Genomic DNA, 57671 nt, shown 5'->3' on the forward strand with positions numbered 1-57671 from the left:
CAAAAGTACGCGGGTATAGCGCCTGTTATTGAGCGCAGTGGTCAAAAGATGTGGACTCATTGGCGTTATAGTTGCCCTACTTTTTTAAGGCAAACATTTGTGGAATGGGCAGGCTTTTCTATTCGTTATTCGTTTTGGGCTAAAGCGTATTATGAGCAACAAAAAGCCAAGGGTAAACCGCATAACAGCATTATTAGATCACTGGCATTTAAATGGATAAGGATTGTATTTAGGTGTTGGAAAACGAATACACCCTACGATGAATCGACGTATTTAGCGGCCTTAAACACAGAGGTTCACCACTTTTAAAATTTGCAATTAATAGCTAAATTTTACTAGTCGTCCACCTCAGGGCGTGTTGTTATGTGCCTTATTTAACTCGATACCTGAATAATACAAGGTTATCTAAAACAAGATTGCTTGACCAAATAAATGAAGCACCAGAACCTGAGAACTGTTCTTGGAAATTCATATAAGCTTTCTTATTATTAACACCAATTTCATCTTCCGTAAATTCCACTGAATTTGGCCAAGATAAGTAACTTTCGTTTAATTTCCAATTTACTGGGATATCCCAATGTAACGAATAGGTCTCAATATACTTATCCGCACCATTGGTACTGCATTTTGTTGTTAAACGCTGATCTCCTATTTCTTTAGCACACTTCAGATCATAAACAGGAGAGGTATAAAAAGTTTGAGCTGACCATTTAGAATTGGTTTTCGTACCATCTGAGAAGCTTGCAATAAAGCCACCGTCTCCAGGGTGAAAACGTTTACCACGGTTATCTTCACTACCCAAGCCTGAATTTTCTTCCCAATCAACAACTTTGATTGCTATATCATATGGCTTTTTAACTTTAAATTTCACGATATTGGAATTAAAAGGAGTAAAAGGTATAGGATCCACGGCTATTAACTTACCGTTTATAAATAATTCAAAGTAATTATCTGCAAATATGTACCCTGTAATAACTTCCCCATCTTTATCTACTTCTATGATAGGTACGGACGACAAGTTAACCTCAGATAAAGATTTTGGGGTTACCTTCGAGCATTCATTATAAAGATCTGTGGCAAAATTCTTTTGTTCATATTGAACCTTTGCAGGAACAAGATATTCAATATTATCATATTTTTTAATGCCGACTGGAGACGGACGTGAACGTCCGTTTTTACAGGTAAATAACGTTGAAACGTTGACTTCAGCCTCACCTTTAATTACATGAGCAGTCCCAGCATAATCACTAGAACTAGCTGATGACGAAAAACTTAACATAGTAAATAACGATAGTACCGAAAATTTAATTTTAATATTCATAAATATTCCCATATATAGAAGAGCCAAAGCATAGGCACATAACGAGCCTGTAGATTAACTCGTTTTTAAATTTGTTTTTATTAGGGCGTGTTGATCTTTGCGGTATAAAAAACAAACAGCATGAGGATAAGGTATAATTGAATTCGCTAAAAAACGTTACACCGAACCCTCATGCCAAGAGTAATGTTAACAGACGCGACATGGAATGTCTTATCAAAAGTAATGCACTTAAGTGGTCGAATTTATAATAAGCCTGAGCATAGAAAAACGCTCGAAGGCATACTCTATAAGATGCGTACCGGTATTCCTTGGCGAGATTTACCGTCTTATTTCGGCTCGTGGAGTGCTATCTATAGACGATTTAATTTATGGTCCAAAAAAGATATTTTGAATGAATTATTTCGTGTGTTATCCCACTATGCTGATATGGATTGGATCTTTATTGATGGCAGTATTGTCAGGGCTCACCAGCATAGTTGCGGTGCAAGAACCGCTGGCAATGAATCAATCGGTAAGAGTCGAGGTGGCAATTCGACTAAAATTCATCTTGCAGTAGATAGCGGAGGATTGCCTGTTTATTATGAATTATCCTGTGGAAATACGCATGATATCGTCCATGCAGAGTCACTTGTAGACAATTGCCCAACGAGTAATGTGGTTGTCGCAGATAAAGGCTACGATAGTGAAAAACTAAGAGAGTTTATTCGTGATAATAGCGCTACACCCGTTATTCCACGCAAGGATAACAGTTTAGTGGGTAATGAAGATATTGACTGGTGCATGTACAAATATAGGCACTTAGTTGAGAATGCCTTTGGTCGGATCAAACAATATAGAGGGATAGCTACAAGGTATGAAAAGCTTGAACGGAATTATCATTCCATGCTCGCTTTAGCATTTACTATGATGTGGCTACCAATGTGGGCTGATTAATATATATACTACAAAGATCAACAGCCCCTAATAAACAAACCATAGCTGAGTTCCTATTTTGGTTCAATCGATTACTGTATTTTTACGCAGCATATAAAGAAGTGTTTGCTGTTGTTTAAATTGGCGTTTTGGACGGGATTACGGGTCGTTTAGTGGCTTTATTTTAGGTTAAAAGGGCTTCCCCTTCTTAATGCATCGTGTTTTGCAGTTTTTCTATATTATGAACAAGGCAATACAGTTGCCATTGCGCATTCACTTTTGTTTGACCCCGTAAGGTCAATTTATTCATGCCCTTGTTGACGGTAATATTGCCGAACACGGGTTCAATACAGCCTAATCGCTTACTGTATTGTCGTCGTCCGATTGGGCTGTCTATTTTTACTTTCATCTTATCGACATAGCTCAGCTTTTTGCGTGATTCATTATTTATAAACTGTACTTGTCGCCCCGTTTTAATGGGTGGCTTTCGCATGCATTGTTGTTGTAGTGGGCAGGTTTTACAGTCTCTTAAATAACCACAGAATCGCGTGTATTGTTGGTTATAGCTGTTTACATTGACCCCGCTTCGCCACATGGCATTGCCTGCAGGGCAGCGGCATGTTTGCGTTGCCTCATCATAATGAAAATCGTCTGAGGTAAATAATCGTGGCTTGCCTTTGCTGCGTTTTAGTCGGCGCTTTTCTTGCTCTGTTTCGTATGTTTCGCTTTCTTTAAATAGTGGGTTTCGTTTTCTAAATTGGTTATCCGCAATGTAGGTATCGAACCCACTTTGCGCCATAAACTCAAGATTTACTTCGCTGTTAAACCCACTGTCTGCGGTGAATTTGATGGTGTGTTTATCTGCCATTTTTTCTGTATTGAGTTTAGCGAGTTGCTGTTTTAATTGTGCAACGGCTGGCTGTAAAGTTTGTTGTTCGCCCACTGAGCCCCACGCTTGTGCTTGCAGGATGATTTGATGTTTATCATCGTTTATCGCGATGCCATTGTAGCCTTGAATTGTCCCTTTTGAGGTCGTCATCTTCGCACTATCTGGGTCAGTGATATTACTTTTAACAGGCTTGCCTTTACTGCCTGTTTTCTCTTCGTGAGTGGCTAAAAACTCGGTGATTTTATCTGCACTTCTATCCAGCTTTTCTTTTTGTTTTAAGTCCTGAGTTATCAACTCTTCGCCCAGTCCATCTTGTGATTGGTGGCGTTCAATAATACGTTTGCTTGCGCGTTCTAGTTTTGCTTTTTTGCGACCTAGCTCATCGAATGTGCCGCTCCACTCTTTACTCGCATTGGACTTTAATTTACACCCATCAATGGCAAACATGTTGCGGCCTATCAAGTCTTCCTCATCACATATCATCAGCACTTGCGTAAAAATCGGCTCAATCTGTTCATGCATTTTAGCAACGAAGCCTGCTATTGATGTGTAATGCGGCTGGATATCTCCCGACACACTCATAAATAAAATGTTCGTCTCACACGCTTTAGCAATTCGACGGCTACTGATCAAACCATGTGCATAGCCCAGTAAAATAATCTTTAGCATTACCGAAGGTGGATACGCCGCCGCGCCCGTTTTGTCATTGTTATACCACGCGTCAAATCCCGATAAATCGAGTTTATTTTCGACAATATAACAAAGGGCATACTCAAAAGTGCCAGGCAGAATTTGCTCAGCGAAATTGATAGGAATGAATTTATTTTGACAGGATAAGTCAGGCTTGTAGTTAGCCATAACAGTTTACCGTGGGTGAATAATATCTATTAGATCACAGCGAACAGATGGATTCAAGGTTAAAAAGCAACCAACCAAGAATAGTTGGATACGTTCCTAAAAAGAGTAATTCTACAGCCTCAACGCCACGTTAAGCGGCAAAAAATTGTTGGCTAAAATTGTGAACGGAGTGAAACAGCCAACTGTTTTTTGTCCGTTTGAACGCCTTGTTATAAGGTTGGTTCCCAAGCCCATTTTTTGTATTTCACAACAAACTCTTTCGCTTCTGATAATGTATCAGGGTACGGAACACTATCATAGCTACTTGAATCAGTTCGTATTTTTTGAAAAACAAAACCATGCTCAGCTAGAAACTTAACCTTTTTCCATTGAGCGACATCCGATTTTTTAGGTGGTTTAAAATGCCTACCTAAGTTTACCGTTGTACTTTTACAAATAGGACATTTCATAGTCTTAGGATAATCACATGGAGGGACGTTGAAATGACGCATGTTAGAAGTTTTACAGTTAAAGCATGCAAAAGACATTGAGTACTCAGGGCCTTGGACCTTTACAACTGGTTCAGGTAAATCTCTGTAACCAGCCTTTTTTCGGAGTTCCATTCGACTTTGCTTATCCATGCCTGATTGAACCTTATAACGCCTCACTAAGAGGCAAATAATGGTTGGCTAAAATAAGCGACGAAGGAGCAAGTAGCCAACTGTTATTTGTCCTGCTTTAGTGACTTGTTAGCAAGCTTTTGTAATGAATACTCACCATTAAATCGGTACGGTTCCCACCTAGTTGGAATAGAGCTAGAGCCTTCATATCTAGGTAATTTAAGCATTAATACCATTTTATTCCCTTTAAACTCAATTTTTCCTTTGAGGTCTGACTGATAAAGAATTCCCAGTATCTCAGTTTTTTCGAACATATCAATTTCACTAAAAAAAACTATACCTTCAATTTTTGGAACGGAAAAATAAGTATCATGGCTATTAACATGTTTACGCAGATCGAAAGGAGCATGCAAATTTCCACGATATGAAGATGTATAGCTAGTTTTAATTTCATACTTTCCTGGTGCTATTTCCATTGCATAAGCATCAAAACTTGGCACTTCTTTATAGGAAGAGCACGAAGATAGAAAAACAATAATTAAGACTACGAAAGTTTGACGCATATTCCCTGCTTGCTAACAGCTTATTGAACACCACTTTGGGGGTTTATAACACCCCAAAACGGCGTATATTACATTGCTTAATAATTCCACTAAACAACTTCTATGTAAACAGGTAATTACGTATTTTGTAAAGTTATTGTTGTTAAAATACACCAAAACGACTTTTAATAATGTTATTGGACAAAACACGAACAACTGTCTATATATACAGTATGTTTTTAAAAGTTGAATATCATTTATGAAATCTCTCTTTCTAACCATGATTAAAGACCATATGTATAGCAAACGGTATGCAAAGAGCACTATTGAAGCTTATCTTTTTTGGATAGCTAGCTATATCCGCTTTAATAATATGCAGCACCCAAGCTCTATGGGAGACACTCAAGTAGAATCGTATTTGAACCATTTAGTAAACTCGCAAAACGTAGCGCAAGGCACACAAGCGCAGGCACTAAATGCGCTAAGTTTCCTATATAAAGAAATAATTAAGAGCCCCCTTTCATTATCATTAGACTTTGTAAAAAGTGAACGCCCAAGAAAACTACCCGTTGTGCTTACTCAAACAGAAGTTTCAGCGCTATTTAAACACTGTGTAGCAAAGCATTATTTACCCTGTGGATTACTTTATGGCAGTGGTATGCGATTAATGGAGGTACTGCGTTTACGAGTTCACGATATTGACTTTGACTATAACTGCATTCGAATTTGGGATGGCAAAGGAGGTAAAAATCGTGTTGTAACGCTTGCAGTAGAGCTCATACCGCAATTACGTTCTCAAATACAATTAGTTGATAGTTACCTGCAATTAGATCTGAAAAACCCCTTATATAGCGGCGCTTATATGCCGCATTTGTTACGTAAAAAATATCCAAACCATAATAAGCAGCTGGGATGGCAATATTTATTTTCATCACATAAATTAAGTCTTGATCCCGAGAGTAAGCAATTAAGGCGCTATCATATCGATGAAAAGCAATTACAACGCGCTGTTAAAAAAGCCGCTTTTGATGCACATATTAATAAACACGTTACCCCACATACTTTGCGCCACTCATTTGCTACGCACTTGTTGCAAAGCGGCGCTGATATCCGCACAGTACAAACACAGCTAGGTCACAGCGATGTGCGTACTACACAAATATATACCCATGTACTACAGCAAGGTGCCAATGGGGTTATTAGCCCTTTTTCAAGATTATAAACGTCTCTTTTTAATTCTTTCCGCATACATATTCGCTTTAAGACCAATACCGCCATCTATTTCTACTTTAAAAACACAAAAAAGCCCCGCTTGTTTTTACACAAGCGGGGCTCCACACTAATTTTTTACTCAAGAATAAAAGCGCCGATACTGCGGGCGCTTTGCATCATTGAATTTTATTACTTTAGCTTACTGATTAACTACGCTTTTAAGCGGGTTAATCGGCTGTGCGTTATCGTCTAGTATGTTCATATCAAAATCGAACTCATCTACACGAATCGCTTTTTCACGTTTGATGTTGTAATCAATTAACTGAACGTGTTCAGCTTGCGTGATTACATTTGCCGCTAGTGCGTTATCAAGCGTGATGTTAAAGCGTATACCTGGTTTAATTACTTTAGCACGTAATGCTTTTTTAACTTTAGCCAGTTCGCCAAGTGATGCCATTTTAGCTTTGTAAGCTTGCTCATTAATATGATGGCCATCGCCCACTACTGGTTTAACTAAATGCGTGATTTGCGCTTTAAATGCGGTATCTAGCTGAGCTTGCTTAGCTAGTTCGCGGATTAAATCGTCACTAATTTTTGGCATTTTAGTTGAGTAGTTCATTGTAATAAAACGAATAAACTTACGTGTACCACTTGCAGGGAAGTTATCTAAAAACTTATGCAATGCTTCTTCAGCACTTTGTAGTGCAAAACGAGTCGCGTAATGGAAATACGGCGCTGCTTGCTCGCGGTCACTACTTGATACTTTTTGCTCGTAGTATTTAATTGATGCCATAGCTGCGTATAAGAAGCTCATTACATCGCCTAAACGTGCCGATAGCATTTCTGCTTGCTTTAATTTACCGCCAAGTACAAGTAACGAAAAGTCTGCGTAAACTGCAAGTTTTGCAGATAATTTATGTACTGCTTTTTCGTAATCGCGTACTTCTGGTAAATCAGAATTAGCACTTGCTGTAAATGGTAAAACACCTAGGCGGAAAGCACGTAAGCTGTTTGCTGTGCTGTAACCAATTGTTTTACGCAAAATGCCGTTAAATTCTTTATCTGCGCCTTTATCTTCACTATGAATAGACTCAACCATAGATTGTAAATATGGGTGACAACGCATAACACCTTGACCAAAGATCATTAGGTTACGTGTAAGAATGTTCGCGCCTTCTACCGTAATGGCAATCGGCTGAGCAACATAACCACTTGCTAATGTATTTTGTGGACCGTTTTGAATCGCTTTACCCGCTTGAATATCCATTGCTGAATCAAGCACGTCGCGACCAAGCTCTGTCATGTGGTATTTAGCGATTGCAGTTACTACTGATGGTTTTAAGCCCATGCCTAAACCTTCAGTTGTAAGTACGCGCATTGCTTCTTGTAGGTATGTTTTACCTGCAATGTCGGCTAGTTTTTCTTGAATACCTTCAAACTGGCCAATGGCTAAACCAAACTGTTCACGCACTGCTGCGTATTCAGATGCTGATTTAAATGCAACTTGTGCTGTACTAACACCTAGCGCAGGTAATGAAATACCACGGCCAGCACCTAAACAGCTAACCAGCATTTGCCAACCACGGCCGATGTTTTTCTGCCCACCAATAACAAAGTCCATTGGTACAAATACTTTGTTACCACGTGTAGTACCGTTGTAAAAACGAATACCCATTGGGTCGTGACGATTACCAAGCTCTACACCTGGGTGCTCTTTTGGAATTAGTGCACAGGTAATACCTAAGCTTTCTTTACCACCTAATAAACCATCAGGGTCCATTACTTTAAAGGCTAAGCCAAGTACAGTAGCAATAGGTGCAAGCGTTATGTAGCGCTTGTCCCATGTGATCTCAAGGCCAAGTACTTCTTCGCCTTTATACATGCCTTTAGTAACTGTACCAATGTCTGGAATGCCACCTGCATCAGAACCCGCTTCTGGGCTTGTTAATGCAAAACATGGAATATCTGTACCATTTGCTAGGCGTGGTAAGTAATGTGCTTGTTGTTCTTGCGTACCAAAGTGAAGTAATAACTCACCCGGGCCTAACGAGTTAGGAACCATTACGGTTACCGCAACTGCTGAGCTTTTAGTCGCAATTGTGCCAACAATAGTAGAGTTTGCATAAGGGCTAAACTCTAAACCACCAAACGACTTAGGAATGATAAGCGAGAAAAAACGCTCTTTTTTCAAAAATTCTAAGATGTCATTTGGTAAATGAATGCCGTTTTGAATCACTGAATCGTCAATCATGCCCAATAACTCTTTTACTGGACCGTCTAAGAATGCTTGCTCGTCTGCGCTTAATGTAGCAGCAGGTACGTCGCGAAGTGCACTGAAATCAGGTTTACCTTGGTAGATAGAACCTTCAAGCCATACATCACCCGCGTCTAGCGCTTCTTGTTCTGTGATAGAAATACTTGGTAATACTTTTTTTAGTTTTGTACGTAAACTCATGATTGAACTCATCCGACCAGCTAAATAATACCTACATTACGTCATAAAAAATCGTTTAGATCAATTGCTCTATTCAATTAATTAACAGTTTTTTCAATTTATTTTCTTTACCTGAACGTAAACTGTTGAAACACAAAGGCTTACAGTTGTACGCTGAAAAAAAGTATTTTGACTAAAATGATGAATAAAACAGCAAAAGCTCTAGCGCTGTATCTATTTTTTGATGGGCATAAAAAAACGCAGCACAAATAGGCTACGTTTTTATTCAATTTGTAGAGGCTACGTTATCAGTTAATCTAGCTAAAACTACTTAAATTTAAATCAAATTGTATAAGCGTTTCACTTGGCAACTTTAACAACTTGCTTGCCGGTAAAACCACCCGCAAGTTGTTTATTAAGTGCTTGCGATACTGACTCAGCACTAAAATCTACGGGCGTTATTTCTGGGTGTTTAATGTCGCCACTAACAGCGCCTTCAAGTAACAGGTTGCCCATAAAGCTCAAGCGTTGTTGTGCACATAAACTGTTAGCAAGCCATGCACCCCCAATTGATACAACGCTAATATTGGGCGCTCGGTGATACATTAAGTCTTGATCAAAACAAGGGAGCGGATTTAAGCAGGCAATACGTCCGCAAAAACGCATTAACTCAATATTACGCTGAGTACACTCACCACCAATCGTATCAATAACCGCATCAAAGCCTTGCGGGCCAAGTTCTCTGCGGATTTTTTCGCATAGCTTTTTATCGCTATAGTCAAAAATCACATCAGCGCCTAACTGTTTAACCAATTTATGGTTACGCTTTGATGCCGTGGTAAATACATCTGCACCGCGCTGTTTTGCATATTGAATAGCAAACTGCCCTACCGCTCCGGCTCCGCCTTCAATAAAAATAGTATCGCCTTCACTAATGCCTATTTTATCTAAGCTAATAAGTGCTGCCATACCGGCGCATGGAAGTGTTGCTGCAATGGCCGGATTTAAACCGCTTGGCACAACCGACACTGCAAAGTTAGGTACTTTGGTGTATTCGCTCAAAGCACCTTGCTCACCAATGTTGGCATGCCACATAACGCGCTGGCCAACATTTGGAAACACACCTTTATTAGCTTTAACCACAACACCTACGGCATCTAAGCCTAAAATGTGTGGATACTGCCATTTACAAAAGCCTGTTTTAGCAAATTGACCATCAACTGGATTTAAACCAACGTACTCTACTTTTACAAGCAGCTCGTTATCTGCACAAATAGGAACAGGCAGCTCAGCATCCGCTAAGTCAATTGCTTCATTTGGTTCTGGCAGTACAATAGCGCGCATAGTTTGCGGGATAATGTATTCATGTAAATTTTCAGTATTTGGCATCAATATAACTCTACTTATTAGTGTCGTTTAACGCATAACTCCATTGCCCATTAAATGACTGGTAAGCATTTACTTTGGCAAGCAGTGAAGAAATTGTTGTTTCAACAGCATTTTCTTGTGCTATTAAAACATCCTGGCGCGCATCTAACAACTCAAGGTAAGGAATTTGACCTTCTTCGTACATTGCTTGTGCTTGTAAAAATGCTTTATTAGCAAAGTCATAACGTTCATCGGCAAAGCGTTTTTGCTGTGCTTGATTGACCAACAATTGCAGTGAAAGTTCACTTTCACTTAGTGCAGTTAATACTACTTGTTGATAATCGCTGTACGCAGCTTCACTTAAAAACTGTTGCGCGTCACGCTGCGCTAAAAGCGCAGGATAACTTAAAATAGACCACTGTAACTGCGGCGCTACTTGCCACTGTTGATCGGTATTTTTTAAGCCTGTGCTATCTATACTCACAACCCCTGCAAATGCAGATAAGCTAATATCGGGTAATAACGCTTTGCTAGCTGCAACACTTAAACTATTTGCTTGGCTAAAGTCAAACAGCGCGCGGCTAATATCTGGACGTAAGGCAATGGCATTATTAGCGTTTTTTAGTGCTACGCTAAAGTCACGTTCAAGCACGCCTTGCTCGTTTTCAATAGCAATATTTTGCGCTAGCTTACCGCTTAGTACTGCAAGCGCAGATAAATCGCTGTATTTTGCATACTCAATAGCAGGCATTAATGCTTGTTGCTGCCTAAGCTGCGCCATCGTACGGTTTAAATCAAGCTCGTTAGCTACACCTTCATCAACTCGTGCCTGTAAAACGTCAATACTTTGCTCAAGCGCTTCAATTTGAAGTGTAACAATGTGTTGTTTTTCAACATTCCCTTGGTAACTTACAAAGCCTTTAACGACTGACGAAACAACTTCAATTTGTAATAAGCGTACTTGCTCTGCTTGGCTCATGGCCGATGCATTTGCTGCATCAACCAACGCCGTTATGCGACCAAATAAATCTAGCTGCCAATCAAGTGCAACGTTTGCACTTGATTGGCGGTCAAACACGCTTGGTGCATCGCTTCGAGCTGCGCCAACATTTACGCCACCTTGCGGTAGGTATTGGGCTTTTTGCTCTCCTAATCGCGCTAATGTGCTTTTAAGTGTTAGCTGGCTTGTTTGCAAATTATAGTTATTTGCAAGCGCACCAGTAACAAGCTCATTTAGTTGATCAGAATTAAGCTTTTTCCACCAGTTTGTCTCATCAGCAACGCTAACGTTACTAGCAATATTAGCTTTAGCAACAAATTCGTTAACGGCTTTTTGCTCGCTCATGGTGTCTATTTTACTCGCACACCCGGCTAAAAACGCAGCAACTAATACTGCACTGGCGGTCAGACTTGTTTTAAGCCTTTTTTGCATTAATTTAGTCATGAGTATTCTCCTGCGCTTTCTCTTTTTTGTTAGTCACTAACATATAAAATACCGGCGTAAACAATAGGCCAAACACGGTTACACCTATCATCCCTGAGAATACTGCGTTACCCATTGCGTGTCGCATTTCGGCGCCCGCACCGGTAGCAAGAACTAACGGTACAACACCTGCTGTAAATGCAATTGAGGTCATTAATATTGGGCGCAAGCGCATACGACATGCCTCAAGTATTGCCTCTAAGTGCGATAAGCCTGAGTCGTGTCTATCTTTTGCAAACTCAACCATCAATATCGCATTTTTAGAAGCCAACGCGACCAGTACTATTAACGCTATTTGGGTGAATATGTTGTTGTCAGAGCCGACAAACCACACACCTAATAAGGCTGAGAAAATAGTCATTGGTACAATTAATATAATTGCCAGTGGTAAACGTAAGCTCTCGTACTGCGCTGCAAGTACCATAAATACAAGTAATACAACTAACGGGAATACATAAACCATGGTGTTACCGGCAAGTACTTGTTGGTACGTTACTTCAGTCCACTCATACTCAATACCTGTTGGTAGTGTGTCTGCGAGTACTTTTTCAATAGCAACTTGTGCTTGGTCAGAGCTATAACCTGGCGCTGGGCTACCATTTAGTTCTGCACTTGGGTAACCGTTGTAATGCATAACACGGTCAGGACCAATTGTTGGTGTTACTGTTAATACAGAGCCTAGTGGCACCATATTTCCTGAGCGGTTACGTACTTTTAGATTAAGTATTTGATCAGGGTCTAAGCGGTAGTCAGCATCAGCCTGTGCATTTACTTGGTAGGTACGGCCAAACATATTAAAGTCATTTACGTACACAGAGCCTAAGTAAATTTGCAGTGCGTTAAATACTTCATCAAGTGGAATACCTTGAATTAGCGCTTGCTCACGGTCAATATCAATATCCATTTGTGGAACTTGAATACGGAAACTCGAGTACAAGCCCATTAATGCTGGGTCTTGTTGCGCTTTACCGATAACAGCTTGCAGACTATTAAATAAGGCTTCAAATCCTTTATTTGCTCTGTCTTCTATTTGCAGTTTAAAACCGCCGGTAGTGCCTAAACCTTGAATTGGCGGCGGTGGAAATACCGCTACAAATGCTTCATCAATGGCAGCAAAACGTTTATTCAACTCGGCAGCAATCGCCATCGCTGATTGGCTTGGGTCGGTACGTTTGTCAAAGCTTTCAAGTGGTGTAAATACAATGCCGCTGTTAGGGCTATTAGTAAAACCGTTCACTGATAAGCCAGGAAAAGCAACTGTATGTGCAACGCCTGGTACTTCTAATGCAATTTGCTGCATTTGAGAAAGCACATCTTCAGTACGATCAAGGCTTGATGCATCAGGTAACTGCGCAATAGCCACTAAATACTGTTTATCTTGCTGTGGAATAAAGCCACCCGGTACGGTATCAAATAACTTAATTGTGCCACCAACAAGTGCTATGTAAGCCACCATAACAACAACGGTCATACGAATTAGTTTTTGTACCAGTTTTTCGTAACCTTTAGCACCACGATTAAATACGCGGTTAAATGGTTTAAATAACCAACGACCAAACAATTTATTAAGTAAACGCGTGAACGCATCTGGTTTTGCATCGTGCGATTTTAATAACAATGCAGCAAGCGCAGGCGATAACGTTAATGAGTTAAACGCTGAGATAATAGTCGAAATAGTAATTGTAAGTGCAAATTGCTTATAAAATTGACCTGATAAACCGGTAATAAACGCAGTAGGAATAAATACAGCACTTAGTACTAGCGCAATGGCAATAATAGGGCCTGTTACTTCACTCATTGCAACGCGGGTTGCTTCAAGTGGCGATAAGCCTTTTTCGATATTACGCTCTACGTTTTCAACAACTACAATCGCATCATCTACAACAATACCTATGGCCAATACTAAGCCAAACAACGATAAGGTATTAATTGAGACACCTAACCACTGCATTACGGCAAACGTACCAATAAGTGAAATAGGCACAGCAATTAGCGGAATAATTGATGCACGCCATGTTTGTAAAAATACAATAACAACAATAACTACCAATACAATTGCTTCAAGCAACGTGGCAATTACCGCGTCAATTGAGCCGCGAACAAATACTGTTGGATCGTACACAATGTCGTATTCAACACCGGTAGGAAAATCTTTAGATAAGCGCGCCATTGTTTCGCGTACTTGATCAGATAGCTCAATAGCGTTAGAACCAGGGCGTTGAAATATTGGCATTGCAAGTGCTGGTTGATTATCAAGCTCTGCTCGAAGTGAGTAAGTGTCTTGACCTAAATCAACACGGGCTATATCAGATAAACGCGTTAACTGACCCTCGTCGCCTACTTTAATAATAACTTGTTCAAATTCTTCAATACTGTTTAAACGACCTTTAACGTTTAACAATATTTGAAATTGACTGTCGTTTGAAATTGGTTGCGCGCCTAAGCTACCTGCAGCAACTTGCTGGTTTTGCGAGCGAAGTGCTGTTACTACATCTGTTGCTGTTAATTCGCGTGCAGCAAGTGCATCTGGGTTTAGCCATACTCGCATTGAGTATTTGCCGGCACCAAACATGCGAATATCACCTACACCCGGTAAACGTGCAATTTCATCTTTAATGTTTAAATCGGCATAGTTAGATAAGTACGCTGTGTCGTGCGTTTTTTCAGGTGAATATAAATGCACTACCATGGTTAAATCTGGTGATGACTTTTCAGCCACAACACCTAAACGTTGTACTTCTTCTGGCAAACGCGGAAGCGCACTGTTTACACGGTTTTGTACTTGTACTTGAGCACGGTCTAAATCGGTACCTAATGCAAAGGTTACCGTTAGTGTCATGCGGCCATCACTGGTACCTTGCGAAAACATATATAACATGTTTTCAGTGCCGTTAATTTCTTGCTCCAACGGTGTTGCCACTGTTTGCGCAATAACGGTCGGGTTAGCACCCGGGTAGTTAGCGGTTACAACCACGGTTGGAGGAACTACTTCTGGGTATTCACTTACTGGTAGTTGGAATAGTGATATACCACCAGCAATTAAAATAACCAATGACAGCATGGCCGCAAATATTGGACGCTGTATAAAGAAATGCGAGAATTTCATCAATAAACCTTATTGCTTAGCCACAAGTTGTGCGTTGTCATTTAACAATGTAAATGCCACACCACTTGTATCAATTGTTACTGTTTGCGGAGAGATTGGCATACCAGGGCCTACGCGAGCTGGGCCATTTACAGCAATAACATCACCTTCGTTAAGGCCCGATGTAACCGCACGTAAGGCACCGTAACGCTCACCTGTAGTGATAAGTTTGTATTCAAGTACGTTGTTTTCGCCAACCGTTAATACAAAACGATTTTTTAAGTCGGTACCAATTGCACGTTCTGGGATAATAATCGCGTCGCTAATAGAATTTGCAGCAAGCTTTATACGTGCAAACGAGCCTGCGCGTAACTGGTTGCTGTCTTCATTAAATACTGCACGTACACGTAATGTACCTGTTGATGAATTAATTTGGTTATCAATAAAGTTAATGTAGCCTTTGTATGCAAAATCGCTTTGACCCACTTTTTGCATTACAACAGTTTGCTGGCTCGCAGCAGTAACATCATTAAAAGAGCTATTCCATGTGCGTTCATCAACATCAAAATAAGCGTACATTGCTTGGTTTGAAACAATTGATGTTAATACGCTTTGACCCGCAAGTATGTTATTACCTTTAGTAATATTTGCGCGAGAAATAATGCCATCAATTGGTGATACAACTGACGTAAATTCTAAATCAAGTTCTGCTGATGTAAGCTGTGCTTGAAGTGCAGAAAGCTGTGCTTCGCGTTGGCGTAGTGTTGAAGTACGCGCTTGTGCTTGCTCAGTAGAAATTGCTTTACGGTCTAATAATCGTACCGCACGTTTGTCTTCACTTTTAGCTTGCTCTAAGGCAGCTTGTGCGCTGTTGATTTGCGCTTTTAAACTAGCAACCACAGCAGCAAATGGACGAGCATCTAATTGAAATAAAACATCGCCTTCTTTAACCACATCGCCTTCTTTAAATTCAATGCTATCGATGATTCCCGATACACGCGGCATTAAAGCAACTTCTTGTGGAGACTCTAAACGAGTTGTATATGTGTGCCAGCTTTGTACTGGTTTAACAAGCACCTGTGCTACATCAATTGGTTGAAGTTGCTGTGCAGGTGCTGATTGAGCTGTGCTCTCATCGGCACAACCTGCTAGTGTTAAAGATGCCGCAGTAAGTGCAGCAGCAATTAGATGTTTGTTCATGAAGACGCTCCATTGTTGATTAGCCTCGCATAATACGGATTTAACCCGTGTTTAAAAACCATAGATTTTTAAATTCATTAATGCCAAAATGGCATCAATAGATTAGTCAAGGTGTAATAATGGATACAACAAGTCGACTTTTAATGTTACTTGAAGTGGTTGAGCAAGGCTCTTTTGCAAAAGCTGCAGAATTACGCAACATAGATCGCTCTGTTATATCTAAACAAATTAGCCGTTTAGAGGATGAGTTAGGCGTTAGGTTACTTAACCGCACAACGCGTTCGTTTTCGCTCACAGCGGCGGGCGCCGAAATGATCAAAAAAGCCGCTGAGCTTAGAGAGTTGCTCGGCGAAACAGTACGCATGGCTGAAAACTACCATTTAGAGCCACGCGGGGTGTTAAAAATCACGTCATCAACATTGATTGGCAGGCGTTATTTGCAACCTGTACTTAATGATTTCCAAAAACGCTTTCCGCAAGTAGAAGTTGAACTGCGCTTAGACGATAGATTAGTAGATATAGTTTCTGAAGGGTTTGATTTAGCATTTCGTGTTGGTGAGCCAAAAGATTCATCCCTTATTGCACGTAAAATAGCGCGTAATCGCTTACTCATTGTTGCAGCACCAGAGTATATAGACACTTATGGTATGCCCAAAACAATGGAAGATTTAGCACAATTGCCAGCAGCAAGCTACGCCAGTAACTCTATTCGGATAGATGCAATAGATTACTACAACAGTAAAGGTGAGCCCTGCGAGCAAAAAATAAAAAGTGTGTTTAGAGCAAACGATGCAGAGTCATTACTGATGAAAACATTATCGGGCACCACTTATTTTGTCGCCCCTGCATTTATTATTGGTGATGAAATATCACAGGGTAAACTAGTGCCTTTATTAACTGATGTGAAACTAATGGAGTTTAGTGCGATGTATGCCGTGTATCCGCATCGAGATTTACCGGTAAGAACTCGGTTATTTTTTGATGCTGTACGCGAACATATAGGAAAAGATAAACCAATTTGGGAAAACGGGATCCCCAATTTTGAGCAAATGTATTAAGTAACCCTGCTTAAGCAACTACCGTTTCGTAGTTATGTTCTTTTTTAAACTTACAATACACTTTATTGCGACCAAATTGTTTTGCTTTGTATAACTGTTTATCCGCTTGGTTTACAAAGCTTTCCAATGAATTAGTACTTTTAAATTTTGCGATTCCAATACTCGTTGTAATATTTATAGCAAGGCCATCAATATCAAATGTTGTATTTTCAAAACGTGCTCTTATTTGTTCTGCGGTATCTAGTGCAGCCTCTTCATTTGCAAAAGAGCTAAATAAAGCGAACTCTTCACCGCCAACTCTAAATACGTACCCTCTGCCAAGTGCAACCCTTAGTAAAGTGGCCACTTCAACAAGTACTTGGTCACCGACACCATGGCCATGCTCATCATTTATCTGCTTAAAAAAGTCTAAATCGAGTAGAAACAAATATAACTGTGACTTATCTTGTAGTTCTACTTCAAAGTAGTGGTTCATTGAAAGGCGATTACCTGCACCCGTTAGTGGGTCAAGTAATGCTAAATTTTTAAGTCGCCTTGAAAAATGTGAACGACTCCCTTCAAAAACGTGAGAAATAGCCCAAATACTTAAATAAGCACAGAATAGATTAAGGGATAAGTTAAAAGTCTCAAAGGGTGGAAGAGTAGGCTTACTCCCTAAAATAAACACTTGGGTAACTAATAAAGTTGCAGAGAAAATTACACCATATTGCTTACCTAACAACAGGTAGTACAAAATAGGTAATGCAAACGACCATACAAATACACCGTTACGAGGAGATGCTAAAGCTGTAGCTAAAATAATTATGGACGTTACAAGTGCACACATCACAACGGATTGCCAAAACTGTAGTGGACAACGTGTAAGTGAAATATAAGTAAATATACAATAAATGGAAAAACAGATTTCGATATAGCCAAGCAGTGGAAAGTTATTTACGGTTAAATTAAACCCCGCAAACCCAGCCGATAAAAAACCAAAACAAAGGCACATTCCTCTGAGGACGTCCTTTCTTAATGATTTAGTGCTATTAAGAGCTGCGATATCCATTCAAATCACTTAACAAAAAATAAAAATTAAGTTTAACGTGAAAATACAATTTAACAAGCCTTGTTGCTCTAAAACCATGTAAACACACCATTTTGTTGGTATTTTAGGGATAATGTTACACATTTTAGGAACACGTTTGGTACTTTAACTTTGCTAGGTAGTTTCAAAAGCTAGCCACCTAGCATAGATAGATTAGTCGTAATGCCTGTATTACCTTGATGTAAAAGATGAGTTGGTTTTTTAGTTTTAATATAACGCGATAGCAATGCCATTAATTCACTATTGGAATTATCATTCATATATTCTCTTAGCGAAATACCCTCTTCAGAAAACAAACATAAATGCAGATTACCTTTTGCTGTAACCCTTAGCCTATTACAGGTACTACAAAAGTCATTACTGTAAGGCATGATCAAACCAATTCTGCCTTGATAATCAGGATGTGCAAACTCTTGCGCAGGGCCTGCTGATGCACTACGCGCAACTTGCTGCCAACCCGTTTGTAATAACTGAGCTTTTAACACTTGACCAGAGACATGGTTAGCATCAAAAAAGGCTTTGTTATCGTTTGTTTGCATCAACTCAATAAAGCGAATAGTAACGGGCCGATGCTTAACCCAATTTAAAAACGTATCAAACTCTTTTGCGTTGTATTGCTTCATCAGCACGCTGTTTATTTTTACCGAATCAATACCCGTTTCAAGCGCAGTATCAATGCCTTTCATTACTGAGGTAAATTTGTCATGCCCAGTAATGGTGTTAAACATACGTGAATCTAAACTATCAATGCTTACATTAATGGCGTTTAAGCCTGCATCTACCCAGTCATGAATATTCTTATGAAGAGAAAAACCATTGGTAGTCATTGCAATTTTTTTTATGCCCGCGACATCTTTTGCCGCGCGAACAACATCTATAAAATCTTTTCTAAGAGTTGGCTCTCCGCCAGTGATCCTTACTTTTTCGATACCATGGTGTGCAAACGCTTTAAGCGTGTTGCTAATTTCATCAATTGTGAGAAAACCACGGTCTGGCCCGCCCTGATAACCATCTGGTAAACAATAAACACACTTAAAATTACATACATCAGTAATAGACAAACGTAAGTAACTAAACTCTCGCCCTGTTGGGTCGATTAGCATAAATAAACCTTAACTAATATCAACAAGTAATAACAACCTAATACCAATTTGCAATAATACTTAATCATTTAATTAAGCGAATTAGTATAAACAACGCTACTTATTGATACATAAATAATAATTACATAAATATATTTAATAACTTAAAGGAGCAGCATAAAGCATACCCCTTTAGTTATTTTTGTTTTACGCTTCTAAGCCTTTTTTAAGTTCGCTTGGCTTCATTGGTAGGTCACGTAAACGTACGCCTACTGCATTAAATACAGCATTACCAATCGCAGGAGCAACCCCTATAACGCCAGGTTCGCCTAAACCAACTGGAAACTCATCGCTTTGTAAAAATTCAATGTCAATATCTGGCACATCTTGCATTCTTAGCGGTAAATAAGTATTAAAGTTAGTCGCTGATACCTGTCCATCTTTATACGTATTTGATTCATGCAATGCAAGGCTGCTGCCCCATAGTAACGACCCTTCAATTTGCGCCAGTGCGCCATCTGGGTGAACTATTAAGCCAGCATCTACAACAACATAGAGCTTTTTCAGCGTTATTTTACCACTATCACGGTTAACATGAACATGCGCTGCGGTTGCAAGCCATGCTGGCATAGTACGTTCTTGCCCTGAACTTACAGAAAAACCAATGCCCTCATCTTTAGCTAATTTTACAGAAGCTACTTTGTCAGACACCGTTTTAAGCACATTACGTAAGCGCAGTGCTCCACCAACGCTCTCAGGTGCTTTACCTGCTTGCTTGCCTTTGCCGTCTAACATTTCAATTCTAAATTGAACTGGATCTTTGCCTTGCTTATGGGCAATTTCATCAATAAACGACTCAAGACTCCATGCAATCCAACCTGGCCCTACTGAACGTAACCAACCTGGAGTAAAGGTGCTTTGTGCAACTTCGTTATTAATAGCGCGTGCACGATGACTGCTCATGCTGTACCAATGATCAGCGCCTGATGCCGAAAATGCATCAAATTTACCTTTGCCATCAACACCCGGTGATAAAAACCCTGGTGCCATTGCTTTAGTAGGCCAACCTGCAGCAAATGCATGCTCTAAACCAGTAAAAGTACCGTTTTTATCAAACGACGCTGTCATTTTTGCAGCAGATGCAGAACGAGATTGATCGAATAAACTATCGTCTGCTCGTGTAAATACCAGCTTTACTGGTTTACCTACTGCTTTTGCGGTTAGAGCTGCAGGTACAGTCCAGTCACCAAATAATCGACGACCAAAACCACCACCTAAATAATAAGGACGAATAATTACTTTGTTTTGTTCTATTTCGAGTGCTTTAGCAAGCGCAGGTAACGTAAGTGACTGCCACTGGTTACCTGTATGAATAATCCAATTTCCGTCTTTAAATTCTGCAACCGCATTTAATGGCTCTAGCTGATAATGACTCGCTGTCGCTGTGGTATACATTGATTCTAACGACTCACTGGCGTCTGCTTGGGTTTTCTTTATATCGCCTTGATCAACAAACAAAGTACCCGATTCGCGTTGCTCGCATAATCGCTTACCTTCTTTTTGAATATCAGCTTCAGATATATTTGCCGACTCACCCTTTTTGTAACTCACCTTTAAAGCATCTACTGCTTTAATGGCACTTGGGTAACTATCAGCTAATACAACAACCCAGCCTTGCACTGTGTTACTAGGGTCATTTAAAATTTCATAGCCTTTGTAACCTTTAATAGCTTTTGCTGCACTATCGTCAACGTTTGTTACTGTACTGCCATAGCGTGTTGGTGGAATAACTGGTCGCGCGTACAGCATGCCTTCAACTTCTACATCTATTCCGTATACTGCGGTGCCATTTGTTTTGGCTGGTATATCAAGCGCTTTAAAGTCTTGTTTAAGCCCAGTTAAATGACGTTTATTAGCAGATTTGAGTGGCAGGTTTGCAACTTCATCGCTGGTAAATGTACGATTAAACTCGCCTTTTTTAACTATGTCAGCGTAACTAACCGATTTTTCGCCTGCAATAATATAGCCCTTTTCAGCACGACATTTATCTGCAGGCACGCCGAGCATTTTAGCTCCAGCTTCTATTAATGCAATTCGACCCGCAGCACCGGCTTGAGATAATGGCTTAAAGCTTTGAAATACAGACCACGAACCACCCGTTACCATAAAGCCCCATTTTTCATGGGTATCTACGTAGGTAATTGATACTTTATCCCAATCACATTCAAGTTCATCAGCTACAATGCGCGCAAGTGCAGTACCGATATGTTGACCCATTTCAGCTTTGGCAATACTCACTTCTACGGCGCCGTCGGTGCTCATAGTCCACCAAATAGTGGGTGAAAAAGCCTGTTGCGCAATTGATTCTTTTGCACTGACCGAACCCGAAAATAACGCAGGGGCAAACGCCATGACTAAACCTGCGCTAGCAGTGCCAATCATAAACGAGCGACGATTTAAATTAACGGTTTCGCTATTTTTTTGAAATAATTTTTTCATTATCGGCTCCAGTTAAGCGTCTTGTGCATTTGGATCAAATATATTTACTACACTTTGTGACTCATCTGCAGCGCGTTGAATAGCAGTTTTAATACGTTTATAAGCCATACAGCGACAATAGTTACCATTCATATGGCTTACTATTTCTTCATCTGAAGGACTTGGATTAGCTGCTAGTAATGTAGCAGCTTGCATTATTTGCCCCGATTGACAGTAACCGCACTGTGGTACTTGCTCTTCAACCCATGCTTTTTGAAGTGGGTGTTCGTTATTAAGTCCTTCAATTGTGGTAATGTTTTTTCCTGCAATTGCGCCAATTGGTAAAACACATGAGCGAGTTGCTTGCCCATCTAAATGCACCGTACACGCACCACACATTGCAATACCGCAACCAAACTTCGTACCTTTTAATCCAATTTCATCACGAATAACCCATAACAATGGTGTATCTTCACTTGCGTGTGATTCAACCACCTTGCCATTAATTGTAAACGTCACCATAGCTTGCCCCTTGATTAAGCTTTATAACTCGTGTTTAAATTATTTAATTTAAACACGAGTTATAACAGTTAAGATTGTTGTAACTACTAATCCATAACACATATAGTTACCGCATCAGCTACATTAACAGCTAAATACCATAACCACTGCACTAAAGCGTTAGCGCAGCTAAAACTTATTTTGCCCTACTAATACTTTTTCACTCATTTTTAGCTATAAAATTACTTAGCTGCTTTTGAGTATCTATGTCTAAACTCGCACTACGTAAACTAATTGTATTGACTACTTCACTGCTGGAGCGCAGTAATTGCTGTGCACCTCTATCTGAAGTTAAGCTTGCAAGCTGAGATAAATCAACCGCTGGGAATATAGCGGGTACACCTAAACGCTCGCCATAGTTTGCGCACCAGCGCGATGGATTACGTGTAAAACCAGTAACTAGCTCACTTAAGTGCGCTACTTTTAGCTCAACCTGATCCGCAAGCATAAATAAAATCCCATCAAAGGACTTATTTTTAAACACTGTTTGAGAAGCTATCGCGATTGAATTACCTAAACCTTGGCTCCATTGCTTGTTCTCAATGAGCTCTATGTTTTTATAACCTGCCAGTGCTTGTGATACTTCTTTATGCCATGCCCCGGTAACTACATATACAGGTGTGTCATCAAGTGCTTGAAGTGTATTTACTGCATGCTCAATCATTGTTTTGCCAAACCCGATATCAGCCGTTAATTTACAGCCGTTAAAGCGAGATGATTGACCTGCGGCTAAAACAACTTTTGCAATTAGCACGCCTCTTGCCCCCAATGGCTTAGCGATTGGGCATTTTTTTCACACAGCACTGCATGTATTTCACTGATCAGCGATAGTGCAATACTCTCTGGCGAGTCGCCGCCTAAATTTAAACCGACAGGCCCAAAAACAGGAGCCTTAATTTGTGATACTCGCGTATTTGCGTGCTCTAAAACTTGTTCACGTCTGTGCTTAGGACCCAATAACCCTATGTATTTAAAAGGAACATCTTTAAATTGAGCCAACGTACTGGCGTCAAGTTCAACGCTGTGAGCCATTAAAATAGCAGCATCTACTTTATTAGTTATGCAATATTCTTTTAACTCACTCGGTGTGAAGCGCAAAATAGCATCAGCATTTTTAAAATATTGCCTTTTTGCATTGGCAGCACGTGTATCCCATACAGTTACACTCCAACCAAGTTGTTTGGCAAATGTATAAACCGGAACTGCATCAGCGCCACCACCTACTATTAATAGATGGGGCGGTGGATAAATAGAGGTTTGCAAGCACGTAGCGCCTTGTAATTCTACCAACTGCGCTTTGCGGTTCATTGATAAACCATGCAACTCATCATTTTGCGTAAATACACCACTACCGGCTGGCAAAATGGGGCTTACTTGTTGAAGATATCGCCCTGGTTTATTCTCATTAAGTGCTTTAGATACAAGCTCTAACTGTAAATAGTCATTAGCCTTATGAATAGGCTGCAGTAAAATATGTACTATACCCCCACAACCAATGCCAAGTTGAAATGTTAAATCGTCTTCATCGGTGGCATCATAACTAATGGTTTTACTGGTTAAAGTACTCATTACTTGTTTAGCGTGGCGCTGTATGTCAGCTTCTAAACAGCCTCCCGAAAGCATCCCCAAGCGCTCGCCTAGGCTCGAAATAAGCATCATAGCCCCTAGTTTTCTGTAGCTAGAGCCTTCAATTTTGTACAAAGTAGCTAAAACCCATTCTTGGTTGTCCCTATTGAGATACCAAGTGTTTAAGATACTTTTCAAATCTGTAACCATATATTGCCCTTTAAAAAGCATTTTTTGCGTTTAAAAACAAATCAGCCTAAACAGCTAATTTAAAACTTAATAATTCACGCACAATTTAGTTTTCTATTATATCGTTTAAGGTCTCAATTAACTCATCAAATTGATCATTAACGCTTTGGCGTTGTTTATCATTTAGAGTTAGGTTTAATTCGTAGAGTAAATTTATATATAAATTTAAGTTTGCTTCATTGCTTTTCAATAGTGCGTCGCTCATATAAAGTTCGCGCTCTTCAATAACCGTACTTAACTGATTTATAAATTCTTTTTTTGTAATTTCAGCATTTTTGAATACCTGTTTGGCTGCATTCAAACGGTTTTGCTTGTACTCTAACCACAGCGCTCCTGCATCTTGATGTTGCTCATTAGTAGATTTAATCAGCGCTTTTTGTTGTTTATTAAGCTTGCCTATCCACTGCTCGTAGTATTCAAATTGCTCTTCCAAACGCTCACTTTTTCGCTCAAGCGGGGTTTGTTCGTTAAACTCTTCGCGTTCGTCGTTAATTTTTATTTGGATGTTGTCTAAAAGCTCACCTCTTTGCTCACTTGATAAGGTTGCTCCAAGCTCAGCTAAAGGCAGTTTTGCGTACCCAAGTAGGTTCTGCCAATGTTGTTTTGCAAGCACAACCTGTGTTTTTAATTGTTTAGCCTCCAATGTTTGGTTAAACAATACTTTTATATTTTGTATGTCTTGTCTGTAGGCGGGTAACTGGGTAGTTCGGTGCCAATTTTGTGTTGTTGTAATTATGTTTTTTAGCTGTGTATTTTGCTTTTTATTTAAATCAACATAATCGTCAACCCAAAACGATGAAAGCCAACTCAAATTATTGTAAGTAAAAGATGCCGAACAACTACATAAAAACAACATACTTACAGCAAGGCATATCTGTTTTAGTTTTTTTGCTTTGAAATTATTAAGCATAACCTTCTCTATTATTTAGATTGTGGCAAAGCTCAAAACTCATTTGATAATAATTATCATTTAAGTATTGACTTGCATTTAGATCTAACTGATAATCGTTCGCACAAACACAGTGTAACGACCTCAGTGCCTACGGAAGAATATTCAGCAAGGATGCTGACACATTAAAAGAAGAGCGTGCCGCTTCGTGTTATTACTTACTCGACCCAAGTAATAACATCAAATATCACATTTACTTGCTACATTGCTCATATTAGTGACGGTTAATATGACTCAAAAAAGCCCTAACGGGCTTTTTTTATTTCTTTAAATTTTCTATAAAATCTGTATCTTACACCTCTTAAACTCGTTTACTTACCTTAAAAGTCCACCGCGCTATTATTTACATTTTATACGCACGATCTGATAAGGTATCGCCTTGCGTTTGCGCTAAAGCTGGCGTAAAACATAACAGTAGACACCCTTTTTTGCATCTATTTATAATAACCGATTTAGTCTCTACTTAAATGCATTGAGTATTAAACGTTTAAAATGCGCAAATAGTGCAAAAATTTAATAATTTAGCATTTAACTAAAGTCTGTTTACCTTTCGGGATTAAAACTTGTTCTATTTAGGCGCTATTTAATCGCGGCAAGATATACTGGCCCTAAAACCTATCGTAACTATTACTAATTGGAGACATTAATATGTCACAGTTTAATTTGAAAGCACTCGTTCTTGCTGGCGTTTTACTTGTCAGCCCTTTCGCTCATGCAACATTAGAAGATGGCATAAGAGCAGCTAACGAAGGTGAATTTGCAGTCGCCCTAAAAGAATTTCAATACCTTGCCGATAAAGGTTTTGCACCAGGAATTTACGAACTAGCTAAATTATACGAAGGTGGATACGGTGTAACACGCGATTACCGCAAAGCAGCTGCGCTTTATCAACAAGGCGTTAAAAAGAACCACCCGGATTCAATGTTTGCGTTAGCTGTTTTATACGACGAAGGTAAAGGCGTAAAGCTTGATCACCAAATGGCTGTTACCTTATTTGAAAAAGCAGCCAATAAAAACCTGCCTGCGGCTCAGTTTAATTTAGGTGTAATGTATTCTAATGGCGTGGGCGTTACGCGAGATTATGAAGTGGCACGCAACTGGTACGAAAAAGCAGCTGCAAACAATTACTCTTTAGCACAATTCAATTTAGCCCTCATGTATTTTGAAGGGCTAGGTATGCCAAAAGATTTAGAAAAGTCATACATTTGGAATACTATCGCTGAGTACAACGGCAATATGCAAGCGAGTCATAGCCGCAAACTTGATGAGCGTAAAATGCTGCCTAAAGAAATTGAAGAAGCTAAAGAAAAGGCCGATGCCATTTATGCAAAAATACAAGTGGGTACTTATGCTGGCGAAGGTCGCTTATTTTAAAGTCTTATTTTAAAGTCTTATTTTAAAGTCTTATTTTAAAGTTTAAGAGTTTAAGACCTTAGTTTGAAACTAATCTAAAAAGGCTGAATTACATAACGTAATTCAGCCTTTTTAATATCTTGATTTAGCAAGTTAAAAATCTATTCAACTTTACAAAATCAACATACTCTTATTTTATGTAAAGCCACTTTAGTAGCTTAATAAGAAGTTTGCTTTGTTTTAGCAGCATAACAATACGAGGATTAAACGAGCCCGATACTAACGTGTTTTTAGCATGGCTAAACGTTAAAAACCCTTCTATGCCATGATAATGCCCCATTCCTGAATGCCCTACACCACCGAAAGGGGCATCGTCAGCAGTTACTTGCACTAACGTATCGTTTATCGCCACAGTGCCACTGATTGTTTGCTTCATAATATATTCTTGAGCGTGCTTATCTTGCCCTAAAATATAAAGCGCTAACGGGTGGTGATGGGCTTTAATATAGTCAATTGCGCTGTCGAGCTTGTCATAACTCATTATTGGTAGTATTGGGCCAAATAGCTCATCTTGCATAAGCTGCATTTCGTCAGTAACTTGAGTCACTAAGTGCAGCCCCATACGATGTTTTTGCTCATCTTGCTGGTTTTGCTCAAGTGGCTTAATAATGTTTGCGCCAAGCTCTTGGGCTTGCTCTAAATAGGTTGCTAAACGTTTATAGTGTGCATCGCTAATAATAGAAGTTAAGTTTTTACCTTCAACACCGTCTTTAAAGTGCTTTTTATAAAGCTCGCATAATTGCTGAACCAACTGATGCTCAAGCTCTTTGGGTACAAATACGTAGTCGGGAGCAACGCATATTTGCCCTGCGTTGGCCATTTTTCCAAACAGTAAAGCTTGCGCCGCTTTTTTAATATCGGCATTTTGCATAATAATAACTGGCGATTTACCACCGAGTTCGAGCGTTACTGGTGTTAAATTACGGCTCGCTGAAGCCATTACTAATTTACCAACGGCCGATGACCCCGTAAATAATAAATGAGCAAATGGCAGTGATGAAAACTGCGCGGCTACGTCGCTACCGCCTTGTATTATTTTGCAATGCGTTTGCATGTCGTCTTTAAATATTTTTTCGATAACGACGTTTGTGTGAGGTGTAAACTCGCTTAATTTGAGCATCACTCTATTACCGGCAGCTATGGCGGTAAGCACAGGTACTAACGCTAACTGAATCGGGTAATTCCACGGTGCAATAATACCAACCACACCTTTAGGTTGGTAATTAACACTTACTTTTGAAGGCCACAAGCTTAAACCTACAGAGCGATTACTTGGCTTTGCCCATTTTGGCAGCTTTTTGATAATGTGCGCGAGTGTTTGAACCGTAGGCAATATATCGCCAAGTAGAGTATCGAAAGCGGTTCTGTAACCAAAGTCTTTTGAAGCAGCATCCACTAGCTCTTGCTCAAGTTCAACAATACGTACACGGAGTTTTTTTAATAAAACGAGACGTTTATCAATTGGCAAATAAGGTGTTTCGAGAAAGCTTTTTTGCAATTCATCAAATTGGGGAATTAAAGGCATTGCCTGTGATGTGTCGGTGCTCAAAATAGATTACTCGATTTTTAAAGTTACCGCAGACTATAACCTTGTTCTGTTTTTCGAGCAATAACACTAATTATCTAAAAAAGAGCTTCTTGAGCAATATAAATAAGTATAAAGAGTAGCTTTGTTTAAAACTGTAAATATAAACAAAGCTACTGGTTGGAACTAATTTAGTATAGCTTTAAAAGCCAAATACTTGCGCTGCGATAGTCATTGTCACTAGCGTAATTAATACAATGGCGACAATATTTAGCACAAAGCCGGCTCTTATCATGTCGCGCATTTGAATTTGCCCTGAGCCAAACACAATAGCGTTTGGTGGTGTCGCTACCGGCATCATAAACGCACAACTACACGCTATAGCTGCAGGAATAACCCAAACCAAAGGCGAACCTGTTATAGACTCTGCAACGGGTCCTAACAAAGGAAGAAAGCCAGCTGCAGTCGCTGTATTACTCGTGATCTCAGTTAAAAATGTAATTAATGCCACTACAACAAGTACACTCATAACAAGTGGAATGGCACTAGCGCCTTCAATTAGGTGAGCAATAAATTCAGCAAGCCCTGATGACTTAATTTGAGATGCAAGTGTAAGCCCGCCACCAAATAATAATAAAACGCCCCACGGCACTTTAGCTGCGCTTTCCCAATCAAGAATACGTTCGTCACTGCCTTTGTTTGCAGGCAAAACAAATAGTAATAATGCGGCGGCAATCGCAATACCCGTATCAGAAATTTTAAGCCCTGTTATGTCGCCAAGTATAGGTCTAAATATCCAACACAGTGCTGCTAAAACAAACACAAATAACACGCCTTTTTCGGCGCGTTGCATTATACCTAGGTTTTTTAGCTGCGTTGAAAACACCGCTTTTGTATCAATTTTTTGATCGTTTTTAACATTAGCATCTACTTTATACGCAAATTTGGTAAGCCAAACCCAACTAATAATAAGCATACTTAAAGACAGTGGTACGCCTACAATCATCCACTGAGCAAAGCCTATTTCAATTTGGTAACTGTCAGATAGGTATGCAGCCATTAATGCATTAGGCGGTGTACCAATTAAAGTAGCAATACCACCAATGCTTGCACCATAAGCAATTGATAGTAGCAATGCTTTGCCAAACCCTTCATTACTTGGGTCTGATTGCTTAACCAAATTGGTAATTGAAAGTGCAATAGGTAGCATCATTACGGCTGTTGCGGTATTAGACATCCACATCGACAAAAATGCAGTTACAAGCATCATTGCTAAAATTTGCAAACTTGGCTTTTTACCCGCATATAACATGGTGCTAAGCGCTATACGTTTATGTAACCCCCATCGCTCCATAGCGATAGAGATTAAAAATCCGCCTAAAAATAAAAATATTAGTGGGTGCGCATACGGTGCAGCCACACTTTTTATAGCTTCTATATCAGCAAGTGGTGATATTACCAAAGGGAGCAAAGCTGTTGCTGGAATTGGCACTACTTCACTTACCCACCACGATGCCATCCAAAATGCTAAGCCTGCTGTTTTAAATGCAGCAACCGACATACCCTCAGGTGGGTTTACTAGACAGGTAAGCAACATAACGCTTGGGCCCAGTAATAGCCAAAACCATTGCATACTCTGTTTTTTAGGAGAATTGTTTTTTAAAATTTGTTGAGTCATTACTTTTCCTAAAATTTATATTTAAGGCCAAGAGCAACACTGCTGTCGTCTTGTTCTTCTAAATTAAGATCGGTATATAAAAGATAAGCTGTAGTTTGCTTATCAAATACATAATCAAGGCCTGTGCTCCATTGCGTTGCCTCAGATGCTTGACGAAGAGTTGAGTCATCTTTAGCAAATTGAATTTTTGGCACCCACTTATCAAGTGTATAACTGGCACTTAATACGTAACCATTGCCCGACTTACTGCCATCTACTGATTCTGAATGCTGGTACAGCGCACCAAGTTGTAATTGTTCGAACTTATAAACACCGGCAATTCTACTTGCAGTAATATTATTAAGTGAATCAACATGGCTTAACGATAAGTAATATGAAGTACTTTTTAAATTACGATCACCATAAATAAGCGTAGCAGCAAAGCCTGCTTTATCGTCTTTATTGTCATCTTTTGGCGCATAAGTAAACGAAAACTGCGTATTATGCCAATAGTTTGAGGTGTAAGTTATAGTATCACCGAGGCGGTCTTGGCCTGCTATAACCTGTGCCATATCGGCTTGAGTTTCGTTAAAGTTATCGAGTTTACCTTCAGAATATTTAAAACGAGTGTCGTTACGACCTACAACAACTTCACCAAACGCGCCTTTTAAACCTAAATAAGTATTACGTGCAGTAAAAGGCTCTTGCGTATCATCTTCTTCAAAACCTTTAACTTGTACCTCATATTTAAAAACAGCACTTAAATATTCGTTAAGTTTATGATCGCCCTTAATACCAATACGCGAGTATGGCGCTTCAATTTGAGTACCCTCTTCGGCATAACGCATTATGCCCGTATCAGTACTGGCAATTTGTACTTCAGCTTTACCGTATACAGCGTACTCTGCAGCAAAAGATGTGTGTGAAAATGTAGCTAAGCAACCATAGGATAGAAATAAAATACAGGTGTGTGTAGTTTTTGTCATCGTGTGCCCTAATTATTAGAATCTACTTGTTGTAGCGCTAATAGGGCAACTTTACTGCCAAGTGTATAAAAGCAATCTATTTCAATAACTTACTAAAACAAATCGTTTGATTTAAATAAAAACGTGTGAATTACCACACATAAGAAAGTAGGTCCTGTCACCAAACCCACACATTTAGTCAGTAAACATATCTCTATTAAGATTGTATTTACTCATTTTATCGTAAAGTGTTTTACGAGCAATTTGCAGTGTTTCCATGGTGTTTTTAATACTGCCGTGGTTTTGCTCAAGCGCGTACTCAATAAGTGACTGCTCATAAAAAGAGACTTTTTCAGATAAGCTTAAATCGGGAGATAAGCCACCTAATTGTTGTGTTTTAACTTCAGCAAAGGCAAGTTCGGCACCAAGTAATACAGCTCGCTCTGCTTGATTTCTTAGCTCTCTCACATTGCCCGGCCAGTCATAGGCAACTAACCGCTGTTGTATTTCGTAATTTACTGCCGCCGGCGGCTTATGATAGCGAGTTGCAGCAATAGAGCTAAAGTGTTTAAACAAAAGTAATATGTCAGCTTTTCGCTCTCGTAATGGCGGAATATTAACGTTAACCAAACTAAGTCTGTAGTATAAATCAGCTCTAAAATCACCCTTTTCAACTAACGCAAGTAAGTCTACTTTTGTAGCTGCAACAATTCTGATGTTTAAATCAATTGCTTTGTTATCGCCTACAGGTGTTACTTTTCGCTCTTCTAATACGCGTAATAACTTAACTTGCAGTGCCATTGGAGTGCTTTCTATTTCATCTAAAAAGACCGTACCACCTTGTGCATATTCAAACTTACCTTTTCGACTTTGAGTAGCCCCTGTATATGCACCACTTGCTGCACCAAACAATTCGCTTTCTATTAACTGCTCTGGTACTGCGCCACAATTAATAGCAACAAAATTACAGCTAGAGCGATTACTCTGATCGTGTAGATACCGCGCTACAAGTTCTTTACCTGTGCCAGTTTCACCTTCAATCATTACATCGGTTGGGGTATCTATAATTGTGTTTAATAAGTGCATCATGTGTTGCATTTTAGGTGTGTCACCTAGTATGCGTACACCTGGGGCTGAGGTTTTCTGTACAGCCACTTTTAATGCGCGGTTCTCCATAACAAGGTTTCGTTTGTCGCACGCTCGTGCTATGCAATCAAGAAGATGTTCGTTAACTGGTTTTTCAAATAAATCATACGCACCTAATTGCATCGCTTTAACTGCTATCGATACATCAGCGTAACCAGTTAAAAATATTACAGGGAGCTCACTATCAAAAGCCGTTATTTGCTCTAAAAGCGTTAGGCCATCCATGTTCGGCATATTTATATCGCTCAGCACAACTCCAGCAAAGCGCCTATTGAGTTTGCTAAGAGCGGTGCTTGCGTCATTAAAGCACTCAACGGTGTATCCTTCGAGAGTGAGCAATTGCTTTAAAGAGTCTCTGATCATTGCTTCATCATCAATGACTATTATGTGATTACATGGGGAGCTATCAATCATCTTTATTTTCCTGCCTGTTAGAGAGGCTAATTATAAATTCAGCCCCGCCTTCAACTCGATTGTGCGCGCTCAAACAACCATTAAACGAATCTATTATTTGTTTTGATATAGATAAACCAAGGCCTAAACCTTTACTTGATTTAGTACTATAAAAAGGTTCAAATAAATTACCAAATGCATGTTGCTCAATACCAGAGCCAGTATCTAAAATCGACAGTTTTACTCGCTCTTCAAAACACTCCAGCTGAAAACTTAAGTTACGAATAATTGCGCCATTCATAGCTTGGCTAGCATTAGTAATTAAATTAACGAGTACTTGTTCAAATTTAAGCGAATCGACCCACACAACGACTGTTTCATCAAACTGAGGTGGCTCTACTTGTACGTTATCTTGCTTTAACTGCGCGCTAGAAATCATTAATGCGTTATTAACAAGCCCTGCAAGAGGGTAAGGTCTGAGCTGCATTTTTGAAGGTTTACTAAAATGCTTTAACTGACCTACAATTTGGTGCACTCGATTAACTAATCCCTCAATCACTACTAAGCTTTCACCAAGTGCTGAAGTATTTCCTTTAGCTAATAAACGCTTTGCCGAAGCTAAATAAGTATTAATAGCACTGAGCGGCTGGTTTATTTCGTGGTTGATTCCTGCACTTAGCTGTCCTATTGTCGCAAGCTTTGCAGACTGCACTAAAGCCGTTTGTACTTTTTCCAAAGCCTGAGTGCGCTCAAGGACTTCAAGTTCAAGGCTATGTCTGGAGTACACCAGCTTTTTATAGCCCGCAAACCGAGTTAATAAAATATAACTAATAATAATAACTAAGCTACAGATAATAAATACCCAAAATAAGCGAGGCAGTTGAGCTGAATTAACTTTTGTTATATCAACGAGTACGTTCATTGTGGCATTAAAATATCGTAAAGGTCTTTGCGACATTACGTAAAGTTTTTTATCTATTTTTAAATGTTTAATACCTTCATTAGAAAATTGAAACTGCTTTATATACAAAGGCTGATGATCTAAATAAGCCCGACGAGATTTAATATCTCTGCGCATAGTTATATCAAGTTCAGTGAAGCTGTTTAATCGCCACGTTTGCATATCTGACATTGCAATTACCTCATCTGCAAGCTGCAAAAAAAAGTGACTACCCTTTGAAGTATTTAGAAGCTCTCTGTCATCCTCAAATTTACTTACATTCACTTTTAACACAACAACACCAATGGCTTTATTGTCGCGATATACTGCTTGTGAAAAGTAAATACCACGCTCTTTAGAGCGCATGCCTAATGCAAAGTACGCTACTTTTTCGCCTGCAAATGCACGTTTGAAATAAGGTCTAAACGCAAAGTTGCTACCTAAAAAAGTATAATCTGCTTGCCAATTACTACTGGCAATAACTTCGCCTTGAGTATTTAGAACAAAAATATCCGAGGCACCGCTGGCTTGTTGAATATCAGCAAGGTAGTTATTAATAGCGTTATAGTGCTGTGGCTGCGCATCTACAAAGTCTATCATTAACGAGTTATAGGTAAGTAATTGGGGAATAGCAGAAAAACGAGCAAGCTCAGTATCAATATAGTTATTTAATTGCGTAACTTGGCGCTCAGCCTGGTAGGTTGCTTGCTCAACATCATGAGAGCGACCAAGCCAAAACGTAACAACTAATATAAGTACGAGTAACACACAAACAGTAATGATTTTTTTAGAAAAAGAAAACATGAAGAACTCGCAAAAAATAGCCAAGAAAATTTTAGGGCGCTAGTGTAACGGCTAATCTCTAGCAGAGATATAAACTTTTTGTTAACAACAGTTTTAAAGTGTTTAAAAACAAAAATCGCCGTAAACAACTATGTTTACAGCGATCTGTTTAGCATTAAATTAAAAAAAAATTAATTTGTAGCTAATGTTGATCTATTTTTAACATATTTATATAAGCCAATTAACGACGCTGCAATCCAAAATATCTCGATTACAAAGCTCGCTAAATTAAAGTTATAACAAAGGCTAATTAACAGTAAAATTGCCCCTGTTAAATTCATCATATTATACGTTAAGCTAGCTGGAGATGTTTTACCTAGCTGCAGTAAAAAAAATGAACCAACTACTAAAAAAGTACCTGTCATGCCTATGATGTCAAATAAGAGTGCTATCACGAAACTATCCTTTATCCATTTTTAAATAACCCAATAAACTGGCCCGATCCATGGGGAGGGTATTTTTTCATTCATTGAAACAGCAAACCGGGCGATTCTATCAATATGGTAAATTCTAACAAGGCCATATGTCCGCATGCACAAGGCTTTATACTTATTCGCTTAATTAAGTATTATTGCGGTTTAGTATTACTTCATATACCTTATTTAAAGGTTACTTTGCCGCCAATTATTTTATAGGCCGGCGCACCGCGAATAATCGCTTCTCGGGCAAATGGCCGGCTACAGTTAGGGCAAATACAAGCCTCTGTTGTAAAGTCTTGGCTAATACGCTCTTTAAAGCACTTAATTAATGTTCCTTTTCCCCCTTTTCGATATTTAAATAAAGAGGCTTTACAAGCAGAGCAAAAAATATCAACCGTTTTAGTAGGGCCTTTTTTGTTGGGTTTTGCCATTACGTCCTGCGGTATTATATAAAGAGTAATTAGCAATTATATCAGTTTAGATGGGTAAAGGTTACCACCTCTGACTTAGAATTTAGATACGGCAGACTTAATCTATAAAGCCCCATTACATATAACCTTTATAAAATAAACACATCCTAATCTTTAAAAAAGAAGCGGTTTAATTGAGATGACAATACATTCATATTAAAAGGTTTGACTATAAACCCTGATACCTTAGCTGCAATAACTTGCTTAACTTTATCTGTACTGTCTTCACAAGTAACCATTAAAACGGGAATATCAGCGAGTTCTTTATCTTTTCGAATGTTAGTAAGTAAACTAACGCCATCCATTTTTGGCATATGAAGGTCAGTAATAACCAAATCGAAATGTTGATTACGCAGAAATACCAAAGCTTGCAATCCATCAGTTGCTTCAACGATATTGCTATACTCTAGTTTTCTAAGCATATTAATTAATACGTGTCGCATGAGTGGCATATCATCAACAACTAATATTCTCATTAGTTTCTTTACCAAATTGTATAAATGGGATTATATAAAACTACTCTACTCGTAGATAAGGATCAAATTTGGATTTGCTGATTATTTAAATCTTACGGCCATATCCCTAAAATGAGCCCCATTAACGAAAATTGTAAAATATGGTACCCCCCGTTAATTAAAAAAAGCTTTAGAGGGCGTTGCTCAAATATATAACTCAATCCTAATGAACTGCCAATCCAAAAAAAGCCAATAATAAAGCCAGTCCCTATACTTTCACCTAAGCTTGCGTCTTTACCTAAAAAAAGAGACAGCATTAAAGCCGCTATAAACACTAAGAAAAAGCTGCCGCCAAATATCAACTTAGGATTAGCCGATTGTAAATCCAGATCAGTTAAGCCAATACTTTCTAGCCATGCATTTTTAAAGAGAGCTTTTGAATACCATATACCGCCAAGCATAAAAGAAGACAGTGCAGCCACTAGTATCGCAAAATAATCTACATCTAAAAGGTTCATACAAACAGCCGTATACAAAAAGTGTAATACCGTTTGGTATTAAATATTAACGGTATAAAGATACTCCCAATGTAGTTATAAATAGGGGATTGAGCAAATAGCCTAACTTAAATTAATTTTTGGTATAGAAGATAATTATAAAAATAAAATTTATAAATCGCCAAATTTTGCATTGGTCAATAAGGCTAAATCAGTTGGCGAGAGTGCTATTTCTAAGCCTCTTTTTCCGGCGCTCACATAAATAGTGTCAAAGAGAGAAGCACTGCTATGAATAAACGTAGCTAGACGTTTTTTTTGTCCAAGCGGACTCACCCCTCCTAAAATATAACCGGTACTAACTTGTACTTTTTGTGGGGCAGCCATAATTACTTTTTTAGCACCACATAGTTTAGCTAACTGTTTTAAATTAACTTGTTGAGATACAGGCGTAACAGCAACAATCAGTTGCCCTTCATGTGTTTCAAGTACTAAGGTTTTAAATACTTGTGCACTGTCTAAATTTAACTTTTCAACGGCTTCAAGCCCGTAGTGACTATTATTCTTATCGTGCTCATAACTGAGTACTTCAAAGGTTTTTTTTTGCTTTTTAAGTAGATCTATTGCTGGTGTCATGCTGTTTCATCTTTTTTATTCACAGTAACAAAAATTAAGTTTAAAGCAAAAAAAACGACGCTAAAAGCGTCGTTTTTTGTTCATAATAATTTAAATTTATTTAGTTAAATCATCAAAAAACTTTTTAACACCGTCAAAAAAGCCTTGCTCTTTAGGACGGTTTTTAGAGCTGTCTGTGCCCATGCTTTCATCTAACTCTTGAAGTAGTTCACGTTGACGCTCGTTAAGATTAACTGGCGTTTCGATTACCACTTTACAAATTAGATCGCCTTGGGCACCACTGCGTACAGACTTAACACCTTTGCCACGCATACGGAACATTTTGCCCGTTTGAGTTTCAGACGGTATTTTAAGTTTTGCACGACCATCAAGTGTTGGCACCTGAATTTCGCCACCAAGGCCTGCTGTAGTAAAGCTAATTGGTACTTCACAATATAAATTATTCGCTTCACGTACAAATATTTCATGTTCACGAACCGATACTTGCACGTACAAGTCGCCCGACGGCGCGCCATGCATTCCGGCTTCGCCTTCACCCGTTAAGCGAATACGGTCGCCTGTATCAACGCCAGCTGGAATTTTAACTGAAAGCGTTTTAGTTTTTTCTACGCGGCCTTGTCCATGACAACTGTTACAAGGGTCTGAAATAATTTGACCTTGTCCCTGACACGTTGGACACGTTTGCTGAACAGCAAAGAAACCTTGGCGCATTTGCACCTGGCCAGCACCATGACATGTAGTACATGTTTTAGGCTTAGAACCCGCTTTAGCACCACTGCCATCACATGGCTCACAACCAACCCATGTAGGTACTTTAATTTCAACTTCTTTACCACGAACAGCTTCTTCTAAGCTTAAGTCCATGTTGTAACGTAAATCAGATCCACGTTGTTGACGAGATTGACGTCGACCACCGCCGCCACCAAAAATATCGCCAAATACATCGCCAAATACATCACCAAAGTCGCCATGTCCGCCACCAAAACCACCGTGACCACCGCCACCACCTTGTTCAAAGGCTGCGTGACCATGTTGGTCATACATTTGACGTTTTTGATCGTCGGTTAAAATTTCGTACGCTTCTTTAACTTCTTTAAATTTTATTTCGAGATCTTTATCGCCTGCGGTACGATCTGGATGATATTTCATCGCTAAGCGTTTATACGCTTTTTTTATGTCTCGCTCACTCGCATCTTTGCTTACGCCGAGGACTTCGTAATAATCGCGTTTTGACATATCTATCACACTACTCTTTTCTGTTTACAGCGTAAGCTGCAGGATAAATCGATAAATCGCATCGATTTATCATTGAATTTTTAAACCTTGAATACATGCAAAAGGCGCGACAAGCTATTGCTCGCGCGCCTCAATTGTTCATCCTAACCTAAACACCTAACTGAGTTAAGTGTTTTTGGCTAGCGAGAAGCGGTAGCAACAATTACTTGTCGTCTTTCACTTCTTCGAACTCTGCATCAACAACGTCGTCGTCTTGCTTAGTTGACTGTTGTTCGCCAGCGTCTGCTGAACCTTGCTGTGCTTTCGCTTGAGCAATTTCCATTAGTTTTTGAGACTTTTCAGCAAGAGCTTGAGTTTTAGCTTCAATCTCTTCTTTATTGTCGCTCTTAATTGCAGCTTCTAAATCTACAACAGCAGCTTCAATTGCTTCTTTGTCTTCGTTTGGTAATGCATCGCCAGCTTCTTCAATTTGCTTACGTGTACCGTGAACTAAAGCGTCAGCTTGGTTACGAGCAGCTACAAGTTCTTCAAACTTTTTATCGTCTTCAGCATGTGCTTCTGCATCACGAACCATCGCTTCAATTTCGTCATCGCTTAAGCCTGAAGATGCTTGAATCGTAATCTTTTGCTCTTTACCTGTATCTTTATCTTTCGCAGATACATGTAAGATACCATCGGCATCAACATCAAATGTTACTTCGATTTGTGGTGTACCACGTTGTGCTGGACGAATACCTTCTAGGTTAAATTGACCTAGAGATTTATTGTCGCTTGAACGTTTACGCTCGCCTTGAAGTACATGAATTGTTACAGCAGATTGATTATCTTCAGCTGTTGAGAACGTTTGCGATTTCTTAGTAGGAATCGTCGTGTTTTTCTCAATCAATGCAGTCATTACTGAACCCATTGTCTCAATACCTAGAGATAATGGAGAAACGTCTAGTAATAGTACATCTTTAACGTCACCAGCAAGTACACCACCTTGAATCGCTGCGCCTACGGCTACTGCTTCATCAGGGTTAACATCTTTACGAGGTTCTTTACCGAAGAACTCTGCAACGATTTTTTGTACTAAAGGCATACGTGTTTGACCACCAACAAGAATAATGTCGTTGATGTCGCTTACTGATAAATCAGCATCAGCAAGTGCACGTTTAAGTGGCTCAATTGTTTTAGTTACTAAATCTTCAACTAGTGACTCAAGCTTAGCACGTGTTAGTTTCACGTTCATGTGCTTAGGACCAGATGCATCAGCGGTTACATACGGAAGGTTTACTTCTGTAGACTGTGCAGATGAAAGTTCAATTTTTGCTTTTTCAGCAGCTTCTTTAACACGTTGCATTGCAAGCGGATCATTTTTAAGGTCTAAGCCTTGATCTTTCTTGAATTCAGCTACTAAGTAGTTGATTACGCGGTTATCGAAATCTTCACCACCTAAGTGAGTGTCGCCGTTTGTAGCAAGTACTTCAAAAGTGTGCTCGCCTTCAACTTCATCAATTTCAATGATTGATAAATCGAAAGTACCGCCACCTAAGTCATATACTGCAACTACGTTTTCGCCACGGTTTTTATCCATACCGTAAGCAAGTGCCGCAGCAGTTGGCTCATTGATAATACGTTTAACTTCAAGACCCGCAATACGACCAGCATCTTTCGTAGCTTGACGTTGTGAATCATTAAAGTATGCAGGTACTGTGATTACGGCTTCAGTTACTTCTTCACCTAAGAAGTCTTCAGCTGTTTTCTTCATTTTTTTCAGTACTTCAGCAGAAATTTGTGGTGCAGCGCGTTTTTCGCCGCCCGCTTCTACCCATGCATCGCCGTTATCAGCTTTAACAATTTTAAACGGCATGATGCCGATATCGCGTTGTACTTCTTCGTCTTCAAAACGACGACCAATTAAACGCTTAATTGCAAATAATGTGTTTGTCGGGTTAGTAACCGCTTGACGCTTAGCAGATTGACCTACTAATGTTTCGCCGTCTTGCGTGTAAGCAATAATAGACGGGGTTGTGCGATCGCCTTCCGCGTTTTCAATAACACGTGCTTTGCCACCATCAAGTACTGCAACACAAGAGTTTGTAGTACCTAAATCGATTCCAATAATTTTACCCATGAAACTTCTCCAACTTCAATATTCGTTAATACGTTCGATGACATAGTAAATAGGGATGCGCCAAACTTATTTCAACTGTAAAAATGAAAAAAAATTCATTTTTTATGATTTATTTACAAAATAACCCTAATAATTGTAAGGAATGATGATTTTTACACCGCTGGAGTCGCTTTTAATTACTGGTCTGACTAGTTTGATTGTGTTATAAATTTATTAAATCGCACTATAAAAGGATATCTTCTATGCATTTTGAACAATTACTTCAGCAAGCTTCAAAAATTGGAAATTCAGACAATACCGAACAATCAACTAGCACAATGCAATTCCCAGAAAACTGGTGTCAGGGCAGAACTGCTTTTGGTGGGCTTTCGGCTGCGCTGTTATATCAAGCAATCAGAGGCAAGGTAACGGATGATCGTCGCTTACTTTCACTCAGTACTAATTTTGTAGGGCCATTACTTGCCGATACCTCTTTTTCATTGTCTGTTGAAATACTGCGCCAAGGTAAAAGCAGTACACAGGTACTCGCCAAAGCGATTCAAAATGAACAAGTGTGCGTAATTGTACAAGCGTGTTTTGCTAAAAGTAGAGAGTCGGGTATTAATGTGCCTGTTTCGAAGTCTTTGGGTTTAAAGCCAGTAGATGAGCGCCACACGTTACCTTTTATAAAAGGTCAGATGCCTGAATTTTTCCAACATGTTGATTTATGCCCCCAACAAGGTGCTATGCCATTTAGTAGTGCAGAAACTTCTCATTTAGGTGGCTGGATGCGCTTTAAACATACGCCCGAACAAATAACTGAAGCCCATGTGATTGCACTTACCGATGCATGGCCGCCAACACTTTTACAAATGTTTAAACAACCCGCTCCTGCAAGTAGCATGTCGTGGTATTTAGAATTTGTGCAAGAGCCAAACTTAACACCTGGAGAATGGCTTGGCTTTGAAGCAATTACTCATCATTCAAAAGATGGTTACGGTTTAGAGGATGGCTGTATATGGTCGCAGTCGGGTGAGCTAATAGCGCTTACACGTCAAACAGTGGCTTTATTTGATTGATGAATGGGTTTGGGTTTGGCCTTCATCAACAATCCTTTTATAAGTACCATTTTGCTTGATGAGCGCCAAACCAATATCAAACTCAGTAGCTAAAGAGAAGTTGTTAAAATAAGCAGGTCGATCTGCTTTTGGAAATAAAGTGTAAATTTGCACAGCTTCGGGGGATTTATGTTGATTGTAGTAATAGTAAAAAATACGCTTATCTAACACAATTACATCAACCCAACCTTTTAACAGCTTATCTACCTGCGCTTTTTGATTAATAACCTCTTGATATGAGCTAAAGTGTTTAACATTCCTTTTAAATATAGGAGGCAGATATGCCGTTGCATTTTGAAAAGCAAGAACGTTTTTATTAAACATGCCTTCTATTTTATCGATGTTATATTTATTTCGCTTGAGTGTAATGGCCACATTTTCATAACTAAGTACCGTTTTACTTGGATAAATACCCGCACTAATTCCTCCAGCATAATTTAAAAGTATATCTACTCCTTTATTATGTAATTGATGCTCAGCGCGTTTATTCGACATATATTGCACATTAATATTAGCAAATCCATTGGCATTTAACGCGGCTTTTATTAAATTTAGGTGTATACCCGAGTCCGTTTTTACAAAAACATAGGGGTGAATTGATGCGCTCGCAGCGATGATTACCTCTCGCTCTTTATTAATAGCCACAGCATTTTGCGAGCAAATAAAGAGCCACATTAATATATAGTAAAAATAATATTTCACATGCTTCCTTTATATAACGAACAGCTTGATAGCAGAACGCGTTGTATTAATGTATTAAATATAGCAAAATTGAAGAAATATTCTTCTTGCTTGGTATTAAATTGCAAACTGTATGCCCCTGCTGCGATCTGATCATAGATATACCTCGCATAATCGCAAAACAAATGGCGATATGCCCACATTGCCACCATAAACTTTGCGAAGCCGATGTTAATCACGATAGTCGTATAGTTGCACTAAGCTTTAGCGCACTATTAATGCTGCTGAGCAGTATGTTTTACCCTTTTATTTCTTTTAGCAGTAGTGGTATTACTCAAACTATTACTCTGCCCGACGCGGCTCGGATTTTATTTAATTACGATAGTGAACTGCTTGGCTTATTTATCGATTTGAGCATTATTGCTCTGCCTATGGGTTTGCTTCTTATTTTAATTCCTTTGCATCTTGGGCTTTTAAAAACATTACCAGAGGGCATAGCAAGGCGACTACTAAAGTTCACCCTTGCGTTAGAGCCCTGGATTATGTCGGAAATATTTTTAATTGGCGTACTTGTTAGTATGGTTAAAATCATGTCGCTGGCTGATATTAGCTTTGGCACGAGTTTTTGGGCTTATGTGGGGTTTGTTATTTTATACATAGCCGCGCTTGTTCACTTAAATCGCCCACGCTTATGGGCTCAAATAAAGCCTGTAAAAGTACTCGAAGGCGCAGAGCATGCTAAACGTGCAATAGATGAAAATATTAAAGCTTGCCATGTGTGCCATCAACTTTGTACAGGTAATGTATGCCAGCGTTGCCATACTAAAACACATGTCAGAAACCCTTACAGCGTACAAAAAGCAGCAGCTTGGCTAATTACCTCTGTTGTTTGTTATATTCCAGCTAATGTTTTGCCTATTATGCATACCACTAGTCTTGGGGATGAATCCCCTTCAACTTTAATTGGTGGCGTAATTACACTTTGGAAAAGTGGCTCCTACCCTATTGCCGCTATTATATTTTTAGCCAGCGTTGTGGTGCCACTTGCTAAAGCTTTTGTATTGAGCTTTTTATGCTTTATGGTAACGAGGCCTGCCAATAGACATACAAAAAGTTACACCCGAATTTATCAACTGACTGAGTTTATTGGAAAATGGTCGATGATAGATGTATTCGTGGTTGCTATTTTAGTTGCCTTAGTTCAACTGGGTAATTTAATGTCAGTAACACCAGGATTAGGCATTGTATTTTTTACAGTTATGGTAATATGCCAAATGATGGCTGCCCATGCCTTTGACCCACGCTTGTTGTGGGATTCCCCTAAAAACAAAAAATCAGAGAACAAAGCATGACCGAAACTGCCGAAATAACAAAAGAACCGAAAATTTCCGCTATCTGGATCATTCCGGCAATTGCGCTGTTAGTGGGCATGTGGATGTTATACCAATACCAAGCTAATAAAGGCCCTACAATTTTTATCGAAATGCCACAAGCTGAGGGCATTATTGCAGGTAAAACTGAAATAAAAGTGCGCAGTGTAAAAATAGGTCAAATTGATCATGTTCGACTATCAGACACCCAAGACAGCGTTATTGCCCGTGCGCAAATAGACAAAAACTACAATAACTTATTAACTGATGATGCCAAAATTTGGGTCGTAAAACCACGCATTGATGAAACGGGTATTAGCGGAATGAGCACGCTATTGTCTGGTGTATATTTAGAGTTTTCACCCGGTGAAAGTAAAGAGCTAAAAGAGCGTTTTAAATTACAAGACGAACCCGCCCTCATTGGTAAAGATGTGAAAGGTGGCCGTTTCAAATTAATGAGTTACAACGCTGAAGTGCTTGATGTGAGTACCGGTATATTTTTCAAAAATTACAAAATAGGTCAAATAGAAACCGCCACTTTTGATTGGGAAAACCAAGCAATGAAGTACGGCGTATTTATTAAAGAACCTTATCAAAATCTCATCACCATGAACTCTATTTTTTGGGTGAACGCAGGGATTGAAATTGACCTATCTGCCGATGGCATCAATATTAATACGGGCTCTTTAAGTAAACTTTTAAAAGGCGGTATTTCGGTTGGCTTACCTGAACAACAGGCCCCGGGTGAAATAGCACAAGATGGGCATAGCTTTTCATTAAGCCAAAGCTATAAAGAAGCGCTAGAAGAGCGCTTTTACGATTTTGATTACTACCTCATTGAATTTGAACAATCAGTTCGAGGACTACGCACAGGTGCTCCTGTCGAATATAGAGGTATGCGTGTAGGTACTGTTGTTGAAACCCCTGCCAATGTAATTATTGACGGTAAACCTGCCCACTTTAGAAACCATAATACGGCGGTTCCAGTACTTATAAAAGTAGAATACGGACGCTTGTATCACGACAGTGCCTCAGCTAAAGAGTATTGGCAAGGTAGTTTAAAAGGCTGGATTGAAAGTGGTATGCGCGCCTCGTTAAAGCCTGGTAATTTATTAACGGGTGCAGTGTACGTTGATTTTGATATATACCCCGATGCACCGCAAGCACACCTAGGTAAACTTGTGCAGTATGATGTTTTTCCGAGTATTTCTAGCGGCATAACCGTATTAGCAGACCAAGTATCTGACGTACTTAATAAAGTAAATAACTTAAAAGTTGAAGATAGCTTAGAACAAATGCAAGCCACATTTACCGATTACCGAGCGCTTGCTAATGAAACGCGAGAGTTACTAAGCCAAAAAGATACACAAAACTTACCAGGCGACTTTAATCGTAATTTCGAAAAGATGACAAAAAGTATGGAGCAGTTTGAAGTAACTATGCGCCAATTTGATAAAACCATGGCCAGTTACCAAGCAGGTTCTGAACTTCATCATCAAATACAGCAAACATTAAAAGAGTTTAAACGTTTAAGCGAGGGCCTACAGCCTCTAACTCGCGGATTAAACGAGCAACCTAATATGCTAATTTTTGATAAATCATTACCAGCAGATCCAAAACCAAGGAAGCAATAATGAAATCGTTATTTTTAACTGCAAGTTTATTATTACTATTGGCAGGTTGTAGTTCATCAATACAAACTGCGACACAGTATTACCAGTTTGAGCAGCCTATTGGCGCCTCGTCTCGAAATGTGACAGACACAGACGCACAATTAAGAATACAAACAGTTGTACTTAGAGGTGCTTTAAATAATTTAGGTATTGCTATGAAAATAGATAGCAACCAAATTCATGCCGCAAATTACAACCTGTGGGGCGAATCGCCGGATGTAATGCTCACTGCAACAGCCCAGCAAACTCTTTTTAATACTATGCCAAATTGGATGGTAATAAAGGGCTTACCGGTCATTACTGAACTCGATCAACAAACGTTTTATGAGCTTGAATACGAAATTCACCACTTTAATGGCGACATGGAAGGTAACGCTGATATTTCAGGGCTTTGGCGTTTATATTACACACACCCTGAAACAGGCCGACGTCTTATAAGTATTCATAACTTTTCGCAATTGGTCCCTATCGATGATGATGGATACGACGGTTTAGTTTCAACGCTTGAAGCAACATGGCTAAATATAAACCTAAATGTTGCAAAACAAATAGAACAAGCAAGACTTTAATCATTAAGTGAAAATATAATTACGGCGGTTTTATCATCAATTACCGTCGAATCTTACTTTTTGCTGCTTCTTCAATAATTTTTTAAGTTGATGAATGGCATCTCTTTACATCAAGGAATTAGCGCTACAAAGCACTCTATTAAACCGCCTCTAATAAAATTTTATCAAACATGTAAATTTTTGTTGACTGAAATTAAAAAGCGGATTACTTTTGCGCCGATGTTTTTACAGGCACAACAATAGCGGTTTGCACTCCTTGCACCGTCTGGCGCCAAAGCCAACGCGTTTCACTTAAGCCGCTATTTAACATAACTGTTTATGTGTTCCTCCCACGCGTACAAAAGCAGTGACTTGGAAAATGATTTAACAACAAACTTATCATCTTCTTTGTTTTTGTATAAGCAGCTTGAAAATTAATTTAATTTTGATGCATGCTTTTAATTTTGTGAATACTTAAATGCTTGAACCTTCTGCGTTGAGTTTACTACCACCGTTAGTGGTGGTTGTATTGGCTGTTGTATTACGCCGCCCTATTTTATCTTTACTTATTGGTGCTTTAGTTGGTTTAGTTATAGCCGACCCTGCACAGGTACTTACTAACTTTGCGAGTACATCGCTAAAAGTGATGACAGACGAAACCATCGGCTGGCTAATACTTGTATGTGGTGGTTTTGGCGCACTTATCGCACTATTAGTGCGTACAGGTGGCGCATCGGCTTTTGGCAAGTTAGCTCTTAAGTACACCAAAGGTAAGCGTTCATCGTTGTTCATGACCTTTTGTTTAGGTGTGGTTATTTTTATTGATGACTACTTAAATGCGCTTACCGTGGGTGAAACCATGAAACGCATTACCGATAAATTTAAAGTTAGCCGCGAAATGCTTGCTTACGTTGTTGACTCAACTGCGGCACCAATTTGTGTGCTTGTCCCTTTATCTACCTGGGCGGTATTTTTTAGTGGCTTATTGGTAGATAACGGTATTGCTGAAGAAGGCAAAGGTATTGCTGTTTATATTCAAGCTATTCCGTACATGTTTTACGCGTGGTTTGCAGTGCTTGTTGTTTTACTTGTTGTGTTGGGTGTTATTCCTGCGATTGGTCCAATGAAAAAAGCAGAACAAATGGCGCAAATTGAGCAAGCTCAAGTCGATCCAGCTCAATACAATAACGTTCAAACGGCAGATGAATACGCAGTAAAAGCAGCTGAAGAAAACTTTGAAGACGCTGATCCTAAAGGTAAATTACGTAACTTTTTGGTGCCGATTATTTTACTGGTTGCATTTACTGTTTACTTTGAAATTGACGTATACAAAGGCTTATTAGCAACAATGGCGGTCACTCTCCCATTTTATGCACTACAAAAATTAATGAGCGTAAGTGAAATGATTGAGCGCATGCTTGATGGCTTTAAAAGTATGATCCCCGCGATTGGTACTGTTATAGCGGCGTTTATATTTAAAGATGTATGCGACTTAATTGGTTTACCTCAGTTTGTTATTGGCAGCTTAAGCCCTTATATGACTGCTGCATATTTACCAGCCGTGGTATTTATTTCAATGGCTATTTTAGCGTTTGCAACAGGGTCGAGCTGGGGTATTTTTGCTGTATCAATTCCGATTGTTATGCCACTGGCAAATGCGGTTGATGCAAACATACCACTGGTCATTGGTGCGCTATTATCGGCTTCTTCTTTTGGTAGCCAAGCGTGTTTTTACTCAGATTCAACCGTACTCGCAGCGCAAGGCTCTGGTTGTAATTTAATGAGCCATGCCGTTACACAATTGCCTTACACGCTAATTGCTGCGGCATTAGCTGTTATAGGCTTTTTAATAATGGCTTAAATTTACTTAAATAAAAACCCCAATGTAGCAATACATTGGGGTTTATTTTTAGCTGTATAAATAAAGCTTATTTTTGTAGTTTAATACCATTGTAATAGGCATCAAGCGTTGTGATTTTAGTTTGATTTGGTAAATCGGCAAAGTCACTTTCTATAAACTTAGTACCACGTAATTGCACATTTAAACGTGCCGCATTAGGATTAAGCATTGTTTGCTTGTAGTAGTCTTTTATATCTGCAAGCGTTACTTTTTCAACTTCATCAATCAGCTTTTGCTTAGAATCAAAGGTAAAATTTTCACGGTACCAATCGTTTATAAGTGGGCTCATTTCGTCACTTAAGTTTTTAGGCTGCTCTTTAAGCGATACTAGGGTTGAATTTTTAAGCTGCTCAAAAGTCTCTTCGCTCATGTTATCAAGTTCAACTGCGTATTCTTTTTTAAACTTATCAAAACGAGCTTGTATTTCTTTAGGACCTTTAACCGGTGTTTGAATATACAAACCAATTGCTGAGTAATCCTCGATTGGGCGAGCTAATGCACCTACTGCGTATGCAAGCTGCTCCTCAGTACGCATTTTATCAAACGCAACTGTTCTAAAGTGGCTTTGTAATACAGCCGCTTCTGCTTTTTGTTTGTAACCCGCAACAGGGTGAACGGTCATATCAACCACCGCTACATCAGCTACATCTATATCTTTTTGCAGTACCAGCGTTTCGCCCGGTTGTGGCAACCATGCTTTGCTTCGCGCAAATTCACTGCGTTTATGGTTGCTTGGTAATGTTGCACTTAATTCGTCTGCAATCGCGTCTATATCTTGCTGATTGTAGTTACCGTAACTAAATACGCGTAAATCGTTTTGTGCAAACGTAGCTGTTTTTAATTGTGCTAAGTCGGCAACACTCACTGAGTCAGCGGCTTTAATAAGCGCGTCTGTATCAAAACCACCTGTACGCGTTAGTTTTGAATACTCGCCAAATGCTTGTGCATACGGAAACTGTTTTTGTTGGTTTAGTAAATTACGTTTAAAGCGATCAACTGCTTGGCTAAATGCTTGTGCTGTTTCATCGGCTTTTAATCCGGTTAAAGCTTGTTTAAGCAATACATCTTGTTTATCTGTAAAACCACTCATAGATAAAACAAGACCATTACTCGGCGCAAGGCTTACACTCATACCAGCGATTGCTGCTTCGGTACTTAACTGACTTTGTTGAATATTGTATAAATCAGCCCAAACAGAATAAAGTACTTCTGCCTTTATATCGTTCAAACCGGGTTGAGTATTTATATAAACTTCAACAAGCCCTTTTGGCTGCTCTGCAAATTTTTGACTTGCTTGGCGCCATACTTTTACACCATTTTTATCGTAAGCAAGCTCAGGGTGTTTTTGCTCTTTAAATGCTTGAGTTTTTATTGCAAAATTTTCAGGCAATAAATTGTTTACAGTTGGTAGTGCTAACTTAAATTCGCTTGGTTTTTTCCAGCTGGCAATTTCATCATCGCTAATATCACTAATGCGGTATTTGCCGTCGTAAAAGTGTAGTTGCGAGTCAGTCTCTTCTTGTTGCGATACATACCAAATACGAAGAGTATCGGCATTTAACTGCTCAAGTACTTTATTTACAGCATCAGCGTCAAATTTTGCATAATAGTAAGGTGCATTAATAGCGTGATTTAACGGATAGTCTTGCATGCTTTGCGTAAGTGAACTTACATAATTAAACTCATCACCTTTTTCTAAAAACTTAAACTGGTTATTTAGTGATGTACGAATTTCGTTGAAGTACTTGCTATCAACGCCCTCTTTTTTAATTAAATCGATGTACTGCATAATAGTCGCAACTATTTCGTCACGATTTTTCATGCCTTCATCTGTAAGCTCTGCGTTTACGTTTAATGACCCGTAATTACCATATTGATTTGGTGCAGCTGAAGCTGACAACTGAGATACCCACCCTTTGTCACGAAGCAGTTGCGCTGGGCTGCCCGGCATTTCATTACTTAGTAAATACGCTACAAATCGGTTTGGTTTAAGCGCGAACTCGCTATTATTATTAGCAATGGTGAAATCAAGTTGTAGCTGTTTTACATCTTCATTTGGTGCATAAAACACGCGTTTACCGCCAGCGTTATCAAAATCAAGCTTTGCAGTTACTGTTGGTTTTTCTATGTTTTTATTTTTTATATCAGCAAAGTATTTTTGTGCTTTTTGCTCCATTTCAGCAATAGGTAAATTAGAAATAAGCGCTACTTTCATGACATTTGAAGAATAATATTTATTATAAAAATCAACCGTTTCTTTGTGAAGAGAACTATTTTCTTTGTCACCAAGTGTTTCTAGGTTACCAATTAAAAAGCGATTAGCTGGGTGATCGCCCATCATTTTACGCGCTAGTTTAAATTGACCAAAAAAGTCCATTTCGCGACGCATTGACCACTCTGCGTTTACTGCATTTTTTTCTTTGTCTGTGTATTCAGGGTATAACTTAGGTGCCTTAAAAAAGTCGGCAAAACGGTCTAGCCCTTCATCAAACGCGTCGTTATTAATTTTAAACATGTAATTAGTAATATCGAGCCAAGTATACGCATTGTGCGCGCCACCATTTTTGGTCATAAAATCAGAATACCCTTTTGTATCTGGGTAACGATCAGTGCCTAAAAACAGCATGTGTTCTAAATAATGCGCCATACCCTGTTGCGACATCGGGTCGTGTAGTAAACCTACACCTACACTTAGTGCCGCTGCTGACTTTTCAGCACCAGGATCAGACACTAAAATAACTTCAATATCGTTTGCTAATTTAAGTGTTTTATATTCGCGGTTATCGTTAGGACTTACAACTAACGTGTCTGATAATAAAGAGGCCGGAGGCGCCACAGAAACCGAAGCTGTATTTGAACAACCACTTAAAACTGCAAGTGCGATAGCACTAAAACCAATAATCTTTTTCATTTTTGTTTTCCATTAAAAAGTATTGCGCAAAATAGCATGCGCCAATTCAAAGCAATATAGTTAAGCTAAACTAACATTTTCAATTAATAACTTTCTACAAAATAACGCTATTTTGTGTAACACATTGTGAAAAATGTCTTCATAATCGGCTATTAGTTGCGAGTCTGCCAACTTTCGAGATTAAAAATCATTCAATATCAAAAGATACACAAACTCTAAATAATAATAAGGAAAAACAATGGAAAAAATCATCATACTTGCCATGTTTGCACAAGTTACGCTTTCACTGGTTGTCATGCTCATTATGGGTAAAAGGCGCTTTGCAGCAGCTAAAAACAAACAATTAGATTTAAGCGATTTTAAAACAATGCAATTAGATAAGGCTGGCGACACTATTAGGGTTGCAGATAGAAACTTTTCAAATCAGTTTGAAATACCTGTGCTTTTTTACGCGGGGTGTTTACTTGCACTACAGCTAAATAGCGCCAGTACACTTGTGGCTATACTGGCCTGTTTATTTGTAGCAACACGTATTGTGCATAGTGTTATTCATTTAGGTGAAAATAACGTACGAGCACGTTTTAAAGTGTTTTTACTAGGTTGTGTTTGTGTGTTTTCAATTTGGCTTGCGATGGTTTGGCGAGTGTTACTTTAAATAGCAAAGTTTAATAATAATGTGGGCGGCTGGTTTACGCCATCCACATTACCATTAATTTTAATTATTTAGCACGTTTTAAACGAGGAACCACAAGTAAAAAAGCACCTAAAAGCCAAATTAATCCGCCGCCAGAACCACTACCTGAATCTGTTGATGTGTCAGAATCAATTAGCGTATTTTCAGTAACAGTAAGACCTGCGGCTGAATTAGGATCATCATCCATTACCGCCACGTTTTGAATAGTCACTAAATTAGCACTGCTAATTGTTACATCAGTGCTTGCACATTGTTCAGCAGTAATACCAACAACGGGTGTTTCACCACAGTGTACTAATGCTGCAATTTTATCTAACGTTGATTGGCTTGCTGCAGTAATTTGTCCAAACACAGTAAAGCCACCGTTTTGCGTATCAAGTGCTGCACTATTGTCTGTAATATTAAAAAACCACTGGCTTGTTGCGCTATTAGCATCACCCGATAGTTTAGCCATCGCAATGGTGCCCTTAACATTAGAAAAAACAGGCTCATTTTCTACAGCAGGCTTTGTGGTAATCGCATCTAGCGAGTCAGAAAATGTAAATCCTCCCCCTTGAATAACAAAGTTACTAACAGAGCGGTGAATTACTGTTTCGTTATATGAATCGTCTTGAACGTAACTTAAAAAATTTGCAACTGTTTTAGGTGTTTGTTGATCAAACAAGTTAATTTCTATGACACCTTGGCTCGTGTTCATTTCGACAATAGTGGCAGCACTTGTAAAGCTTGCTGCGGCGAGTACTGAGCCAAGTAAAAGTTTTTTCATGTTGTATTCCTGTTGTTATATTTTTAGATAATTGTTAATGCGTTAACACATTAATGCCATAGGCGATCAAAATCGATTCTAAAGTGCGAGTTGATACAAATTAGACCGTGTTGATAACAAATTAATTACATATACCATTACTTATATTCTTTTTAGCTATATAAATCTAATTATTTAAAATTAAATCATCTTAAGAGTATGGCTACTTTTTGTTACCTTTAAAAAACACAAAACAACAGGATCTTATAATGTCACACACTAAACATGCAATTTGCGACTTTGGTTTACACAAAGGCGAACCCTATACAAAACTGCCAGCAAGCTTTTTAACCTGGATGATAGGTACTAATCACCACAAGCGAGAGTATGCGAATACGGAGTTGAAGCGTCGTGAACGTGCTGCCACAAACCAATTAACAGCCCCTTCCAAATAAAATGTAAATAAGTACGTTTTTTTAGCATGGAACTAGTTTAAACTAGCTGCCTGATAAATTAAGTAGACCTTAATCCATAGGTATTTTATGCGTATAATTATTTTATTTTCGGTTATTTTTAGTGTACTCGGATGCACATCTCCTGCTCCTGAATCCGTGTTTAGCGCTACCCCGACTAAATATTTAACTGTTCTTCATACTAATGATAACCACGGGCGTTTTTGGCAAAACGAAAAAGGCGAATACGGTATGGCCGCTCGCAAAACGTTAATTGACTCTTTACGCAATAAAGCTCAAAAGCAAGGTCATGCAGTATTACTACTCTCTGGTGGTGATATAAATACAGGTATTCCTGAGTCAGACTTACAAAAAGCAGAGCCTGACTTTAAAGGTATGTCGCTGATTGGTTACGATGCAATGGCATTGGGTAATCACGAATTCGACAACCCTATTGATGTATTGAAGCAACAGCAAAAATGGGTGAACTTTCCTTTTCTATCAGCCAATATATTTGAAAAAGAGTCAGGCGAACACGCGTTTGATAGCTATAAAATATTCAAAAAGAATGGATTAACTATTGCTGTTATTGGTTTAACAACAACCGACACAGCTAAAATTGGTAATCCTCAGTATATTGGGCACTTAGAGTTTAAAGACCCTGTTGACGTTACAGCAAAACTAGCGAAAGAAATAAAAGCTAAGTACAACCCTGACATTACAATCGCCCTGACTCATATGGGTCATTATGTTGATGCTAGCTTTGGTATTAACGCACCCGGTGATATAACACTTGCTCGCTCACTTCCTGCAAACACGCTAGATATGATCATTGGTGGCCACTCTCAAGAACCTGTATGCATGAGCGATACAAATGTAAATGACGATAGCTTTAAACCAGGTCTTGCCTGTAAACCAGACCAACAAAACGGTACTTACATTATGCAAGCCCATGAATGGGGTAAATATGTTGGTAAAGCTGAGTTTAAGCTTGAAAACGGAAAATTAACGTTACTAGACTACAAACTGATGCCAGTTAATTTGTATGTAGATAAAGTACAAGCTGATGGCTCAACTAAAGAAGTATTAGCAAACGAGTACATTAAACCAGACTCAAAACTTGAATCTTATTTAGCGGTATACCAAGCTAAAGGCGCTAAACAAATTGAAGGTACCATTGGTGAAGTAGATGCTCGCTTAGAAGGTGACAGAAACAAAGTTCGCTACCAACAAACAAATCTTGCACGCGTAATTATTCAAGCTCAAATGGATGTAGTGGGTGCAGACTTTGGACTAATAAGTGGTGGTGGTATTCGCAGCTCAATAGAGGCTGGTGAAGTGAGCTATAAAGATATTTTAAAAGTACATCCTTTTAAAAATCGTATTACTTACATGGATTGGCAAGGCAGTGATTTATGGGACTATTTAAATACAGTAACGAGCTTCCCACCGGATGCTGGCGCTTACTTGCAATACCATAAACTATCGTTTGAGCGTAAAAATAATCAGTTAGTTAATGTTGTTATTAACGGCCAACCTTTGAACAAAAATAAAACTTACCGTATGAGCTTAAATAGCTATAACGCATCAGGCGGTGATGGCTATCCTGCGCTTACAAATAAAAAAGGCTTTGTTAGTACAGACGAAACAGATGCCCAAGCACTTCAAGATTTTATATCAAAAAACAGCCCTCTTAAAACGGCTGAATTTACTCCTAAATAGCCTCTAATAATAGGAAAGTAACCTTGTTACTTTCCTATTATTTCAATACTGCCCTTTTTAATATTTGCCAGCCCATAACTATGCAGACGAGAGCGAGAACCCTCCCCGTATGCTTTAGGTGGATAATATAACTCTTTTTCTTCAGGATACTCACTGAGTACTTCATCTAATGCAGCACGTACTTCGCTCAGGGTTTTTTCTAGGCTATTATTAAAGTTAGGCCTTTTTCTAACCGTATGGCCGAGTTCGACCAACCTATAAAAATACTTGTTAGCAAGCTCTAGCAGCTCCTCTGGCACATCTTTATTATGACTAAGCGCTACATCATCGTTATTTGTACAATACTCTACAAGTGCTAAATAAAAGCACAATGGCTTATTGGCTAAACACATTTTTTGTTCTGTATTACAACTACTTGATAATGTTTTATCGTTAAGGTCAACAATAAGTATCAGCGGCGTAGGCTCTTCAATTGATTGATGCTGTGCATTATTAAACTGCTTATTGCTCTGTTTAATAAACGCAAATTTCACCCAAAAACTAATCAATACACTTAATACTAAAAATATAAAATAGTAAATAAAATGGCTCAATGTAAAGTGGGCTTGTTGGACGTTAAATACAACTAATACGAACCCATTATTAGTGCTCAAACTACGTATTATTTGGTGTGAGTTTACAGGTGTTACCATCTCGTTTTTTGGTGCAATAGCAACAACTTTGAGCTCGTTCGAATTAATGTAGCTGTTTAAAGTTTTAATGTAGCTGTTAACTGCATCTTTATTACCTGAATGCTTTAGCAGCTCATTCGATAAATCGAGTAAGGGTAAGTCGAGTGCTATTTGCCTTTCTATCTGCGTAATTTTTTGTTTAGCTACTTGCTGGCTTTTTTGAGTTACAGAAATATAAAAGACAGACGACAAAATAAAAAACAAACTTATAATAACAAGTAATTGCTTATACTTACTCATCACCAACCTCCTCTTTTAAGCCTACTGAGCTGGCGCCACAGCGCCAAAATGGCTGGACGTTTTGATAGTAATGCAAACTTTGATCTTTAGACATATCAAGCAAATTTTCCTGCACTGCGCATAATAAATCAGTGTTGTTTTGCTGCATTTTTAAATACCATCTTGTTCCAGAAATATTATTACTCAATGGCGTAATATAGTTTTTTGAAAAACGTTTTTCGTCGCTCTCTTTCCAAAACGAAGCAATAATATCTACTTTTCCATTAGCGAGTAAATCACGTAATTCGTTATGAGAGCTAGCATAAGTGATTTTCAAATTGGCTAAATTAATATCCAACTCTTTAAACGTTTGCTTTGGTAAAATATGCCCTGATCGGCTGGTCGGATAATCAAGCAAACCTATGCGCTTATCTAAAAAGTATTGTTTAGTAACTCTAGGTTTTTCTTTAGAAGATATAAAAAAAGCCGTGTAGTCAGAAAAGCCAACAACGGGCTGGTAGTTATAGGTCGACTCTGCTTTAAAGGCTGCCATAATATTGTTTTTAGCCAAAATTAAGTCAGCAATTCCTTTACCCACAAACTCAAAGCTGTCTGCCGTTCTATACCCCCAATACCCTTTTACAGAGCCATATTGCTTAGCCACCACGTTATCAGAGCATAACTTTTGTGTTAATAACTTAGCTATTTTTTTTGATTGCGTAAAAACAATTAATTGGCCTTTGTTACTTGTTGCAGTTGTTTGACACTCTGTTGAGGTTTCGATCATAACTGGAAAGTGTAATTCATCATTGTATACACTAACTTGACCGCAAACCCACGTAACGACCAATAATAGAAACAAAAATGTAACAATTAACATTTTGTGCAACACGATATTTTTAAAATTCAAAGCAATGCCACTCAAAAATAGACTATATAGTGCATTTGAACAATTTCGCTTACTTATTACAACAAGTAATTTTACCTGTTAAACATAAACTATTGATTTAAAAGTAATGTGAATAAGAAACTATGAATTTTAATGAGTCCTTCCTATCAACACCAAAAGTAAGGACAATTGACCGCATTAGCCTGTAGCAACGCCATGAAATATTCATTAAGGAAGTTCTAATGCATAGCAATATAAAGTACTCGATATCTTCTGCGCTTTTGATTAGTGCAATATTTACAAGCACTGACTCACATGCTTGGGGTCAAAATGGCCACCGCATTGTAGGTAAGATTGCAGAATCTCATATAAGCGAAACAACTAAAGCGGCAATACAACCCTACCTTGATGGTGAATCACTTGCACAAATATCAACGTGGCCTGATGAAATGCGCTCTGCCCCTGGCGAGTTTTGGCAAAAGCAATCATCTCGTTGGCATTATATTAATGCAGCACCAGGAAAATCTTTCAGCTTCAATCACGAGCACACTAAAAACAAAGAATCTGTAAGTAATATCCTAGAAGGCATTCACTATTCAATGCAAACGCTCACTGATAAAAATAGCACCTTAGATGCTAAACAGTTCAGTTTACGTTTTTTAGTACATTTGGTGGGCGACAGTCACCAACCATTTCATGCTGGTCGAAGTGAAGATAGAGGTGGCAACCGTATTAAGGTTTCATTTTTTAACGAAGAAACAAATCTTCACAGCCTTTGGGATACAAAGTTAGTTGAGAACGAGAATTTATCGTTTACTGAGTACGCACAATTTATTGATACAAATAACAGCGAGTTAATTGCTGAGTATTTACAAAGCTCACCTATGACATGGGTTGAAGAATCTCATAATTTAGCCACAAAAATTTATAAATATACCAACAACGAAATTGGTTATAGCTACATATATAACAATACTCCAATTATAAAGACGCGCTTACAACAAGCGGGTATTCGATTAGCTGGATTACTAAATGCCCTATTTGACCCTTCTGCAAAAGAGTTAGAAACGGCACTGAAAATGACGACTGACAAATAAACTGTATTAAATTTATATAACCTACACACGGGAAATCAACATTATGACTAAGCTTCGCCTTTCGAAATTAACTGGAGCGGTAATTTTAGCTCTAGGTGTTTCTACAAGCGCAATGGCTGCTGATACTTCATCTGCAATGCGTGGTAAAATTACAACGCCTTCAGGTGGCAGTGCTGCAAACGTTAAAATCAAAGTAATTCACCAACCAACAGGTACTATTAGCGAACTAACTACAAACGAAAGTGGTACGTTTATCGCTAATGGTTTACGTGTAGGTGGTCCTTACATGGTTATCATTGATTCTGATACGTTTAACGATACCACTGTTGAAAATATATACTTGAACCTTGGTGAAACTTACCGTTTAAGCTCGCAGCTTGCTCCGCTAAACATCGAAAAGATTGAAGTGTCTGGTTATAAGATTGTTCAACAATCAGGTGGCTCTAGCAGTACATTTGGCTCTGACACTATTGAAAATATGCCAAGCTTTAATCGTGACATTAAAGATATTGCGCGCTTAAACCCACTTGCCAGTATTAATGGTAATGGTGAGCTAACGTTTGCAGGTAGTAACCCTCGTACCAACGGTTTAACAGTTGACGGTATTGGTCAAAATGATGACTTTGGCTTGAACTTTGGTGGCTACCCTACTTCTCAGCCTCCTGTAGCACTTGATGCTATTGAACAAGTTTCTGTTGATGTATCTCCTTTCTCAGCTTCTAAAGGTAACTTTGGTGGCGGTACTATTAACGCAGTAACAAAATCTGGTACAAATGAGTTTAAGTTCTCTGGCTTTTATGAAATATCTACTCCTGAGATAGCTGGCGATGTTGATAATATTGTACAAGAAGACGATCTTGATGAGCTAGGTCATAAAACTTACTCTACAAATAAAGTAGAGCCGATTAAAACTGAAGAAAGATTTGGTTTTAATGTCGGTGGAGCGATTATTGAAGATGAACTGTTTTACTTTGTTAACTATGCAGAATGGTCAAGTGAATTAGATCTAGATTACGGCTTTGACGGTTCTGGTGCTTCAAATGAATTTAATACTTCTGAAGCTAACTATAATCGTTTCATTTCTATCTTAAATAATGAATACGGCTTAACTGATTCATTAGCCGGTGCGCCAGAAGATACAAACAAAAACTTGCTTGTTAAATTAAGCTGGAACGCAAGTGATGACCACCGTTTAGATTTCACTTATCAATGGCAAGACGACCAAGATGAGCGTAACTCTAGCACAGGCGGTGATAATATAGCCTTAGTTTCAAGCACTTATGCATACGTAACTAAGTTTA

Annotated in this window: 48 protein-coding genes (1 of these 48 running past the window's edge); 15 read left to right on the forward strand and 33 right to left on the reverse strand. The window is 38.8% G+C overall.

Annotation, left to right across the window (positions count from 1 at the left end):
* Window positions 1-309 (forward strand): transposase (locus tag I6F66_RS09310; protein ID WP_197209140.1); only part of this gene is annotated, 309 nt, incomplete at its 5' end.
* A gap of 61 nt (window positions 310-370) precedes the next feature.
* Here I6F66_RS09310 and I6F66_RS09315 read toward each other — a convergent pair.
* The gene (locus I6F66_RS09315) at window positions 371-1321 is read right to left on the reverse strand and encodes a hypothetical protein (RefSeq protein ID WP_165729605.1); all 951 of its coding nucleotides are present in this window, start codon (window positions 1319-1321) and stop codon (window positions 371-373) included.
* A gap of 171 nt (window positions 1322-1492) precedes the next feature.
* Here I6F66_RS09315 and I6F66_RS09320 point away from each other — a divergent pair, with 171 nt between their 5' ends.
* Window positions 1493-2254, forward strand: coding sequence for an IS5 family transposase (locus I6F66_RS09320; RefSeq protein WP_197209141.1), 762 nt, complete (start codon window positions 1493-1495; stop codon window positions 2252-2254).
* Between the two features lie 187 nt (window positions 2255-2441).
* Here I6F66_RS09320 and I6F66_RS09325 read toward each other — a convergent pair whose 3' ends face one another.
* From I6F66_RS09325 to I6F66_RS09335, 3 genes are all read right to left on the reverse strand, one after another.
* Window positions 2442-3980, reverse strand: a complete 1539-nt coding sequence (locus I6F66_RS09325) for a transposase (protein ID WP_197209142.1) — start codon at window positions 3978-3980, stop codon at window positions 2442-2444.
* Between the two features lie 209 nt (window positions 3981-4189).
* A complete protein-coding gene (locus I6F66_RS09330; RefSeq protein ID WP_197209143.1) occupies window positions 4190-4600 on the reverse strand; it encodes a hypothetical protein in 411 nt (136 codons plus the stop codon).
* 83 nt (window positions 4601-4683) lie between these two features.
* Complete coding sequence (locus I6F66_RS09335) at window positions 4684-5142, reverse strand: hypothetical protein (RefSeq protein ID WP_033026540.1); 459 nt, start codon at window positions 5140-5142, stop codon at window positions 4684-4686.
* Between the two features lie 238 nt (window positions 5143-5380).
* Between I6F66_RS09335 and I6F66_RS09340 the strand changes: the two genes are divergently transcribed.
* Entirely contained in the window at window positions 5381-6343 is a 963-nt protein-coding gene (locus tag I6F66_RS09340) for an integron integrase (RefSeq protein WP_197209144.1), read from the forward strand.
* A 189-nt stretch (window positions 6344-6532) separates the two neighbouring features.
* Here I6F66_RS09340 and I6F66_RS09345 read toward each other — a convergent pair whose 3' ends face one another.
* The 5 genes from I6F66_RS09345 to I6F66_RS09365 form a co-directional block, all read right to left on the reverse strand.
* Entirely contained in the window at window positions 6533-8788 is a 2256-nt protein-coding gene (locus I6F66_RS09345; protein ID WP_197209145.1) for an acyl-CoA dehydrogenase, read from the reverse strand.
* A 339-nt stretch (window positions 8789-9127) separates the two neighbouring features.
* Complete coding sequence (locus I6F66_RS09350) at window positions 9128-10156, reverse strand: zinc-binding dehydrogenase (protein ID WP_197160495.1); 1029 nt, start codon at window positions 10154-10156, stop codon at window positions 9128-9130.
* Window positions 10157-10166: 10 nt separating this feature from the next.
* Window positions 10167-11579, reverse strand: coding sequence for a TolC family protein (locus tag I6F66_RS09355; RefSeq protein WP_197209146.1), 1413 nt, complete (start codon window positions 11577-11579; stop codon window positions 10167-10169).
* Complete coding sequence (locus I6F66_RS09360) at window positions 11572-14724, reverse strand: efflux RND transporter permease subunit (protein WP_165729477.1); 3153 nt, start codon at window positions 14722-14724, stop codon at window positions 11572-11574. The genes I6F66_RS09355 and I6F66_RS09360 overlap by 8 nt, the downstream gene beginning before the upstream one ends.
* 9 nt (window positions 14725-14733) lie before the next feature.
* Window positions 14734-15903: an efflux RND transporter periplasmic adaptor subunit gene (locus I6F66_RS09365; protein ID WP_165729476.1), complete on the reverse strand. Its 1170-nt coding sequence runs from the start codon at window positions 15901-15903 to the stop codon at window positions 14734-14736.
* A 119-nt stretch (window positions 15904-16022) separates the two neighbouring features.
* On the opposite strand from I6F66_RS09365, the gene I6F66_RS09370 reads away from it, so the two are divergent.
* On the forward strand, window positions 16023-16961 hold the full coding sequence (locus I6F66_RS09370) for a LysR family transcriptional regulator (RefSeq protein WP_165729475.1): 939 nt from the start codon (window positions 16023-16025) through the stop codon (window positions 16959-16961).
* A gap of 10 nt (window positions 16962-16971) precedes the next feature.
* Here I6F66_RS09370 and I6F66_RS09375 read toward each other — a convergent pair whose 3' ends face one another.
* The 7 genes from I6F66_RS09375 to I6F66_RS09405 all read right to left on the reverse strand — a co-directional run bounded on the left by I6F66_RS09375 (window position 16972) and on the right by I6F66_RS09405 (window position 24894).
* Window positions 16972-18009: a GGDEF domain-containing protein gene (locus I6F66_RS09375; RefSeq protein ID WP_197209147.1), complete on the reverse strand. Its 1038-nt coding sequence runs from the start codon at window positions 18007-18009 to the stop codon at window positions 16972-16974.
* 170 nt (window positions 18010-18179) lie between these two features.
* On the reverse strand, window positions 18180-19151 hold the full coding sequence (gene moaA, locus I6F66_RS09380; RefSeq protein WP_197209148.1) for a GTP 3',8-cyclase MoaA: 972 nt from the start codon (window positions 19149-19151) through the stop codon (window positions 18180-18182).
* Between the two features lie 186 nt (window positions 19152-19337).
* Window positions 19338-21629 (reverse strand): xanthine dehydrogenase family protein molybdopterin-binding subunit, encoded by a 2292-nt coding sequence (locus I6F66_RS09385; protein WP_197209149.1) that lies wholly within the window; start codon window positions 21627-21629, stop codon window positions 19338-19340.
* Window positions 21630-21641: 12 nt separating this feature from the next.
* Window positions 21642-22130 (reverse strand): (2Fe-2S)-binding protein, encoded by a 489-nt coding sequence (locus I6F66_RS09390; protein WP_007582016.1) that lies wholly within the window; start codon window positions 22128-22130, stop codon window positions 21642-21644.
* A gap of 199 nt (window positions 22131-22329) precedes the next feature.
* Window positions 22330-22923, reverse strand: a complete 594-nt coding sequence (locus tag I6F66_RS09395) for a nucleotidyltransferase family protein (protein WP_007582015.1) — start codon at window positions 22921-22923, stop codon at window positions 22330-22332.
* Window positions 22917-23945, reverse strand: coding sequence for an XdhC family protein (locus tag I6F66_RS09400; protein ID WP_101217027.1), 1029 nt, complete (start codon window positions 23943-23945; stop codon window positions 22917-22919). Before I6F66_RS09400 ends, I6F66_RS09395 begins: the two co-directional genes overlap by 7 nt.
* Window positions 23946-24030: 85 nt before the next feature.
* Window positions 24031-24894 carry a DUF6279 family lipoprotein gene (locus I6F66_RS09405; RefSeq protein WP_197209150.1) on the reverse strand — a complete coding sequence of 288 codons (864 nt, stop codon included), beginning with the start codon at window positions 24892-24894 and terminating at the stop codon, window positions 24031-24033.
* Window positions 24895-25581: 687 nt separating this feature from the next.
* Here I6F66_RS09405 and I6F66_RS09410 point away from each other — a divergent pair.
* Window positions 25582-26307, forward strand: coding sequence for a tetratricopeptide repeat protein (locus I6F66_RS09410; RefSeq protein ID WP_197209151.1), 726 nt, complete (start codon window positions 25582-25584; stop codon window positions 26305-26307).
* A gap of 169 nt (window positions 26308-26476) precedes the next feature.
* Here the strand turns inward: I6F66_RS09410 and I6F66_RS09415 are convergent, their stop codons facing one another.
* The 12 genes from I6F66_RS09415 to dnaK all read right to left on the reverse strand — a co-directional run bounded on the left by I6F66_RS09415 (window position 26477) and on the right by dnaK (window position 39641).
* Window positions 26477-27895: a coniferyl aldehyde dehydrogenase gene (locus I6F66_RS09415; RefSeq protein ID WP_197120109.1), complete on the reverse strand. Its 1419-nt coding sequence runs from the start codon at window positions 27893-27895 to the stop codon at window positions 26477-26479.
* 178 nt (window positions 27896-28073) lie between these two features.
* Window positions 28074-29549 carry a DASS family sodium-coupled anion symporter gene (locus I6F66_RS09420; protein WP_197120110.1) on the reverse strand — a complete coding sequence of 492 codons (1476 nt, stop codon included), beginning with the start codon at window positions 29547-29549 and terminating at the stop codon, window positions 28074-28076.
* A gap of 8 nt (window positions 29550-29557) precedes the next feature.
* Window positions 29558-30514, reverse strand: a complete 957-nt coding sequence (locus I6F66_RS09425) for a porin (protein ID WP_197112693.1) — start codon at window positions 30512-30514, stop codon at window positions 29558-29560.
* A 174-nt stretch (window positions 30515-30688) separates the two neighbouring features.
* On the reverse strand, window positions 30689-32053 hold the full coding sequence (locus tag I6F66_RS09430; RefSeq protein ID WP_197209152.1) for a sigma-54 dependent transcriptional regulator: 1365 nt from the start codon (window positions 32051-32053) through the stop codon (window positions 30689-30691).
* Complete coding sequence (locus I6F66_RS09435) at window positions 32046-33776, reverse strand: cache domain-containing protein (RefSeq protein WP_010553936.1); 1731 nt, start codon at window positions 33774-33776, stop codon at window positions 32046-32048. Before I6F66_RS09435 ends, I6F66_RS09430 begins: the two co-directional genes overlap by 8 nt.
* Before the next feature lie 170 nt (window positions 33777-33946).
* Window positions 33947-34210, reverse strand: coding sequence for a hypothetical protein (locus I6F66_RS09440; RefSeq protein ID WP_010553937.1), 264 nt, complete (start codon window positions 34208-34210; stop codon window positions 33947-33949).
* Window positions 34211-34413: 203 nt separating this feature from the next.
* Window positions 34414-34665, reverse strand: coding sequence for a hypothetical protein (locus I6F66_RS09445; protein ID WP_165729466.1), 252 nt, complete (start codon window positions 34663-34665; stop codon window positions 34414-34416).
* A gap of 146 nt (window positions 34666-34811) precedes the next feature.
* Complete coding sequence (locus I6F66_RS09450) at window positions 34812-35180, reverse strand: response regulator (RefSeq protein WP_024593155.1); 369 nt, start codon at window positions 35178-35180, stop codon at window positions 34812-34814.
* A gap of 92 nt (window positions 35181-35272) precedes the next feature.
* Window positions 35273-35677, reverse strand: a complete 405-nt coding sequence (locus I6F66_RS09455) for a DUF1761 domain-containing protein (RefSeq protein ID WP_024593154.1) — start codon at window positions 35675-35677, stop codon at window positions 35273-35275.
* A gap of 150 nt (window positions 35678-35827) precedes the next feature.
* Window positions 35828-36289: a Cys-tRNA(Pro) deacylase gene (gene ybaK, locus I6F66_RS09460; protein WP_010553941.1), complete on the reverse strand. Its 462-nt coding sequence runs from the start codon at window positions 36287-36289 to the stop codon at window positions 35828-35830.
* Window positions 36290-36385: 96 nt separating this feature from the next.
* Window positions 36386-37525, reverse strand: a complete 1140-nt coding sequence (dnaJ, locus tag I6F66_RS09465) for a molecular chaperone DnaJ (protein WP_010553942.1) — start codon at window positions 37523-37525, stop codon at window positions 36386-36388.
* A 202-nt stretch (window positions 37526-37727) separates the two neighbouring features.
* On the reverse strand, window positions 37728-39641 hold the full coding sequence (gene dnaK / locus I6F66_RS09470) for a molecular chaperone DnaK (RefSeq protein ID WP_008171317.1): 1914 nt from the start codon (window positions 39639-39641) through the stop codon (window positions 37728-37730).
* Between the two features lie 242 nt (window positions 39642-39883).
* Here dnaK and I6F66_RS09475 point away from each other — a divergent pair, with 242 nt between their 5' ends.
* Window positions 39884-40699, forward strand: coding sequence for a thioesterase family protein (locus I6F66_RS09475; RefSeq protein WP_024593153.1), 816 nt, complete (start codon window positions 39884-39886; stop codon window positions 40697-40699).
* On the opposite strand, the gene I6F66_RS09480 is transcribed toward I6F66_RS09475, so the two are convergent.
* On the reverse strand, window positions 40688-41440 hold the full coding sequence (locus I6F66_RS09480; RefSeq protein WP_197119945.1) for a transporter substrate-binding domain-containing protein: 753 nt from the start codon (window positions 41438-41440) through the stop codon (window positions 40688-40690). The genes I6F66_RS09475 and I6F66_RS09480 overlap by 12 nt on opposite strands.
* 164 nt (window positions 41441-41604) lie before the next feature.
* Here I6F66_RS09480 and I6F66_RS09485 point away from each other — a divergent pair, with 164 nt between their 5' ends.
* The 4 genes from I6F66_RS09485 (at window position 41605) to I6F66_RS09500 (ending at window position 46871) form a co-directional block, all read left to right on the forward strand.
* The gene (locus I6F66_RS09485) at window positions 41605-42771 is read left to right on the forward strand and encodes a paraquat-inducible protein A (RefSeq protein WP_024593151.1); all 1167 of its coding nucleotides are present in this window, start codon (window positions 41605-41607) and stop codon (window positions 42769-42771) included.
* On the forward strand, window positions 42768-44423 hold the full coding sequence (gene pqiB, locus I6F66_RS09490) for an intermembrane transport protein PqiB (RefSeq protein ID WP_165740449.1): 1656 nt from the start codon (window positions 42768-42770) through the stop codon (window positions 44421-44423). The genes I6F66_RS09485 and pqiB overlap by 4 nt, the downstream gene beginning before the upstream one ends.
* Window positions 44423-45031, forward strand: a complete 609-nt coding sequence (locus tag I6F66_RS09495; protein ID WP_197209153.1) for a PqiC family protein — start codon at window positions 44423-44425, stop codon at window positions 45029-45031. The genes pqiB and I6F66_RS09495 overlap by 1 nt, the downstream gene beginning before the upstream one ends.
* 457 nt (window positions 45032-45488) lie before the next feature.
* Complete coding sequence (locus I6F66_RS09500) at window positions 45489-46871, forward strand: Na+/H+ antiporter NhaC family protein (RefSeq protein WP_007582429.1); 1383 nt, start codon at window positions 45489-45491, stop codon at window positions 46869-46871.
* 67 nt (window positions 46872-46938) lie between these two features.
* On the opposite strand, the gene I6F66_RS09505 is transcribed toward I6F66_RS09500, so the two are convergent.
* Window positions 46939-49821, reverse strand: a complete 2883-nt coding sequence (locus I6F66_RS09505) for an insulinase family protein (RefSeq protein WP_165728349.1) — start codon at window positions 49819-49821, stop codon at window positions 46939-46941.
* Window positions 49822-50059: 238 nt separating this feature from the next.
* Between I6F66_RS09505 and I6F66_RS09510 the strand changes: the two genes are divergently transcribed.
* Window positions 50060-50476 carry an MAPEG family protein gene (locus I6F66_RS09510; protein WP_197209154.1) on the forward strand — a complete coding sequence of 139 codons (417 nt, stop codon included), beginning with the start codon at window positions 50060-50062 and terminating at the stop codon, window positions 50474-50476.
* A 64-nt stretch (window positions 50477-50540) separates the two neighbouring features.
* Here the strand turns inward: I6F66_RS09510 and I6F66_RS09515 are convergent, their stop codons facing one another.
* On the reverse strand, window positions 50541-51281 hold the full coding sequence (locus I6F66_RS09515; protein ID WP_197209155.1) for a peptidylprolyl isomerase: 741 nt from the start codon (window positions 51279-51281) through the stop codon (window positions 50541-50543).
* A 248-nt stretch (window positions 51282-51529) separates the two neighbouring features.
* Here I6F66_RS09515 and I6F66_RS09520 point away from each other — a divergent pair, with 248 nt between their 5' ends.
* Together I6F66_RS09520 and ushA are read left to right on the forward strand one after the other, a co-directional pair.
* Complete coding sequence (locus tag I6F66_RS09520) at window positions 51530-51715, forward strand: hypothetical protein (RefSeq protein WP_101163566.1); 186 nt, start codon at window positions 51530-51532, stop codon at window positions 51713-51715.
* An 87-nt stretch (window positions 51716-51802) separates the two neighbouring features.
* Window positions 51803-53434, forward strand: coding sequence for a bifunctional UDP-sugar hydrolase/5'-nucleotidase UshA (gene ushA, locus I6F66_RS09525; RefSeq protein WP_197119943.1), 1632 nt, complete (start codon window positions 51803-51805; stop codon window positions 53432-53434).
* Window positions 53435-53460: 26 nt separating this feature from the next.
* On the opposite strand, the gene I6F66_RS09530 is transcribed toward ushA, so the two are convergent.
* Both I6F66_RS09530 and I6F66_RS09535 read right to left on the reverse strand, forming a co-directional pair.
* Complete coding sequence (locus I6F66_RS09530; RefSeq protein WP_165741119.1) at window positions 53461-54405, reverse strand: hypothetical protein; 945 nt, start codon at window positions 54403-54405, stop codon at window positions 53461-53463.
* The gene (locus tag I6F66_RS09535) at window positions 54398-55264 is read right to left on the reverse strand and encodes a hypothetical protein (protein WP_197119942.1); all 867 of its coding nucleotides are present in this window, start codon (window positions 55262-55264) and stop codon (window positions 54398-54400) included. Before I6F66_RS09535 ends, I6F66_RS09530 begins: the two co-directional genes overlap by 8 nt.
* Before the next feature lie 251 nt (window positions 55265-55515).
* Here I6F66_RS09535 and I6F66_RS09540 point away from each other — a divergent pair, with 251 nt between their 5' ends.
* Complete coding sequence (locus I6F66_RS09540; RefSeq protein ID WP_165728351.1) at window positions 55516-56370, forward strand: S1/P1 nuclease; 855 nt, start codon at window positions 55516-55518, stop codon at window positions 56368-56370.
* Window positions 56371-56413: 43 nt separating this feature from the next.
* A protein-coding gene (locus I6F66_RS09545; RefSeq protein ID WP_197209156.1) for a TonB-dependent receptor crosses the window boundary here: on the forward strand, window positions 56414-57671 show its 5' end (the start). The gene runs 1937 nt beyond the window's last position; the window shows 1258 of its 3195 coding nt (coding positions 1-1258); the start codon lies at window positions 56414-56416; its stop codon lies off the right edge, out of view.

Source organism: Pseudoalteromonas sp. NZS100_1 (assembly GCF_015864285.1).
Classification (GTDB): Bacteria; Pseudomonadota; Gammaproteobacteria; order Enterobacterales; family Alteromonadaceae; genus Pseudoalteromonas; species Pseudoalteromonas arctica.

Bases quoted from the DNA above. Each gene is read 5' to 3' on its own strand.
- I6F66_RS09425 (WP_197112693.1), bottom strand. From the start codon at position 30,514: ATGACAAAAACTACACACACCTGTATTTTATTTCTATCCTATGGTTGC.
- I6F66_RS09400 (WP_101217027.1), bottom strand. From the start codon at position 23,945: ATGGTTACAGATTTGAAAAGTATCTTAAACACTTGGTATCTCAATAGG.
- I6F66_RS09405 (WP_197209150.1), bottom strand. From the start codon at position 24,894: ATGCTTAATAATTTCAAAGCAAAAAAACTAAAACAGATATGCCTTGCT.
- I6F66_RS09365 (WP_165729476.1), bottom strand. From the start codon at position 15,903: ATGAACAAACATCTAATTGCTGCTGCACTTACTGCGGCATCTTTAACA.
- I6F66_RS09500 (WP_007582429.1), top strand. From the start codon at position 45,489: ATGCTTGAACCTTCTGCGTTGAGTTTACTACCACCGTTAGTGGTGGTT.
- I6F66_RS09370 (WP_165729475.1), top strand. From the start codon at position 16,023: ATGGATACAACAAGTCGACTTTTAATGTTACTTGAAGTGGTTGAGCAA.
- I6F66_RS09325 (WP_197209142.1), bottom strand. From the start codon at position 3,980: ATGGCTAACTACAAGCCTGACTTATCCTGTCAAAATAAATTCATTCCT.
- ushA (WP_197119943.1), top strand. From the start codon at position 51,803: ATGCGTATAATTATTTTATTTTCGGTTATTTTTAGTGTACTCGGATGC.
- I6F66_RS09320 (WP_197209141.1), top strand. From the start codon at position 1,493: ATGCCAAGAGTAATGTTAACAGACGCGACATGGAATGTCTTATCAAAA.
- I6F66_RS09475 (WP_024593153.1), top strand. From the start codon at position 39,884: ATGCATTTTGAACAATTACTTCAGCAAGCTTCAAAAATTGGAAATTCA.
- I6F66_RS09445 (WP_165729466.1), bottom strand. From the start codon at position 34,665: ATGGCAAAACCCAACAAAAAAGGCCCTACTAAAACGGTTGATATTTTT.
- I6F66_RS09385 (WP_197209149.1), bottom strand. From the start codon at position 21,629: ATGAAAAAATTATTTCAAAAAAATAGCGAAACCGTTAATTTAAATCGT.
- ybaK (WP_010553941.1), bottom strand. From the start codon at position 36,289: ATGACACCAGCAATAGATCTACTTAAAAAGCAAAAAAAAACCTTTGAA.
- I6F66_RS09530 (WP_165741119.1), bottom strand. From the start codon at position 54,405: ATGAGTAAGTATAAGCAATTACTTGTTATTATAAGTTTGTTTTTTATT.
- I6F66_RS09540 (WP_165728351.1), top strand. From the start codon at position 55,516: ATGCATAGCAATATAAAGTACTCGATATCTTCTGCGCTTTTGATTAGT.
- moaA (WP_197209148.1), bottom strand. From the start codon at position 19,151: ATGCTAATCGACCCAACAGGGCGAGAGTTTAGTTACTTACGTTTGTCT.
- I6F66_RS09330 (WP_197209143.1), bottom strand. From the start codon at position 4,600: ATGGATAAGCAAAGTCGAATGGAACTCCGAAAAAAGGCTGGTTACAGA.
- I6F66_RS09510 (WP_197209154.1), top strand. From the start codon at position 50,060: ATGGAAAAAATCATCATACTTGCCATGTTTGCACAAGTTACGCTTTCA.
- I6F66_RS09355 (WP_197209146.1), bottom strand. From the start codon at position 11,579: ATGACTAAATTAATGCAAAAAAGGCTTAAAACAAGTCTGACCGCCAGT.
- I6F66_RS09350 (WP_197160495.1), bottom strand. From the start codon at position 10,156: ATGCCAAATACTGAAAATTTACATGAATACATTATCCCGCAAACTATG.
- I6F66_RS09520 (WP_101163566.1), top strand. From the start codon at position 51,530: ATGTCACACACTAAACATGCAATTTGCGACTTTGGTTTACACAAAGGC.
- I6F66_RS09340 (WP_197209144.1), top strand. From the start codon at position 5,381: ATGAAATCTCTCTTTCTAACCATGATTAAAGACCATATGTATAGCAAA.
- dnaK (WP_008171317.1), bottom strand. From the start codon at position 39,641: ATGGGTAAAATTATTGGAATCGATTTAGGTACTACAAACTCTTGTGTT.
- I6F66_RS09505 (WP_165728349.1), bottom strand. From the start codon at position 49,821: ATGAAAAAGATTATTGGTTTTAGTGCTATCGCACTTGCAGTTTTAAGT.
- I6F66_RS09345 (WP_197209145.1), bottom strand. From the start codon at position 8,788: ATGAGTTTACGTACAAAACTAAAAAAAGTATTACCAAGTATTTCTATC.
- I6F66_RS09410 (WP_197209151.1), top strand. From the start codon at position 25,582: ATGTCACAGTTTAATTTGAAAGCACTCGTTCTTGCTGGCGTTTTACTT.
- I6F66_RS09315 (WP_165729605.1), bottom strand. From the start codon at position 1,321: ATGAATATTAAAATTAAATTTTCGGTACTATCGTTATTTACTATGTTA.
- I6F66_RS09455 (WP_024593154.1), bottom strand. From the start codon at position 35,677: ATGAACCTTTTAGATGTAGATTATTTTGCGATACTAGTGGCTGCACTG.
- pqiB (WP_165740449.1), top strand. From the start codon at position 42,768: ATGACCGAAACTGCCGAAATAACAAAAGAACCGAAAATTTCCGCTATC.
- I6F66_RS09335 (WP_033026540.1), bottom strand. From the start codon at position 5,142: ATGCGTCAAACTTTCGTAGTCTTAATTATTGTTTTTCTATCTTCGTGC.
- I6F66_RS09430 (WP_197209152.1), bottom strand. From the start codon at position 32,053: ATGATTGATAGCTCCCCATGTAATCACATAATAGTCATTGATGATGAA.
- I6F66_RS09390 (WP_007582016.1), bottom strand. From the start codon at position 22,130: ATGGTGACGTTTACAATTAATGGCAAGGTGGTTGAATCACACGCAAGT.
- I6F66_RS09435 (WP_010553936.1), bottom strand. From the start codon at position 33,776: ATGTTTTCTTTTTCTAAAAAAATCATTACTGTTTGTGTGTTACTCGTA.
- I6F66_RS09495 (WP_197209153.1), top strand. From the start codon at position 44,423: ATGAAATCGTTATTTTTAACTGCAAGTTTATTATTACTATTGGCAGGT.
- I6F66_RS09360 (WP_165729477.1), bottom strand. From the start codon at position 14,724: ATGAAATTCTCGCATTTCTTTATACAGCGTCCAATATTTGCGGCCATG.
- I6F66_RS09515 (WP_197209155.1), bottom strand. From the start codon at position 51,281: ATGAAAAAACTTTTACTTGGCTCAGTACTCGCCGCAGCAAGCTTTACA.
- I6F66_RS09420 (WP_197120110.1), bottom strand. From the start codon at position 29,549: ATGACTCAACAAATTTTAAAAAACAATTCTCCTAAAAAACAGAGTATG.
- I6F66_RS09450 (WP_024593155.1), bottom strand. From the start codon at position 35,180: ATGAGAATATTAGTTGTTGATGATATGCCACTCATGCGACACGTATTA.
- I6F66_RS09375 (WP_197209147.1), bottom strand. From the start codon at position 18,009: ATGGATATCGCAGCTCTTAATAGCACTAAATCATTAAGAAAGGACGTC.
- I6F66_RS09485 (WP_024593151.1), top strand. From the start codon at position 41,605: ATGGCGATATGCCCACATTGCCACCATAAACTTTGCGAAGCCGATGTT.
- dnaJ (WP_010553942.1), bottom strand. From the start codon at position 37,525: ATGTCAAAACGCGATTATTACGAAGTCCTCGGCGTAAGCAAAGATGCG.
- I6F66_RS09535 (WP_197119942.1), bottom strand. From the start codon at position 55,264: ATGTTAATTGTTACATTTTTGTTTCTATTATTGGTCGTTACGTGGGTT.